General features: G+C 34.4%; 44 protein-coding genes and 1 other RNA gene. 17 read left to right on the forward strand and 28 right to left on the reverse strand.

The window, feature by feature from the left end:
- Positions 1–4 precede the first annotated feature (4 nt).
- Positions 5–345, reverse strand: an RNA gene (gene rnpB, locus ACFSC2_RS05730) — RNase P RNA component class A.
- 125 nt (positions 346–470) lie between these two features.
- Here rnpB and ACFSC2_RS05735 point away from each other — a divergent pair.
- A complete protein-coding gene (locus ACFSC2_RS05735) occupies positions 471–764 on the forward strand; it encodes an SH3 domain-containing protein (RefSeq protein WP_379816449.1) in 294 nt (97 codons plus the stop codon).
- 124 nt (positions 765–888) lie between these two features.
- Here the strand turns inward: ACFSC2_RS05735 and ACFSC2_RS05740 are convergent, their stop codons facing one another.
- The 7 genes from ACFSC2_RS05740 to ACFSC2_RS05770 all read right to left on the reverse strand — a co-directional run bounded on the left by ACFSC2_RS05740 (position 889) and on the right by ACFSC2_RS05770 (position 4763).
- Positions 889–1263: a LysM peptidoglycan-binding domain-containing protein gene (locus ACFSC2_RS05740; RefSeq protein ID WP_379816450.1), complete on the reverse strand. Its 375-nt coding sequence runs from the start codon at positions 1261–1263 to the stop codon at positions 889–891.
- Positions 1264–1265: 2 nt separating this feature from the next.
- Positions 1266–1745, reverse strand: a complete 480-nt coding sequence (locus ACFSC2_RS05745; protein WP_379816451.1) for a BON domain-containing protein — start codon at positions 1743–1745, stop codon at positions 1266–1268.
- Positions 1746–1875: 130 nt separating this feature from the next.
- Positions 1876–2589, reverse strand: a complete 714-nt coding sequence (locus ACFSC2_RS05750; protein WP_379816452.1) for an exonuclease/endonuclease/phosphatase family protein — start codon at positions 2587–2589, stop codon at positions 1876–1878.
- A 10-nt stretch (positions 2590–2599) separates the two neighbouring features.
- Complete coding sequence (locus tag ACFSC2_RS05755; protein WP_379816453.1) at positions 2600–3046, reverse strand: GNAT family N-acetyltransferase; 447 nt, start codon at positions 3044–3046, stop codon at positions 2600–2602.
- 23 nt (positions 3047–3069) lie between these two features.
- Positions 3070–3516, reverse strand: coding sequence for a nuclear transport factor 2 family protein (locus ACFSC2_RS05760; RefSeq protein ID WP_379816454.1), 447 nt, complete (start codon positions 3514–3516; stop codon positions 3070–3072).
- 18 nt (positions 3517–3534) lie between these two features.
- Complete coding sequence (locus tag ACFSC2_RS05765; protein ID WP_379816455.1) at positions 3535–3810, reverse strand: hypothetical protein; 276 nt, start codon at positions 3808–3810, stop codon at positions 3535–3537.
- Between the two features lie 152 nt (positions 3811–3962).
- The gene (locus ACFSC2_RS05770; protein ID WP_379816456.1) at positions 3963–4763 is read right to left on the reverse strand and encodes a hypothetical protein; all 801 of its coding nucleotides are present in this window, start codon (positions 4761–4763) and stop codon (positions 3963–3965) included.
- Positions 4764–4909: 146 nt separating this feature from the next.
- On the opposite strand from ACFSC2_RS05770, the gene ACFSC2_RS05775 reads away from it, so the two are divergent.
- The 3 genes from ACFSC2_RS05775 to ACFSC2_RS05785 all read left to right on the forward strand — a co-directional run bounded on the left by ACFSC2_RS05775 (position 4910) and on the right by ACFSC2_RS05785 (position 7397).
- Positions 4910–5566, forward strand: coding sequence for a hypothetical protein (locus ACFSC2_RS05775; RefSeq protein ID WP_379816457.1), 657 nt, complete (start codon positions 4910–4912; stop codon positions 5564–5566).
- Between the two features lie 62 nt (positions 5567–5628).
- Positions 5629–6714: a DNA polymerase III subunit gamma/tau gene (gene dnaX, locus ACFSC2_RS05780; protein ID WP_379816458.1), complete on the forward strand. Its 1086-nt coding sequence runs from the start codon at positions 5629–5631 to the stop codon at positions 6712–6714.
- 338 nt (positions 6715–7052) lie between these two features.
- A complete protein-coding gene (locus ACFSC2_RS05785) occupies positions 7053–7397 on the forward strand; it encodes a DNA polymerase III (protein WP_379816459.1) in 345 nt (114 codons plus the stop codon).
- Positions 7398–7513: 116 nt separating this feature from the next.
- On the opposite strand, the gene ACFSC2_RS05790 is transcribed toward ACFSC2_RS05785, so the two are convergent.
- The 5 genes from ACFSC2_RS05790 to ACFSC2_RS05810 all read right to left on the reverse strand — a co-directional run bounded on the left by ACFSC2_RS05790 (position 7514) and on the right by ACFSC2_RS05810 (position 12440).
- A complete protein-coding gene (locus ACFSC2_RS05790) occupies positions 7514–8092 on the reverse strand; it encodes an NAD(P)H-dependent oxidoreductase (protein ID WP_379816460.1) in 579 nt (192 codons plus the stop codon).
- A 204-nt stretch (positions 8093–8296) separates the two neighbouring features.
- Positions 8297–8857 carry a Crp/Fnr family transcriptional regulator gene (locus tag ACFSC2_RS05795; protein WP_379816461.1) on the reverse strand — a complete coding sequence of 187 codons (561 nt, stop codon included), beginning with the start codon at positions 8855–8857 and terminating at the stop codon, positions 8297–8299.
- An 82-nt stretch (positions 8858–8939) separates the two neighbouring features.
- Entirely contained in the window at positions 8940–9830 is an 891-nt protein-coding gene (locus tag ACFSC2_RS05800; protein WP_379816462.1) for a Ppx/GppA phosphatase family protein, read from the reverse strand.
- A 34-nt stretch (positions 9831–9864) separates the two neighbouring features.
- A complete protein-coding gene (gene ppk1 / locus ACFSC2_RS05805) occupies positions 9865–11949 on the reverse strand; it encodes a polyphosphate kinase 1 (RefSeq protein WP_379816463.1) in 2085 nt (694 codons plus the stop codon).
- Between the two features lie 5 nt (positions 11950–11954).
- Positions 11955–12440, reverse strand: a complete 486-nt coding sequence (locus tag ACFSC2_RS05810; protein ID WP_379816464.1) for a SixA phosphatase family protein — start codon at positions 12438–12440, stop codon at positions 11955–11957.
- Positions 12441–12936: 496 nt separating this feature from the next.
- On the opposite strand from ACFSC2_RS05810, the gene ACFSC2_RS05815 reads away from it, so the two are divergent.
- The 4 genes from ACFSC2_RS05815 (at position 12937) to ACFSC2_RS05830 (ending at position 25373) form a co-directional block, all read left to right on the forward strand.
- Positions 12937–13485 carry a hypothetical protein gene (locus ACFSC2_RS05815; protein WP_379816465.1) on the forward strand — a complete coding sequence of 183 codons (549 nt, stop codon included), beginning with the start codon at positions 12937–12939 and terminating at the stop codon, positions 13483–13485.
- Between the two features lie 37 nt (positions 13486–13522).
- Entirely contained in the window at positions 13523–22348 is an 8826-nt protein-coding gene (locus tag ACFSC2_RS05820; RefSeq protein WP_379818585.1) for an HYR-like domain-containing protein, read from the forward strand.
- 155 nt (positions 22349–22503) lie between these two features.
- Complete coding sequence (locus ACFSC2_RS05825; protein WP_379816467.1) at positions 22504–23421, forward strand: PorP/SprF family type IX secretion system membrane protein; 918 nt, start codon at positions 22504–22506, stop codon at positions 23419–23421.
- Between the two features lie 11 nt (positions 23422–23432).
- Positions 23433–25373, forward strand: a complete 1941-nt coding sequence (locus ACFSC2_RS05830) for an OmpA family protein (protein WP_379816468.1) — start codon at positions 23433–23435, stop codon at positions 25371–25373.
- 125 nt (positions 25374–25498) lie between these two features.
- Here the strand turns inward: ACFSC2_RS05830 and ACFSC2_RS05835 are convergent, their stop codons facing one another.
- The 7 genes from ACFSC2_RS05835 to pyrR all read right to left on the reverse strand — a co-directional run bounded on the left by ACFSC2_RS05835 (position 25499) and on the right by pyrR (position 30605).
- Positions 25499–26002: a CAP domain-containing protein gene (locus tag ACFSC2_RS05835; RefSeq protein WP_379816469.1), complete on the reverse strand. Its 504-nt coding sequence runs from the start codon at positions 26000–26002 to the stop codon at positions 25499–25501.
- Positions 26003–26184: 182 nt separating this feature from the next.
- On the reverse strand, positions 26185–26829 hold the full coding sequence (gene pdxH, locus ACFSC2_RS05840; protein WP_379816470.1) for a pyridoxamine 5'-phosphate oxidase: 645 nt from the start codon (positions 26827–26829) through the stop codon (positions 26185–26187).
- A 92-nt stretch (positions 26830–26921) separates the two neighbouring features.
- On the reverse strand, positions 26922–27827 hold the full coding sequence (locus tag ACFSC2_RS05845) for a ribonuclease Z (RefSeq protein ID WP_379816471.1): 906 nt from the start codon (positions 27825–27827) through the stop codon (positions 26922–26924).
- An 87-nt stretch (positions 27828–27914) separates the two neighbouring features.
- Complete coding sequence (locus ACFSC2_RS05850; RefSeq protein ID WP_379816472.1) at positions 27915–28247, reverse strand: ribonuclease Z; 333 nt, start codon at positions 28245–28247, stop codon at positions 27915–27917.
- Between the two features lie 138 nt (positions 28248–28385).
- Positions 28386–29312, reverse strand: coding sequence for an aspartate carbamoyltransferase catalytic subunit (locus ACFSC2_RS05855; RefSeq protein WP_379816473.1), 927 nt, complete (start codon positions 29310–29312; stop codon positions 28386–28388).
- Between the two features lie 81 nt (positions 29313–29393).
- A complete protein-coding gene (locus tag ACFSC2_RS05860) occupies positions 29394–30035 on the reverse strand; it encodes a DUF6891 domain-containing protein (protein ID WP_379816474.1) in 642 nt (213 codons plus the stop codon).
- A 30-nt stretch (positions 30036–30065) separates the two neighbouring features.
- Entirely contained in the window at positions 30066–30605 is a 540-nt protein-coding gene (gene pyrR, locus ACFSC2_RS05865; protein ID WP_379816476.1) for a bifunctional pyr operon transcriptional regulator/uracil phosphoribosyltransferase PyrR, read from the reverse strand.
- A gap of 136 nt (positions 30606–30741) precedes the next feature.
- Between pyrR and ACFSC2_RS05870 the strand changes: the two genes are divergently transcribed.
- From ACFSC2_RS05870 to ACFSC2_RS05895, 6 genes are all read left to right on the forward strand, one after another.
- The gene (locus ACFSC2_RS05870; RefSeq protein WP_379816477.1) at positions 30742–31284 is read left to right on the forward strand and encodes a hypothetical protein; all 543 of its coding nucleotides are present in this window, start codon (positions 30742–30744) and stop codon (positions 31282–31284) included.
- Positions 31285–31632: 348 nt separating this feature from the next.
- The gene (locus tag ACFSC2_RS05875; protein ID WP_379816478.1) at positions 31633–32226 is read left to right on the forward strand and encodes a dihydrofolate reductase family protein; all 594 of its coding nucleotides are present in this window, start codon (positions 31633–31635) and stop codon (positions 32224–32226) included.
- Between the two features lie 136 nt (positions 32227–32362).
- A complete protein-coding gene (locus ACFSC2_RS05880) occupies positions 32363–32752 on the forward strand; it encodes a hypothetical protein (protein ID WP_379816479.1) in 390 nt (129 codons plus the stop codon).
- A 73-nt stretch (positions 32753–32825) separates the two neighbouring features.
- Positions 32826–33284, forward strand: coding sequence for a hypothetical protein (locus ACFSC2_RS05885; RefSeq protein WP_379818587.1), 459 nt, complete (start codon positions 32826–32828; stop codon positions 33282–33284).
- Positions 33285–33324: 40 nt separating this feature from the next.
- Positions 33325–34050 carry a hypothetical protein gene (locus ACFSC2_RS05890; protein WP_379816481.1) on the forward strand — a complete coding sequence of 242 codons (726 nt, stop codon included), beginning with the start codon at positions 33325–33327 and terminating at the stop codon, positions 34048–34050.
- Between the two features lie 165 nt (positions 34051–34215).
- Positions 34216–34389, forward strand: a complete 174-nt coding sequence (locus ACFSC2_RS05895) for a hypothetical protein (protein WP_379818589.1) — start codon at positions 34216–34218, stop codon at positions 34387–34389.
- A gap of 65 nt (positions 34390–34454) precedes the next feature.
- On the opposite strand, the gene ACFSC2_RS05900 is transcribed toward ACFSC2_RS05895, so the two are convergent.
- The 8 genes from ACFSC2_RS05900 to ACFSC2_RS05935 form a co-directional block, all read right to left on the reverse strand.
- A complete protein-coding gene (locus tag ACFSC2_RS05900; protein ID WP_379816482.1) occupies positions 34455–36074 on the reverse strand; it encodes an ABC-F family ATP-binding cassette domain-containing protein in 1620 nt (539 codons plus the stop codon).
- A gap of 343 nt (positions 36075–36417) precedes the next feature.
- Entirely contained in the window at positions 36418–37185 is a 768-nt protein-coding gene (locus tag ACFSC2_RS05905; RefSeq protein WP_379816483.1) for a TlpA family protein disulfide reductase, read from the reverse strand.
- 64 nt (positions 37186–37249) lie between these two features.
- The gene (locus ACFSC2_RS05910; protein WP_379816484.1) at positions 37250–37939 is read right to left on the reverse strand and encodes a DUF3592 domain-containing protein; all 690 of its coding nucleotides are present in this window, start codon (positions 37937–37939) and stop codon (positions 37250–37252) included.
- 262 nt (positions 37940–38201) lie between these two features.
- Positions 38202–42938, reverse strand: a complete 4737-nt coding sequence (gene chiA, locus ACFSC2_RS05915; protein ID WP_379816485.1) for a T9SS-translocated chitinase ChiA — start codon at positions 42936–42938, stop codon at positions 38202–38204.
- Between the two features lie 500 nt (positions 42939–43438).
- A complete protein-coding gene (locus tag ACFSC2_RS05920; protein ID WP_379816486.1) occupies positions 43439–45505 on the reverse strand; it encodes a beta-N-acetylhexosaminidase in 2067 nt (688 codons plus the stop codon).
- Positions 45506–45659: 154 nt separating this feature from the next.
- Positions 45660–47597 (reverse strand): glucosamine-6-phosphate deaminase, encoded by a 1938-nt coding sequence (nagB, locus tag ACFSC2_RS05925; RefSeq protein ID WP_379816487.1) that lies wholly within the window; start codon positions 47595–47597, stop codon positions 45660–45662.
- 109 nt (positions 47598–47706) lie between these two features.
- The gene (locus ACFSC2_RS05930) at positions 47707–49275 is read right to left on the reverse strand and encodes a RagB/SusD family nutrient uptake outer membrane protein (protein ID WP_379816488.1); all 1569 of its coding nucleotides are present in this window, start codon (positions 49273–49275) and stop codon (positions 47707–47709) included.
- Between the two features lie 10 nt (positions 49276–49285).
- Positions 49286–52324, reverse strand: a complete 3039-nt coding sequence (locus tag ACFSC2_RS05935; protein WP_379816489.1) for a SusC/RagA family TonB-linked outer membrane protein — start codon at positions 52322–52324, stop codon at positions 49286–49288.
- 269 nt (positions 52325–52593) lie between these two features.
- Between ACFSC2_RS05935 and ACFSC2_RS05940 the strand changes: the two genes are divergently transcribed.
- The 3 genes from ACFSC2_RS05940 to ACFSC2_RS05950 all read left to right on the forward strand — a co-directional run bounded on the left by ACFSC2_RS05940 (position 52594) and on the right by ACFSC2_RS05950 (position 55983).
- Positions 52594–53646 carry a sensor histidine kinase gene (locus ACFSC2_RS05940; RefSeq protein ID WP_379816490.1) on the forward strand — a complete coding sequence of 351 codons (1053 nt, stop codon included), beginning with the start codon at positions 52594–52596 and terminating at the stop codon, positions 53644–53646.
- Positions 53636–54337, forward strand: a complete 702-nt coding sequence (locus ACFSC2_RS05945) for a LytR/AlgR family response regulator transcription factor (RefSeq protein WP_379816491.1) — start codon at positions 53636–53638, stop codon at positions 54335–54337. Before ACFSC2_RS05940 ends, ACFSC2_RS05945 begins: the two co-directional genes overlap by 11 nt.
- Positions 54338–54513: 176 nt before the next feature.
- Positions 54514–55983: an MFS transporter gene (locus ACFSC2_RS05950; RefSeq protein WP_379816492.1), complete on the forward strand. Its 1470-nt coding sequence runs from the start codon at positions 54514–54516 to the stop codon at positions 55981–55983.
- Positions 55984–56073: the final 90 nt, after the last annotated feature.

The raw sequence follows: 56073 nt of genomic DNA on the forward strand, positions 1-56073 counted from the left end.
ATATAAAAAATGCAGACCTGTAAGCCGGATTCTGTTCTTGTCTCGTTTTTAAGGCGAAACAATACCTTATCATTTATCTAGATCCAGCATTACTGCTGGACTCAATCTACCTACCCTTCGGCAACGAACGAGAAGCCCTTAAATGCCGATATACTTGGTATTTCACCGCATAGAGTTTACCTGGTTTCACTACAGCATTACCTGTACATACTTTCTGCTGCACTTGTCCTAATCCTCTCGTTCCAAAAAACGACAGAACCGACGGGCGTTACCCGCTATGCTTCTCTATGGTGTCCGGACTTTCCTCCCTCCGCCGAGGCGGACGACGATAAGGCGGTCTGCGCTGCAAAAGTAGGGATTTATGAACTAACAATAATGATTTTAAATTTCAGATTTTATGAGTCTAATTCTAACTTTTTAATTTTAAAATAGTTATCTTTAAAATTCATTAATTTTTAAAGTCAATTATCATGAAGAGAATGTATCATTACGCAACTGTTTCAAAAGCTTTAGATCAATTGAATGAAAAAGGATTTACATGTGATTTTAATCGAAATTCAGATTTGATTAAAAAGAATCCTCAGAAATTTGAAATTGTTCATGTGTATCGATACGAAGGGGAATCGGACCCAGCAGATGAGGCAGTTGTATACGGAATTAAATCGACGACGGGTAAAAAGGGCGTTTATGTAGCTGGCTTTTCAGCAGACTCAGATCAGGAAACTGCTAAGTTATTGTTTGATTTGAGTATAAGGGGCAGGTAAAACTTTAAATTCTAATTTTTAAATTCCAAATTCCAATAGTAATGGAATGGGGGTAAAAATTAAAATCCAAATTCCAATTCTACATCTGTAAAATTGGAATTTGGATTTTTTATTGCATTTTATTTTAAACTGTGGGTATTTTTAATTTCCAACCTGGCTGTATCAAATCGGGATTTGAAATAATATCTTTATTGGCCTCAAAAATATCCTGCCAAGAAACTCCGTATGCTTTTCCGATTTTCGAAAGAGAATCTCCTATTTCAACCGTATATTCTCTAGAAACTCCTTCTGCAACTTCTATATTCATGACCATATCTCCTGCTCTGTAATCGGGATCGATTTTATTGTAGGTATCCCAAAGTTTATCTTTATCTGTCGCAGATTGTGCTGTTCCGTCGATATACAAAACATTGTCTTGTTCTCTAACCTCTAGATTTGAAATTCCAAGTTCAGAAGCCAAATCAATTACTTCTCTGTATTTATCTTCTAAATTCATCATGACTATTTAATAATTAATTTATTGTCTACCTGTTTTGGATGCAATTCTTGCAAACTCTGCATTAAAGGCTGTAATTTATCTCTTTTGATTTCGCCCGAAAGTGTAACAATACCGCCAACAACCGTTGCGCTGACACCTTCATAATCTTTTACAAGTTTGCTTACGGATTTATCTAAGTCAGCATCAGAATTTATGACAACAGTTGCTGCAGCAGGCTCTTGATTGGCTCTTGCAAGTTCACAGGTATTTACAACAGATTTGACACCTTTTACTGCTCGAACACTTTTCTCGATATTTTTTTTATAGGCTTCATCATCGCATGTTCCTGTTATGGTCGCTACACCCTCATGTACAGTAACGGTAATATCTGGATCATTACCTAGTTTTTCTGCAATCGCTTTTTCGACATCTGCATCTTTTGGAGCGCACGCTGCAAGAGAAACTACAAGCCCCATTCCCAATAAAATTGATCTGATTTTCATAATAGTAGATTTTAATAATTAATCCATTCAAAATTAAAGAGATTCATTATCAAATAATTATAGAAAAATCTATCGTTTTTACAACTTTCACAGTAAAATCAGACAATTGAAGATTTTTAATACTAAAAAATTAAATCGCAAAATTTACAATAAGCGGTTTGTGGTCGCTGTGCATTTTCCAGTCGTTATAAGTTCCGACTTCTACACTTTCCAAAACTTCGGTAAATTCCTGAGAAGCAAAACAATAATCAAGATGATATGGCTTGTTTTCGTGTCGGTATAAAAACAAAGTGGGATGAATTTCCTTTCCATGTTCCTGATTGAAAAATTTGTGATATACGCTTACTATATTTTTTTCTGCCAATTTATTGACTACCGTAGAATGATTTCCTTCTCTTTTGGGCTTATCCCAAATAGTATTGCTGTTGAAGTCGCCAATTAAGATCGTTTTGTTTTCAGAAAGCAATTTTTCGTAATAATTAATTGCTTTCCAGACCTGAGTAACATATTGTCCGTCTTTATCCTGCGGATTATTTGCCCATACAGCGAAAAGTATAAAATCGATTTTTCCGTTGGTTACGGCAATTGGCAGTATATTTTTAAAATTGGGATTATGGCAATCCATCAACTCAAATCGGTAATGGCTGTAGGAGAAAACGCCAAGTCCTTTATTCTGATTGGTTCCGTACCAAAGTACATCGGTTGGAATCAGAGTATCTTCTGAAAATTTTAGTCTTTCGATATTCTCACATTCTGGAATTACAAGAATATCCGGCTGATGAATCAGGATAAACGCTGCTTTTTTTCTGAAAGCCATATTGCAATTCCAAGTTATGATTTTCATTTTTCAGCTTTTACATTAATTCTGTATTCAGTTCAAATAAAATAAAAGCATCATTTTCTATACCGCCTTTTTCTTTTTCAACAAATCCGATTTTTTTATAAAATGCAACTGCTTTTGTATTTTTTTGAAGACATTTTAATCGCAGCGGAAAACCTATTTCGTTTATAATAGCTTTTAAAAGCGATTTTCCAATTCCCTGTTGTTGAAATTCTCGATCAATATATAAATGATGGATAAACTTATTGGGCATCCAAACCGAAATAAATCCGATTGGTTTATTTTCCGAAAAAGCAGTTAAAATATATTCTCCGTGGGTTTCTTTATCAAAATCTATTAAATCGAATTTGGTTTGGTCTTTCCAGACAAAAGTTTCTTTGCGGACTTTCAAGAAAAGTTCTTGCAGCGCAGTTCTGTCACTTTCTTTGAATTCGGATATTTTTAATGATTTGTTATTCATAAACTTATAAAATAAATCGCCATTTATTCGTGCTGCGATACATCGTTATATTGCCAGAGTACATTTATGATTTTCCATTCGCCGTTTACCTTTACAATATGCATATAATCAATCCAAGCATCTGCTACTAATTTTACAGATGCTGTCTTTGCAGAAACGTCCAATAACTTGACTTCTTTTCTCGGATTTTTAGGGAATTTATCCCCTTTTACATTGTAAGTTTCAGCCAGAATAATCATGTTTTCTGCAAAAAACTCTGAAACAAAATCTTTCTGTGCCGTTTTATTTCTAAAAACTGATCTTTTTACCATTCTCGGATGCAGCGCACTTTCCATCAATTTCGGATTTGGAGTATGCTGTGCTTCAATATATGCTAATGCTACGCGCTTAATTGCTGCAGAATCCTGAGCGGTTTGCGCTTGAAATTTTGAAGAAACACATAGAAATAATAGAATTAGGTATTTTTTCATATAAGTTAAATATTTTAATTACTCTTCAATCTTATTCTCTTTTAAAACATTCATAACATGAATTTTATAATCATACCAATGTACATTATTTTGATGTTCCGTTACTTTCATTTCTGCTAGAATTTCCTCTATCTTTTTGGAAGCGATTAGATTTTCTTCTTCTTTTTGTATAATATCATTAATTAAACTAGAAGCGATAAACTCAGGAACGTGTAAAATATTTTTTTTTGATTGTGATTCAAAATAACGACACATCATTTGCATTCGCTCAAAATATTCTTGAGAATAATTCATTTAAAATAAAGATAAAAGTGAAGGTCCTCCTCCAAAATAAAAAATGGCTGCTACAATAAACACAAAAAAAATTGCGATCAGGATAAAAGCTGTTAAAAGTAATTTCTTTACCATAAAATTTGGTTTAGTAAGCTGCACGGTTTAGATACTTTTTAACTGCCAATTTTCCCGTAACGTTGTTCCTCAGAAAAATAAATAATTATTGTTTTTCCATTCTTTTTATAAGGATAGAACAATTCATAATTTCCTTTGTGCGAGCTGTATCTTATTTCTTCATTATTTTTATCAAAAACTTCGTTTAAGTAAATTCTTTCCTCTTTACTAGTTTTATATATGTAATCTATTTTTTTGATCTGTGTGGTATCTTTTGGATTTAAAATTTCATAGAAATAATCATTAAAGCCAAGAAAAACAGGCGAACCTTTTATTGTATCTTTTACAATCAGCGTTACGCTCGGAAAATTTTTATCTGTTTCTGATAAAATTTTTAAAGTTTCTGCCGTTTCTTTAATGTATGATTTAGAAAAAGTATAATTCAAAAGTTTGTCACTATTTGATTTATTTGATTCTATAATTGATTTTGCAGAACTAATTAACATGTTTTCCTTTTTGGCAGAAGTCAAATAATTTCCTCCAAAGAGAATGATCAGAATCAATGGAAAAATTAAAATCAAAGTAATAATTTTTCTGCGATTTGATTTTTGATTGACAATATCCTGATTTTGTTTCTCGGCGATTCTTGTCAAATTAAACATTAAATTAATTATTAACGATCCGGCCATAAGCGCAAGAATTCCAAGAATACTTAAGTAAAATGATTCGGTCATATTTTCTCTAAAAACTTTTAGTCCAAAAACCTCAATTACAATAAAGGTAAAGACCCAATAAACCAATAACAGAATAGAGGTTAACCCAATGATATTACTTAATTTCACGATTTGTTTTGCATTCATATTTTTCAGATTTATTAGTTAATATGGTTATTTTTTGGAAGGAAAAATTATTTCAATTCGATTCAAATTCATGCTAAAAATACTATTATTTTTATTAGTTGATAATCATTCCGAAAAAAGATTATTATTGTATAAAAAAACAGCGTATGAAACTAAAATACTTTTTCCTCTTACTGCTTTTATGTCTTTCTAATTATTCTTTTTCTTGTGAATGTAAGCCTATTGACCGTGAAAATATGGTAGAAATAGGTTTGAAGTATGAAATTGTATTCTACGGAGAAACTATAAAAGTTGATTCAATAAAGAGAATTTATACTTTTAGAATTATAGAACTTTTTAAAGGAAAATATAATTCTCAGTTTATTACGCAAAAGTACTACGGCAATTGTTCTATTGTTCCATCTGTAAAACAACTTTGGATTGTTTATGCCAATTTTAACGACGATAAAACTATAGAAATAAGTGGCTGTTCTCCAAGTACTGGATTTAAGCCCTATGGACTTGACTCCATGCCTTCTCCACCTAAAATCAAAATCTCTCAAAAAGCAGATGAGAAAATAGAAATATTGTCTTTTTATGCTTGGGATTTGAAGTTTGAAAACCGAAATTTACAAGATTGGATTTATCAAATAGAGAAATTAAGAATCTACAAAAAATCTCAAAAAGAGATTTCTGACAAAGAAAAAACAGAGTCAAAAATTGAAATTTACAGCAAATACATTATCATTTCTTTGATTGTCAACATCGTATTATTTCTGAGTTTACTGTTTGTTATTTTGAAGAAAAAGAATTTCTTCAAATAAGTAAAATCGGTTTTAAACAACGAAACAAAAGTTATATATTTGCTATCCAATAATAAGAGAATATGGAACAATTTGTAGTATCGGCTCGTAAATACCGCCCGCAGACATTTAAAGATGTTGTGGGACAAAAAGCCATTACCAACACTTTGTTGAATGCTATAGAAACTAATCACTTAGCTTCTGCTCTTTTGTTTACAGGACCGCGTGGAGTTGGTAAAACTACCTGCGCCCGTATTTTGGCTCGTAAAATTAATCAGCCTGGATATGACGATCCTACTGAGGATTTTGCATTTAACGTTTTTGAGTTAGATGCTGCTTCCAACAACTCGGTTGATGATATTCGAAGCCTCATTGATCAGGTTAGAATCCCGCCGCAAACCGGACAATACAAAGTATATATTATTGACGAGGTTCATATGTTGTCTTCGGCCGCTTTTAATGCTTTTCTTAAAACATTAGAAGAACCGCCAAAACACGCTATTTTTATTTTGGCGACAACAGAAAAACACAAAATCCTTCCAACGATTTTATCTCGTTGTCAGATTTTTGATTTCAAAAGAATTACGGTAAAAGATGCTAAAGAACATTTGGCTGATGTTGCTGAAAGTCAAGGAATCGTGTTTGAAGATGATGCCTTGCACATTATTGCTCAAAAGGCAGATGGTGCAATGCGTGATGCCTTGTCTATTTTTGACCGCGTAGTTTCGTATTGCGGAACCAATTTAACGCGTCAGGCTGTAACTGAAAATTTAAACGTTTTAGATTACGAAACTTATATCACAGTTACAGATCTTATTCTTGAAAATAAAATTCCAGATTTATTAATAGCTTACAATGATATTTTAGCAAAAGGTTTTGACGGACACCACTTTATTGCGGGTCTGGCATCGCATTTTAGAGATTTATTGGTAAGTAAAACTCCTGCTACCATTGCTTTATTAGAAGTTGGAGAACAGGCACAGCAAATGTATGGAGTTCAGTCTCAAAAATGTTCGCAGGAATTTTTATTAAAAGGAATTGACATTGCCAACGACTGCGATTTAAAGTATAAATTGAGTCAGAATCAACGTCTTTTGGTTGAATTATGTTTGATGCAATTAGCCTCTATCAACTTTGATGGAGAAAAAAAAAAGCTGAGCAATTCATAATTCCGCCTACTTATTACAAAAACGGCAGTTTTTCTATTGTTGAAGTAATTAAGGAAAATCCAAATTTAAAAACCCAAATTCCAAATTCGACAGGAAATGTCAATGTCAATAACACTCAAAATGACAATGGCAATGTAAATTCCGGCACTGAAAACAGCGTTGAAACTCCTAAGGTTCAGACACAGGAAACACCTCCAAAGGCTGAGACAGATAATTCGCCTAAAGTTTCTGCTTTTTCTTTAGCAAGTATTCGCAAGAAAAAAGAGCTTGAGCAAAGCACCAAATCTTACGTTAAACCTACTTCAGTACTACTTACCGAAGAATTTAACGAAACCGATATGCGTCTCCATTGGAATAAATACGCAGAACGTTTAGGTCAAAAAGGTTTCAAGATCATGGAATCGATCTTATTGATCAATGATCCTGTTTTGAATGGCACCACTATCACTTACGAACTGCCAAATGAAGGTTCAAAACTTGAATTTGAAGGTATGATGAATGGCTTATTAGGCCATCTAAAAGGCCATCTGCATAATCACGACATTACAATTGAAGTAATCGTAAATGAAGAGGTAGCAATGAAGAGAACGCTTAATGATCAAGATCGTTACAATCGTTTCTTAGAAATCAATCCAAACATTGAACTTTTACGCTCTACATTTGGATTGGATTTGAATATTTAATTTTTATTTTTTTTTGCCACAGATTAAAAAGATTAAATAGATTTTTAAAGTGAGTAAAAAATATTAAAATCTTTATAATCTGCAGGGCTGTAATAATTCGCGACAAAAAGACTTTTTTATTTATTATTAAATCCGAGATTGTAAACTTTTTCTAACCACTTTTTTCTTTGCGTTTCGTCAGCTGTTTTTATGATTTCGATATAACTTACTTTTACAGGTTTTACACCACAAAATTCAAGAGTAGATTTCTTTAATTGATTGACGCTTGGTCTTCCAAAAAACAATCTATAATACCAGCCCGGCTGATCTAAAGTGGTAATAATATGTGCTGTTTTACCCTTCAGCAATTTATCCCACCAAACTGAATTTTCTCTATATTGGAAAGCCATTCCGGGCAAAAACAATCGATCAATAAAACCTTTTGTAATTGCTGGAAGACCGCCCCACCAAACTGGATGAAACCAAACTAAATGATCAGCTCTTTTAATTTTTTCCCACGATTCGAGCAAATCAGGTTCTAATTCTGTTCTTTTTTGATAACCAAATTGAAGATTCGGATTAAAATTTAATTCCGAAATTGTAATGGTTTCTACAATTGATTCTGAATCTATTGCACCATTTTTGTATGCTTCTGCTAAAGCGAAATTGAAACTTGAAGGATTTGGATGTCCGTTTATAATTAGTATTTTTTTCATGTTGAAGTTTTTCCAAAAATACTTTTTGAGGTTTTCTTTTTACTAGACAAATGTCCTGAAAAACTAATCTAAACTTTAATTTTTCAAACAGATTTTAAAATTTTAAACACATAGAAGCATAGATTTTATTCTCGTATAAAGAATACAAAAACAAATCTAGATTTGAACACATAGGATAATACTAAATCTTTGAGAACAAAAATTTTAGACGATTGCTTTTCGAATTCGGCTTAAATGTCTTGGAGTGATTCCCAAATAAGAGGCTAAATATTGAAGCGGAATTAATTGCAGGTATTTTTGATGGTTTTCGTATAGTTCCTGATAACGCTGTGCGCCAGATAATTTTTGAAAAGAAACCATTCTTTTATGCAGGTTTACAAATTCTAGTTCAGTTAATTTCCTACCGGTTTCCTGCCAATTGAATCCTGATTTATAAAGTTTCTCCAAAGCTTTCCGATCCAGAATCTGTAATTCTGTTTCGGTTAAAGCCTGAATATTTTCTTCTGCTTTTTCTTCTGTTATAAAACTGGCAAAAGATGCCATAAATTCATTTTCAAAAGCAAAACAATTGGTGATTTCGTCTCCTTTATGATTGACAAAAAAAGAACGAAGAATTCCTTTTTTGATAAAGACAATTTCATTACAAACCTGATTTTCAGTTAATAAAAGCTCTCCTTTTTTGAGTGTGCGAAAAGTTATTAAATCATCTAAAAGATTTAATTCATCAGCAGAAAAATCTTGAATGGACTGAAAAATGGTTTTCATAATTATTGCTTTTTGCCACGAATTTCACCAATTGGCACTAATTGTTTCTCTAAATAATTTCGTGAAATTCGTGGCAAAAAAATTAAATCTTCCCGTAATACATTGCTTTTACAATTCCATCAGAAAGTCCAATTTTTGGAACGTAAATCTGGCGTGCTCCACTCCATTTCATCGCGTTCAGATAAATTCTTGTCGCATGGATAATTACGTCGGCACGGTCAGAGTTTAAACCTAATTCGGCAATTCTCTGCTCATATGTCAACGAATTTAAGAAAGCATATTGTGAATTGATATAAATATAAGAAAGCGGTTTTTCTTGTTGTTTCCCAGACATTTTAAACAATTTATTAATGTTTCCACCAGAACCAATCAAAGTTACTTCTTCGTAATCTTTTGTATTGGCTTTAATCCATTTTTCGATTTCGTCCCAAACAACATCGTGCACCATATTATTCAGCAAACGAACCGTTCCGGCTTTAAACGATCTTGAATTGATTAATTTTCCATCAGAAAATAAGGTAAACTCGGTGCTTCCACCACCCACATCTACAAAAAGATACGTTTCATCAGATTTTATTAAATGATGTAAATCGGTAGAAGCAATAATTGCAGCTTCTTTTTTTCCATCGATAATTTCGATTTTAATGTCGGCTTTTTTCTTGATCAGAGCCACAACTTCTTTGGCATTGTACGCCTCGCGCATTGCGGATGTTGCAAACGCCATATAGCGTTCTACTTTATGTACTTTCATCAAAAGATTGAATGCTTTCATGGCATCAACCATTCGATCTATATTTTCTGCTGAGATTTCGCCCACTGTAAAGGCATCCTGTCCTAAACGAATCGGCACACGAACAAGGGAACTTTTGTTAAACTGCGGTTCTTTTCCGTCTTGTTCTACAACATTCGATATCAAGAGCCTCATGGCATTTGACCCAATATCTATTGCTGCTAATTTTCTAATATTAATCATGCTCACTTATGATTTTTTTTTAAATGTTTTTAAATTAATTGGCTGGCGTCGGCGTTGCAACCTGTTCGATTACCTCAATTTTCTTTTGATAATATTTGTAGGTTTCAAGCTGTGCTCTAAATGGGGCATGATGGTTTCTAGGCTTGTATTTATTATCTAATTTATAAGAATGGTAACGTACTTTTACGTTTCCTTTCCACGCAATATTAAAATTGTCAATCAATTCTTTTTTGATTTCAAGATCGTATATCGGACACGTTACCTCTACTCTTCCGTCTAGGTTTCTGGTCATAAAATCGGCAGACGAAATGTAAACTTCTGTCAAACCTGCGTTGCCAAAAATATAAACTCTTGAATGTTCTAAGTAATTATCTACAATACTTATGGCTTCGATATTTTCACTCATTCCTGGAATTCCCGGAATCAGAGAGCAGATTCCTCTTACCTGAAGCTGTATTTTTACGCCGGCATTGCTGGCTTCGTATAATTTGTCTATCATTTTAAAATCCGACAAACTATTCATTTTTAATTTGATATGTGTTTTTCTACCCGCTAATGCGTGGAGAATTTCACGATCGATTAATTTTATAAATTTTGTTCTGGTATAATGCGGCGATACAATTAAATGTTTGTAGCGATGAACTCTGTAATTGATGTCAAAAAACTCAAATATTTTTGATGTGTCTTTTAAAATTCCCTGATGACAGGTAAAAAGCGTTACGTCGGTATAAATTTTGGCTGTCGATTCGTTAAAGTTACCTGTTGAAATAAAACCATAACGACGATTTTTACCTCCTTCGGTTCTTTCAATTACGCAGATTTTACTATGAACTTTTAAGCCTTTAATTCCGAAAATAAGCTCGATACCTTCTGTCTGCATTTGTTCTGCATACGAAATATTTGAAGCTTCGTCAAAACGTGCCTGAAGTTCGATCTGAACTACAACTCGTTTACCATTTTTAGCTGCATTAATTAACGAACTAATAATCTGTGAATTCTTCGCCAGACGATATAACGTAATTTTGATACTTGTAACTTTAGGATCTAAAGCCGCTTCTCGTAAAAACTTCGTCAAATAAGAAAATGACTGATAAGGCGCGTGCACCAAATAATCTTTTTTGGATATTTTTTCCATGATGCTTCCGTCAAGGCTCAATCCAGGAACGGGAAGCGGTTCATTTGGTTTATAAAGCAAATCGTAACGTCCGAGGTTTGGAAAATCCATATAATCACGACGATTATGGTATCTTCCTCCTGGAATGATACTGTCTGTTTCGACGATTTTCATTTTATCCAAGAAGAAATGGAGCGTATCATCTTCAATCAAACTGTCATAAATAAAACGAACAGGTTCGCCAATTCGACGGTCTTTTACAGAAGAAGAGATTTTTTCGAGCATACTTTTACTCAAATCACTGTCAATATCTAGCTGTGCATCTCTGGTAATTTTGATCATATGTGCCGAAACACTTTTATAATTAAAAATATTAAAGATGTTTTTTAGTTTAAAACGAATTACATCATCGATTAAAATAATGTATTGTTTTTCATCTTCTGATGGAAGAACTACAAACCTATTGATATTTTTTGGGATTTCGATTAAAGCGTAACGAACCTCTTCATTGGCTAATTCTAATCGTACAGCTAAATATCCTAATGTGTCTTTTAAAATTGGAAAAACCGCTAAATCATTCAAAATGATTGTTACAAGTTCTGGACTTAATTTCTGAGTAAAGAAGTCTTTTAAGAAACATTCTTGTTTTGGCGTAATTTGCTCTTCATTAATAATAAAGATATTTTCGGCTTCAAGTTCAGCTTCGATATTTCCGAGAATACGTAAACTTTCAGACTGCTGCTGAATTACAATTTCGGTTATATCTTTAATTAATTGATGAGCAGAAATACCGCCTAGATATTTTTCGCCAGAAATTCCAGAGAGACTTAATCGTCGAATGGCTGCGTACCGAACTCTAAAAAATTCGTCTAAATTGTTTGAAAAAATTCCAACAAAACGCAGTCGGTCTAAAAGTGGCACTGTATTGTCTCCTGCTTCTTGAAGCACTCTTGCATTAAACGCCAGCCAGCTTTTCTCTCTATCGATATATTTCTGTTCGTACACTGTAATTATTTTAGGTCTTTGGGGAAAATAGTTTTATGTGTTTTGCCCTTATGGATTGCGTCCCAGCTTTCAGAATCAAATTGCAGTGATACAAAGCCCGAAGTTGGAACATTTTCTATAAAAACATCTCCAAATTTATTAACAAAATTTGTAATAGCCTCGTTATGTCCGAAAAGAATAACGCTTTCAAAACTATTATCACACGATTTGATAACTTTTTCGAGTTGTCGGTCATCAAAAGTATAAAGATCGTCTTTGTAAACGATGCTTTCTATAGGGTAAGAAATATTTTGCGCAAAAATGAGAGCAGTTTCTGAGGCTCTTGCAGCAGTACTGCTCCACATGATATAGGTCTTAGGAAGATATTTTGAAATATTTAATGAAACTTCATGCGCATCGATAATTCCTCTTTTCATTAATGGTCTGTCAAAATCTTTTAATGGAGCTTCCCAGCTTGATTTTGCGTGACGTATTAAAATTAAATTTTTCATAAGTGTTTCGTTTAAAAACCTCAACAGAGATTAAAATTTTAAATAAGTTCTAATTTACAAAAGAAATTTTTAATCGTTCCTTTTTTTTATTTCTGTTAACATTAAATCGAAATTTTAACAAGAATGTGTTATTCGTAAAATATTAACATTCATAAAATTTACAAAATAAGAATTTGTGAATTTATGTACTTCATCTATAAAATTAGTATTTAGTCGATATTATTGCAGTTTGTAAAAAATTAACTAAATACTTGATTATTAATCAGTTAAAACAATTAAAATCGACCACTTTTCATTAAAAAATCAAAAAATAAGGATGCAAAATTTTGTTCAAAAGAGTTAAAAAAAACTTTTTTTGGGACAATTTTTAACAAAAAAAGAGTAGTTAAACGAGTTTTTAGGTTAGTTACAGATAAAAAAAATCAATTAGAAAAACTCTAATATAATTTTGATTGTGTTAAAATTTGAGAAATACCACTAACAAAAATCCTTAATTATGAGAACTCACTTTAATCTTGAAAAAGCGGTGAAATTTGTTATCAATTGTAAGTTCATTTTTTCTTTCAAAAATATTTTTAAGAAAAATTTATTGGCCTTGCTCTTTCTTTTAATTACTACAATTTCATTAGCACAATCTGGTTCATGCAGCGCAACGTTGATTGTTGAAAATAATGGAAACATCAGGAGTACTCCTCTTGACGGCACGTATTACTCAATGATCCTGACAAACAACAGCTCTTCTGCAGACACTTTTGTTTTAAGTTCGAAGAATATTAATGCTTCCTGCAGCAATACTGACGGAAGTTCTACATCGGGAAATGTACTAATCAATACTGATTTTATAAACTCAGAAAGAGATTCTCTTAGTGAAATCACACTCAGCGCAGGACAATCAGTAAATTTTTATGTTCATGTAACGGTTCCTGCTGGTACTTCTGCTCAAAAATGGTCTTGTAATCAGATTACCGCCACTTCTACAAACTGTTCCGGCTATAACGCTGTTACTGTTTTGCATACTTACATCATTAATCCAGTTAATGATTAAATAAAATAGATCAAGTATTCCCTTAAAATGATTTAAAATGGAAAAACTATTACTTTTTTTAAACAATTTTTTACGAGATACAAAACAAATACAATTCGTTGTATTATTTCTTTCCACATCAATCGGATTTGCACAAACTATAACTACTAACAAAACGGTAACGGCAAATGCAAGTAATTGCGGCATTGTGAATGTAAAAGTGGATATTACAGGTGCAAACCCAATTACAAGAAATTCGGATGTAATTCTGGCAATCGATATTTCTGGAAGTATGGGTAATACAATTTCGGGAGATTTTAAAACCTCAATGGATTATGCTAAAGATGCTGCTCTGGCTTTTTTGAATCAGGCAAAAGCAAATCCTCAAAACCGAATTGCGATTGTGGCATACAGCACAACTGCCAGCTTAAAAATTGGTTTGACGTATTTAAATGCTGCAGGTGTAACTCAGATAACGAACCAGATTAATGCATTACAGGCTACTAATTCAACAAATATTTATGCGGGAATTGTACGATCTGAAACTGAATTGGAAACCAACGGCCGTTTCGACTGCAGTACTGCAAGAGCCATAATTTTGCTTACTGATGGAATTGCTAACGTTACTGGAACTAATGGAAATACAAATTGCAATGTAAGTAAAACATCGCAATGCGTTACTGATGCCATAAATGCGGCTACGAATGCCAAAACTACTACCAAATCTAGTATTGTTTATAACAATCAGGTTTTCTCTGTGGGGTTGTTTGGAGGTATCAGCGGTAATATAAATACCAACAACAGCGATCAGAATATTGCAAAATATACTTTAGATAATATTCAGGGAAGTGCGGCTTATATTACACAAAGCGGTGCCAATTTAACTGCAATTTACAATCAGATTGCGACTCAGATTTCGTGGGTTGGTCAAAATTTGGTCGCGAAAGAAACGATTATTCCTGGTTTTACGATCAGCGCCATTACAACAAGCAAGGGAACTGCTTCTCTATCTGGACAAGTAATCACTTGGAATACTGATTTTTTAAATACAGAAACAATCACACTAAATTATCAGCTGACTCCAACAGGAAGTGCTTGCGGCAACCAAACGGTCAGCACATCGACACTGAATTATCAGAATTCAACTTGTGGTAATGATTCAAAAACAATAACGAGTCCGAGTTATTTTGTTCCGTGTTCGCCAGTAATTACAGGAGTTTTAACAGCTTGCGGTTCTACTACTTTGACAGCTACTACAAATGCAGCTTCTCCAAGTTATGTTTGGTATAAAGATAATGCTGTAATTACAGGTCAGACTTCTGCCACTCTTACAGTAACTGCAAGCGGTGTTTATAAAGTGAAGGTAAAAAATGGCGTAACAAATTGCGAATTAACTTCGGCAGACTCTACTGTTTCTATAAGTCCAGCAGCAGCTTTAGCAGCTCCTTCAAACGCAACTATTTCTGGTTGCAGTACTGCAGCAATAACTGGGCTTCCGTATAGCGCAGCCAGTACTAATATAACGCTTGCTCAATTAAATAGTGCGGGAGGATCATTATCAAACAACGGTTCAATTGGAAGTTATACAATATCTTATTCTGATACTTCGACAGGAACATGCCCAACTGTAGTTACCCGAACTTTTAAAGTTACTACAAGCTGCGGAAATGTTACTGCACTACAGACGATTAACATTCAAGATATTACAGCGCCGACTTGGACAACTGCTGCAAATGCATTGAATGTGACTTTGCAATGCAGTGATACTTCAGGATTAACTGCTACGCAAAACCAAGCGCCGACTGCAACAGATAACTGCGGCGGAACTGTAACTTATACTAAAGTAAGCGGAGCTTTTTCTACTGGTTCTTGTGCTAATTCGGGAACTTATACCAATACCTGGACTGCAAAGGATATCTGCAACAATACCTCAACAGTTTTCACTCAGGTAATTACAATTCAAGACAACACAGCGCCGACTTGGACAACTGCTGCAAATGCATTGAATGTGACTTTGCAATGCAGTGATACTTCAGGATTAACTGCTGCGCAAAACCAAGCACCTGCCGCATCTGATAACTGCGGAGGAACTGTAACTTACACTAAAATCTCAGGAAGTTTTTCTGCTGGTTCTTGTGCTAATTCGGGAACTTATACCAATAGCTGGACTGCAAAGGATATCTGCAACAATACCTCAACAGTTTTCACTCAGGTAATTACGATTCAAGACAACACAGCGCCGATTTGGACAACTGCTGCAAATTCATTAAATGTAACTTTGCAATGCAGTGATACTTCAGGATTAACTGCAGCGCAAAACCAAGCGCCGACTGCTGCAGATAACTGCGGCGGAACTGTAACTTACACTAAAGTAAGCGGTGCTTTTTCGGCAGGAACTTGTGCTAATTCGGGAACTTATACCAATACCTGGACTGCAAAAGATATCTGCAATAATACTTCAACAGTCTTCACACAGGTAATTACAATTCAAGATAACACAGCACCTACTTGGACAACTGCTGCAAATGCATTGAATGTGACTTTGCAATGCAGTGATACTTCAGGATTAACTGCTGCGCAAAACCAAGCTCCGACAGCTGCAGATAACTGCGGTGGAACTGTAACTTACACTAAAGTAAGCGGTGCTTTTTCGGCAGGAAGTTGTGTCAACTCTGGAACTTATACCAATACCTGGACTGCAAAAGATATCTGTAATAATACTTCAACAGTCTTCACACAGGTAATTACAATTCAAGATAACACAGCACCTACTTGGACAACTGCTGCAAATGCATTGAATGTGACTTTGCAATGCAGTGATACTTCAGGATTAACTGCTGCGCAAAACCAAGCTCCGACAGCTGCAGATAACTGCGGTGGAACTGTAACTTACACTAAAGTAAGCGGTGCTTTTTCGGCAGGAAGTTGTGTCAACTCTGGAACTTATACCAATACCTGGACTGCAAAAGATATCTGTAATAATACTTCAACAGTCTTCACTCAGGTAATTACAATTCAAGACAACACTGCGCCGACTTGGACAACTGCAGCAAATTCATTGAATGTGACTTTGCAATGCAGTGATACTTCAGGATTAACTGCTGCGCAAAACCAAGCTCCGACTGCTTCAGATAACTGCGGCGGAACTGTAACTTATACTAAAACTTCAGGAAGTTTTTCAGCAGGAACTTGTGCTAATTCGGGAACTTATACGAATACCTGGACTGCAAAAGATATCTGTAATAATACTTCAACAGTCTTCACGCAGGTAATTACGATTCAAGACAACACAGCGCCGATTTGGACAACTGCTGCAAATTCATTAAATGTAACTTTGCAATGCAGTGATACTTCAGGATTAACTGCTGCGCAAAACCAAGCGCCGACTGCAGCGGATAACTGCGGCGGAACTGTAACTTATACTAAAACCTCAGGAAGTTTTTCAGCAGGAACTTGTGCTAATTCGGGAACTTATACCAATACTTGGACTGCAAAAGATATCTGTAATAATACTTCAACAGTCTTCACTCAGGTAATTACAATTCAAGACAACACTGCGCCGACTTGGACAACTGCTGTAAATGCATTGAATGTGACTTTGCAGTGCAGTGACACAGCGGGATTAACTGCTGCGCAAAACCAAGCGCCGAGTGCAACAGATAACTGCGGAGGAACTGTAACTTATACTAAAGTAAGCGGGGCTTTTTCGGCAGGAAACTGCGCAAATTCAGGAACATATACCAACACTTGGACTGCAAAAGATATCTGCAATAATACCTCAACTGTTTTCACGCAGGTAATTACAATTCAAGATAACACAGCTCCGACTTGGACAACTGCAGCAAATTCATTGAATGTAACTTTGCAGTGCAGTGATACAGCGGGATTAACTGCTGCGCAAAACCAAGCGCCGACTGCTTCTGATAACTGCGGAGGAACTGTAACCTATACTAAAGTAAGCGGAGTTTTTTCTGCTGGTTCTTGTACAAATTCAGGAACTTATACCAATACCTGGACTGCAAAAGATATCTGCAATAATACTTCAACTGTTTTTACTCAGATAATCACAATTGAAGATAACACAGCGCCGACTTGGACAACTGCTGCAAATGCATTGAATGTGACTTTGCAATGCAGTGATACTTCAGGATTAACTGCTGCGCAAAACCAAGCGCCGACTGCCACAGATAACTGCGGAGGAACTGTAACTTACACTAAAGTAAGCGGGACTTTTTCTGTAGGAAACTGCGCAAATTCTGGAACTTATACTAATACCTGGACTGCAAAAGATATCTGTAATAACACTTCAACAGTCTTCACACAGGTAATTACGATTCAAGATACTAGTATTCCAACTTGGATAACTGAAGCTAATTCTTTGAACAAAACGATCGAATGCAGTGATCAACAAGCTCTTGCTTCTGCACAAGCTCTGTTCCCAACTGCTTCTGGTGCTTGTGACATTGATTTAACTAATATTGCAAAAGTAAGGGGACAATTTGTTGCTTCTAGTGAATGTGGAAATGCAGGAACTTACACTAACACTTGGACTGTAAAAGATGATTGCGGCAATACTTCTGAAACTTTCACGCAGGTAATTACAATTCAAGATACAACTGCGCCAACTTGGGTAACACAAGCAGGGACTTTAAACAAAACTATTGAATGCAGCGATCAATCAGCTTTAGCGGAAGCACAAAATTTATTCCCTACTGCTTCAGATGCTTGTGATAATGATGTAACAAACATTACAAAAGTAAGCGGACAATTCGTTGCGTCTGAAGGATGTTCTAACGCTGGAACTTACACCAACACTTGGACTGTAAAAGACGGTTGCGGCAATACTTCTGAAACTTTTACTCAGGTAATTACAATTCAGGATACAACTGCACCAACTTGGATAACACAAGCGGGAATTTTAAACAAAACTATTGAATGCAGCGATCAATCAGCTTTAGCGGAAGCACAAAATTTATTCCCTACTGCTTCAGATGCTTGTGATAATGATGTAACAAACATTATTAAAACAAGCGGACAATTTGTTGCTTCTGAAGGATGTTCTAACGCAGGAACTTACACCAACACCTGGACTGTAAAAGACGATTGTGGCAATACTTCTGAAACTTTCACGCAGGTAATTACAATTCAAGATACAACGGCGCCAACTTGGATAACGCAAGCGGGAACATTAAACAAAACTATTGAATGCAGCGATCAATCAGCTTTAGCGGAAGCACAAAATTTATTCCCTACTGCTTCTGATTTATGCGATACTGATGTAACCAACATTACAAAAGTAAGCGGACAGTTCGTTGCTTCTGAAGGATGTTCTAACGCAGGAATTTACACCAACACTTGGACTGTAAAAGACGGTTGTGGCAATACTTCTGAAACTTTCACTCAGGTAATTACAATTCAGGATACAACTGCTCCAATGTTTACAGGTAATCTGCCTTTGGATATCACAGTTTCTTGCGACGCTGTTCCTGAACCAGCAGAAATGCAGGCATCGGACAATTGTAGTGGTGATCTCCCAATTGTTTTAACTGAAACAAAATCAGATATTCAAAATGAATGTAACTCTAATTATACATTAACACGTGTTTGGAAAACTAGTGATTGCACCGGCAGCACAGCTTCGTATACTCAAATTATTACAGTAAGAGATACAACTGCACCAACAGGAACCGCTCCAACAAACGTAACGAATTTGTCAAGTATAGATTTGATTCCTATTGGAAGCCCTGCTGATATTAAAGATGCGGCTGACAACTGCAGTCCAAATGTTACTATTACTATAACGGACACTAATAATGGAGCAAATGGATGTGACGGAAGTGCGTATATTTTGACCAGAACATACACTCTAACTGATTGTGCTGGAAACAAAACAGAATTAGTTCAGACTTTTACAATCGAAAACAAAGTAACTGTAAGCGGTACTCTTACGCATGTTAGCTGTTTTGGAGGTCAAGATGGTAAAATTGAAGTAACCAGCTCTGCTGGTGCAACGGTTGTTATTAGAAATGAAAACAATCAAGTAGTTGGAAATACCAATTTACCTGCTGGAACTTATACTTTAACTGCAACTGCTCCTGTAAATGGCGAAAACCAAGTTTGTACAGCAACTGCTACTGTTATCATTACACAGCCAGCTTACACTATTAAAATTTCTGGACAAATTATAAATGCAGATACCAATTCTCCTATTGCGAATGTGCCTGTTACTTTGATTCCGCAGGGAACTACTACTGGACCAATACTTATGCGCATTACAGGTGCCGACGGAATTTATAGTTTTACAGGAATGCCGGCTGGAAGTTATCTTGTACAGGTTCAAGATGCAAACTTAAATAGCGCTCATCAATTGTACCCTGTAGATTCTAGTTTGTTTTTTACCACTTTAGAAGATTGTAAATTTCAAACACACGACTTCCCTTATGGTGCATCAACATTACCCGTATTAGGAGACTATGTTTGGTATGACACGAACAGTAATGGTGTTCAGGATGAATGGTACGATGCCAACAACGATGGAATTGTAACCAAAAATATTCCAGACGGAAACGTTGCTATTGATTATACTCAATGGGAATGGATTGACCTTAACGGAGATAACAGCTACAGCGGACCACAAAATGTTGGAGAATTAAATGCCGGCGGTTTTGGAAATGCCTTGAGTGCAAATGTTATTATTGATGGTCCGAATGGCTACCATGAAGAAGTAATCATTGGGGTTGAAGGATTCTGGAGAGACAGACCAAACAGTCAAAATCCATTTGGAGATTATACCGTAAAACTAGTTCGAGATGCTAATTTTGATTCTGTTGCTGCAACTTTAGGAGCAACAGGATTGGTAAAAGTCCTTCCTTCTGTAACAGATAAAAAAACTACTGGCAAAACTGGCAAAGCACAATTGCACACTGTATGTAAAACCACTACTGAAAGCGGTTATATTGTAAAAGTTACTCCAGAAGATTTAGTTCATTTAGACATTGACTTTGGTGTAAGCTGTAAAGATTACAAAGATATTGTTGCAAATGATGACAATGCAGGACCATTTGCTGGTGTAAATCAAACAACAACAAATATTTTAAATGTACTGCCAAATGATACACTTGAAGGTGTTGTCGTAAAAGCATCAGATGTAATTATAACTACAGTAACTCCAAATGAGTTTTTACAATTAAATGCCGACGGATCTATAGATATTCTGCCAAATGCTCCTGTTGGAACTTTGACTCTGGTTTATCAAATCTGCGAAGCTGATCAAACAGACAATTGTGATACTGCAACGGTAACAATTACTATTGAAGCTCCTGTCATGACAGTTACAGCCACTCCAATTTGTGTAAACGATGTTCCTTATTTAGATTATGTAGTAACACCTCTAAATTTCACACCTGCAAATGGTGTATCAATTTCTTGGGCAAATGGTTCTAATACTGTTATTACTACAATGAACGATCTTCCGCTAAGTGGTCGTGTACTTTGGCCTGGAGCAGTTGTAGATGGAAACGGAAAAGGAATTGACTGGCCAGGATGGGTATTTGAAAACAATAAATGGATTCAAGCTCCAGACGGTTTCGAAGGTCTTCGTCCAACAGCAAACTTGACTATAAGTCTTAACCCAAGTCAGACTATTACTGTAAATTATCCTCCGGCAGATCCTTATTGTACCGCAAGACCAACATTTGCGATTGTAGCGAATGATGATAATGCAGGACCTGTAATCGGAACTCCGGGAGTTGTAAATGTTATTAATGTTTTGAATAACGATACATTAAATAATAGTGCCACTAATCTGAACGATGTCACAGTAACAATTGTAACTGCTGATCCTACCGGAGCTTTAACATTAAATCCAAACGGAACAGTTGATGTTGCTCCGAACACTCCGGCCGGAACTTATACTTTGACTTATCAAATTTGTGAAAAAGCTGATTTTGGAAACTGCGACACAGCTCTTGTAACCATAATTGTTACAGCACCAATTATTGCCAATGATGATAATTATAACAATATCGGATGTAATACTTTTGGTTTGGTTGGTAATGTTTTAAGCAATGATTTTAAAGGACAGGTTCCTGCCACTTTAGAGTTAGTAGACTTCAGCCTGATAACTGAAAATAATAATTCTAAAACAGATCCAAACATTACTATCGATGCCAGTGGAAATGTTCGAGTATTGAGTCTGACACCAGCTGGAACTTACACCTATAATTATAGAATCTGTGATAAACTAAATACTGCAAATTGTGATACAGCGGTCATTACTATTACTGTAGTTCCAAATGGAATTACAACGATAAGTAGCGAAGCATGTAATGATGATTCTACTTTGATTAATTTATCTAGTCTTCTTCCAGAAAATACACCAACAAATGGAACATGGATCGATACTAATTCTTCTAATGCTTTACAAGGTACTATTTTAAATGCTTTTGGTTTAACGTTAGGAAACTATTCATTTGAATATCAAATTATCGATCAAAACTGTCCTCGAAGTGTTGTACTGAACATGGAAATAAATGATGACTGTGTGGTTCTTGCCTGCGGAAATGTATTAGTCCACAATGCTTTTTCTCCTAATGGAGATGGAATAAATGATTTTTTCAAAATTGACAATATTGACGAATTAACCTGCTATCCAGGAAATACAGTTGAAATATACAATCGTTGGGGAATATTAGTATTTGAAACAACTGACTACAATAATACAACAAATGCATTTGATGGTACTTCTAGAGGCCGTACCACCATTAAACAGTCAGACGGTCTGCCAACTGGTACTTATTTCTACATTATAAATTACAAATCATTGGATGGTAATAATGTTATTCAAAATAATAAGTTAGACGGATACCTTTATCTCTCTAAATAAGAACTCAAAATACACTGTAACTTTTTATATTACAGCGTATTACATAATTTTTTACCAAAAAAAATTCTTACTTTTGATAGGAGAATGCATTGACTTTTTTGGATTAATTCGATTAAAAAAATCAATAGTAATAATTAAAATAATAAATATCTACTATGAGAGCAAAATTATTTTTTTTCGTCATTCTGTTAGTTACAATTACGGGGCAGGCACAGCAGGACGCTCAGTATACCCAGTACATGTATAACACAATTAATATAAATCCTGCTTATGCAGGTTCTCGTGGAGCCTTGAGTATTTTCGGACTTTATAGAACGCAATGGGTCGGATTGGATGGAGCACCTGAAACGAGCAGCTTTTCTGTTAACACACCAATAAATAACAGCAATGTTGGAGTTGGCGTTTCGTTAGTCAATGATAAAATCGGACCAACAAACCAAAATAATATCTCTGTAGATTTATCGTATACGATTCAGACTTCAGCAGATTTTAAACTTTCTTTTGGTATAAAAGGTACTGGTAATATTTTCAATTTAGATATTAACAAATTAAACCCGTCGGATCAAGGAGATCCTCAATTTCAAGACTTTAATAATAAATTCTCACCAAATGTCGGAGCTGGTGTTTACTGGCATTCAAGCAAGGCCTATATTGGCTTATCAGTTCCTAATTTTATAGAGACTAATGAGTATAATGATAATGATGTTGTCATTTACAAAGAAAAAATCAACTATTATTTAATGGCAGGATATGTATTTAATTTGGACAAATACGAATACATAAAATTTAAACCTGCAGTCTTAACTAAAATGGTTGAAGGAGCGCCGCTTCAAGTAGATGTTTCGGCCAACTTTATGTTTTACGACAGATTTGTAATCGGAGCTGCATACAGATGGAGTGCTTCTGTCAGTGCAATAGCTGGTTTTCAAATCACAGACGGACTTTATTTAGGTTATGGGTACGATCGCGAAACCACTAATCTAAATAATTATAATTCTGGATCTCATGAGATATTCCTTCGTTACGAATTCTTCAGAAGAAATAGTAAAATGACAACTCCTCGTTTCTTTTAAAAAAAAACATCATGAAAAACTATATTCTACTTTGTCTGATAATTGTGAACGTTTTTTCATTTAACAGTTATGCCCAGCAGTCAAAAATCAACGCTGCCGACAAGAAATACAACAGCTACGCTTATGTAGATGCTATAAAGACGTACGAAAAGGTTGCAGCCAAAGGCTATAAATCTGAAGATATGTTTAAAAAGCTCGGAAATGCTTATTATTTTAATTCTGATTTTCAAGGAGCTGCAAAATGGTACGATGAATTATTTGCCATGAATTCTAATGTAGAACCAGAATATTATTATCGTTATGCCCAAGCTTTAAAATCAACAGGTAATTTAGATAAAGCCAATAGATTTCTAGAAGAGTTTAACAACAAGTCTAAAAATGACACACGGGCAAAACTTTATAAAAATGAAAGTAATTATCTCGATCAAATTAAAGCCAATTCAGGGCGGTATAAAATAGAAGATGCTGGCATAAACAGCAAATATTCTGATTACGGATCATTTGTTTATAACAACAAAATCTATTTTGCGTCGGCAAGAGATACAGGAAATTTTTCGCAGCGCAGACACACTTGGACAGGAGAACATTTTACAAATATTTATGATGCTGCAATTGATTCCGAAACTGGAAGTTCTTCTAAAGTAAATAAATTCAAATCGGCAATTAACACCAAATTTCATGAAGCATCACCTGTTTTTACAAAAGACGGACAAACAGTTTACTTTGCCAGAAACAATTATCTCGACGGAAAAAAAGGAAAAAATGAAGAAAAAATTACACTGATTAAAATTTACAGCGCTCGTTTAGAAAATAATAAATGGACAAAAATTACTGCTCTTCCATTCAACAGCGATAACTACAGTGCTGCACATCCAGCACTTAGTCCAGACGAGAAAACTTTATACTTTGCTTCTGACATGCCGGGAACAGCTGGTCAGTCGGATCTGTACAAAGTAAGTATTAATGCTGACGGAAGTTATGGCACACCCGTAAATTTAGGAAATACTATTAATACAGAAGGAAAAGAAACATTCCCGTATGTAACGAATGAAAATGAAATTTATTTCTCTTCTGACGGACATCCAGGGCTTGGGGGACTGGATGTTTTTGTCGGAAACATTGAAAATGACGGTGCTATCAGCAATATCCAAAACATAGGCGCCGATGTCAATTCACCAAAAGATGATTTTGCTTATATCATTGATACGGCTTCAAGAAAAGGCTATTTTAGTTCTAACAAAGACGGCGGTCAGGGTTCGGATGACATTTATAAATTTTTAGAAACCAAAAGACTAAAATGCATTCAAGAACTTTCAGGCGTTGTTACAGATGCGACAACTGGCGTTATTCTGCCCGATACAAAAGTGACTTTATTTGACAATCAAATGACACCAAAAAATTCAGTGATCACAAATGATTCAGGAGTTTACACACTCCCAGTTGAATGCGGAAAATCATATAATGTAAGAGCCGAAAAACCAGAATACAGCACAAAAGAAATAGCCGTAACAATTGCTTCGACGACAGGAAAAACCACGCTTCCAATTGCTTTAGAAAAATCAAGCTGCAAAGTAACCGTTGGAGATGACTTAGGAAAATGTTTCGGAATTAAAATGATTTATTTTGATCTGGATAAATCTAATATTAGAAGTGAAGCCGCTTTAGATTTAGAAAAAATATTAGTGGTTCTAACTGATTATCCAACCATGAAACTAGACATTCGTTCTCATACCGACAGCCGTGCCTCATTCAAATACAATGAAGCCTTATCTGATCGAAGAGCAAAATCAACTATTCAATGGTTAATTAAAAATGGAGTGGCTCCGAACCGCTTAACTGGAAAAGGTTACGGCGAAACACAATTAGTAAACAAATGCTCTGACGATGTTCCGTGTACCGAAGCCGAACATCAAGAAAACCGTCGAAGCGAGTTTATTATTACTGCACTATAATAGTCATTTTAAACAATCTAACATTAAAAAGCTGTCTGTTTCAGGGCAGCTTTTTTAAAATAAAAAGCCGTTGCAGCTCAAAGAATTGCAACGACCTCTAAAAAACCAACCTGTTCAATAAATCTTTATATTTTCGCAAAAATATTAGTATAATATTTTTTTCCAGCGGCATCTGTTGTCACAGCCAAACCGAAATGCGTATAATCTCCTTCAATGTTTGCCTTGTGTCCAGGACTTTCTAACCAAGCTTTTAAAGCAGCTTCAGGAGTTTTATAGTTGTAGGCAACGTTCTCACCAACTTTAATAGCTCCTAAAACAGCTGTAATATTTGCAGATCTTGCCGTAAAATCATTATGATTTACCACAACATTAGCAATCATGTATTTGTTATGCTCTTCGCATTTATAAGAAATGTGGTTAATTCGCTGTAACGCATTTAAACCAATACTCACACGGTATTCATTTATCAATCTCATCGTTTCCAGCTCAGTATCATTGTAAGTATAATTTACAACAAGTGCCTCAGTAGTAACAGCGCCATTCTCGCTAGCCTCGGCAGTGTCAGCAGAACATGAGTTCATTGCGATTAGCATCGCAATGAACAACATGGTGCGCATAATCTTTTTCATAATCAACAGCATTTTAGCGGTTTAAAGTAAATGTTGGGGCAAATCCTTTAAATTTATTTTTGAATAAATATCGTTCGAATTTCTGTTTCAAACGTATTCATTTTACCGTTAAAGTGCAAAAATAATCGATGAACTACATTATATTTTATATTTTACAGGTAATTTTCCTACGTAAAAATACTTTATGAAGATAATCTTTCTATCTTCCAAGAAAAATCTGACTGACTCGTATAACGAATTCTATCATGAAGTCTATTTGGTCTCCCCTGCCAAAATTCTACTTGCAGCGGTGTTACAATATAACCGCCCCAAAATTCAGGACGAGGAATTGATTTTCCTTCGAACTCTTTCTCCAGATTTTTTAAGTTTTCTTCTAAGAAATTTCGTGACGGAATTACTTGACTTTGATTCGAAACCACTGCGCCTAACTTGCTTCCTTCTGGGCGTGAATCAAAATAATTTTCCGAAATGATTTCAGAAGTTTTCTGAGCAATTCCTTTAATAATAACCTGACGCTCCATTTCCTGCCAGAAAAAAGACAAACAAACATTTGGGTTCTGCTCTATTGCTTTTCCTTTTTCAGAATGATAATTGGTATAAAAGATAAATCCTTCTTCTGAGAATTTCTTCAATAAAACTACACGTGATTTCGGAAAACCATCTAAACCAATTGTCGAAACCGTCATAGCATTCACTTCTCCGCTTCCTTCAAAGGCTTCCATTTCATGAAACCATCTGTTAAAAAGATTAATTGGATCTTCTGGAATATTAGTTTCCAATAATTCACTTTTCTCGTAAGATCTTCTATAATTGCTTAAATCGTTCATGATTTTAAATTTAGATTGTTGATTTTAGATTTTAGATTACTCAAATCTTAAACCCTTTGTAACTTTGAACCTTTGTAACTTTGAACCTTTGACTAAAACTCAAACGAAAGCCCGTCATCTCCTAAAAGTACATTTGGAAAAACTTCCGCTGCTTCTGTTTTAAAAGGCTCAATTCCGTCATAACGAGTAGAATAATGTCCTAATATTAAATGTTTGGCATTGGCTTTCAAAGCTATCGTTGCAGCCTCTTTTGCTGTTGAATGTAATGTTTTTCGAGCCAAAGCTGCTTCAGAATCCAAAAAAGTAGATTCATGGTACAAAACATCAACATCTTTTATAATTGGCAAGACAGACTCATTATAAGCCGTATCCGAACAAAAAGCATAGCTCATAGGCTGAATCGGATCAAAAGTCAATTTTTCGTTTTCGATAACCCTGCCGTCGTCAAGCGTGATGTCGCTGCCGTTTTTTATTTTTTGATAATAAGCCACATGGATACCATATTCTTCAGCTGCTTCAATATTTAGTTTTCTTTCTGCTGGTTTTTCCTGAAACAAATAGCCGTTGGTGTAAACACGATGATCCAGCGGAATTGTCCTCACAATCACTTTTTGATCTTCAAAAATCACTTCGCTTTCCTTAGATTCCAATTCATGAAAAAACAACGAATAAGTAGTCCAAGATTCTGTCAATTTCAATTGAAGCAGAATTAGTTCTTTAATTCCTTTTGGTCCGTAAATATGTAAATCTGTGGTTCTTCCTAAAAGAGAGAAAGTCGAAATCGTTCCAATCAATCCGTATAAGTGATCGCCATGAAGATGCGAAATAAAAACGTGATTGATTTTTGAAAACTTAATTTTATTTTTTCGAAGCTGTACCTGAGTTCCTTCTCCACAATCAATTAAAAATAATCGATTTCTCATTTCTAAAACCTGAGAAGTTGGGTTGGTAAGCGTTCTGGGAGTTGCTGCGTAACAGCCAAGTATTGTTAATTGCATTTTATTTTTAAATTTTAGAGTTCCGATTTTAGATTTCAGATTGCATGCTGAACTAAAATCTAAAATCAACAATCTAAAATCTAAAATTTAAAAACCGAGGTCTCTTTCTATTTCTTCCATTTCGATAATATCGTGTGCTTCCAAAAGCGAAGGTACAACAGTTAATTTATCAGAAACGGAGTTAAAATCAAGATCTGAAGCCACAATTACAAACGATTTTTTTGCTTTTTTCTGGATTTTAACCAAAGGCAGAAAAGCTTTTAAGTCATTTTCAGATACATTTTTGTCTGCAGACAAATCGATTATAACATTATGTTTTTCAAAGGTTTTAAATTGCTGCGTTACTTTTTCTACAAAGTCATTAAAATCACCTTGTGTATCTTTTATCGTAACGGTATGTCCTTTTTGATCTACTTTCATTTTTTAAATTTGTGGGGCTTATATAAAAATTGAGTTTCTGAGAGCTAAGGTACGAAGATTTTTTTGTTAGTTGTTTCAAGTTTCAGGTTTCAAGTTTTTTTTAAGTTCGTTCGGAAAACCTGAAACCTGAAACAAAAACTATTGAATCTTAGATGCTAAAAGATAAATCACCGCCATTCTAATTGCTACACCATTTTCTACCTGATTTAAAATTACAGATTGTTTAGAATCGGCAACTTCAGAAGTAATCTCTACTCCTCTATTGATTGGTCCTGGGTGCATGATTACGATTTCTTTATCTAATGAATCCAAAAGCGCTTTATCAACTCCGTATTGCTGTGCATATTCTCTTGTTGATGGGAAGAAATTCACGTCCATACGCTCATTTTGCACACGAAGCATATTCGCAACATCACACCATTCTAAAGCTTTACGAAGATTTGGCTCGACCGTAACTCCCAAAGATTCAATATATCTCGGAATCAACGTTTTTGGCCCGCATACTTTTACTTCTGCGCCCTGCATCTGTAAAGCGTAAATATTAGAAAGCGCTACTCTTGAATGTAAAATATCTCCAACGATAACGACCTTTTTTCCAGCAACATCACCGAGTTTTTCTCTGATAGAATAACTATCTAGCAATGCCTGAGTTGGATGCTCGTGGGCTCCGTCTCCCGCGTTTACAATACTTGCTTTGACATTTTTGGATAAAAAATAAGCCGCTCCGGGATTGGAGTGGCGCATTACAACCATGTCAACTTTCATGGAAAGGATATTATTTACAGTATCAATCAAGGTTTCTCCTTTTTTAACCGAAGATTGAGCCGCAGAAAAACTGATTACATCAGCAGATAAACGTTTCTGCGCTAATTCGAAAGAGAGTTTGGTTCTGGTACTGTTTTCGAAGAAAATATTGGCAATAGTAATATCTCGTAATGAAGGAACTTTTTTAATGGGCCTGTTAATGACTTCTTTAAAATGATCTGCCGTTTCAAAAATCAGGTTAATATCATTCTCATTGATGTATTTTATTCCTAATAAATGATTTACGCTTAATTCTTTCATTTCTGTTTCTTTAATATTATTTGGTCAAATTCTGAAAGCGAAATTTATCGCGTTCCCTCTATTTTTAAGAGTTTGCTTCTCTTATTGGATCATTCTGTCTACAACTTCGCTGTAATCCTGCAAATCTCTTCCGTCTTCATCGTACAAATGCTGCCATCTGAAATTCAGAAGTTCTATTTTTGTTTTGGCCGATCCATTCCAGTTCACTTCAAGTCCGTTGTTTTTAAGCACCTCTGCTACTTTATTACCAACTGCTATTGTTATTTCTGGATCAGAATTATCTACTTTTTGAAAAGCGATATACAAACTCGGATGATCTAAAATTACAGCTCTGGCTAAATCTTGTTCGTGATAAAAACAATAACCATCAGATTCGACTTCGTTTTCTCGAAGTTCTCTTTCCACCTCAACTACTTCATATTCACCATCACTTGTGGTATATCCGGCATTGTGAAGCGCAATGATGTTCTGCTCACATAATTCATCAAACGCTTTTATAAGCTTTTCAGTATCTGTCGGGCTTTTCCATTGTTTACTTTCTTGAAGTAACTTTTGATATTCTTCGTCAATTTTTTCAAAAGCCCAAGCTTCAGAAATTTCATCTTCGAACTCATTATCTTCAATTTCTTCTATGATGTTCTCTTTAATCTCATCAATAGAAAGAAACCCCATTCTTACCTGATTAAAAATTGATTCATAAATAAACGCTTCGTTTTCTGTCATGATTGTATTTTCAATTTTTAATAATTCAATTTAATTGGTAACTAAATGAACAACATCTTCTCCTTCATTCTCTTTCCAGCTCACAATAACTCTTTCGCCATTGATCGCATCTACCTGACGACCACGATAATCGGGCTGAATTGGCAAATGACGGCTGAAACGTCTGTCAATTAAAACTAATAATTCGATTTCTGAAGGACGACCAAAAGACTGAATAGCCGTTAATGCCGAACGAATGCTTCTTCCGGTAAACAATACATCATCTATAAAAATGACTTTTTTGTTTTCTACGATAAAATTGATTTGGGTTCTATTGGCTTCAAGCGGTTTCTCTGTTCTTCGGAAATCATCTCTAAAAAAAGTGATATCTAAATATCCTAAAGTAATTTCTGGAGTTTGGTATTCGCCTTCTAAAATCTGTTTTAAACGTTCAGCTAAATAAACACCTCTTGGCTGAATTCCGACTAGAATAGTATCTGAAAAATCAAGATGTTTTTCGATCAACTGACAAGCCAAACGATGCAGTATGATAGTAACTTCTTTTGAATTAAGTAATACTTTTTGACTCATAATTAAGTGTAATGTTTGGTTGGGCAAATATACGGAATCATATTTTATTTGTTGGGGTGTTGGGGTTGGAAATATTTTTATATTCCATTATGTTTGTCTTTTTAAATCTAAACTTTCCTCAAATCAACAAACAAAAATGAATTCTTCTAATTCTAAAATATCAGTTGAATTAATGATGCATGGCAAACGAAAAACAATTCCAATAGTTTTAGATGCATTATCAACCAGCCTCTTCTTTAGTCTCTTGATTTTGTTGATTTTATCGGAAAACAATATTCATGTTAATGCTTTTTTTAAACTTTCGATCCTTACGTTGATTATTATTGGATTGATGAGTTTTTTTATTAACATGTATGTCTTTTTTAACTGGCAGATTAATGATCTAAGATATATAACTGGTAAAATCATTCTAACCGAAACAAGCATTACAATAGACAACCTTCTTATAAATATAGATGATATAGAGAAAGTACATTTCAAAGCATACAACACAAGGAAAGCTGGTAGAGGATTGGGTGATGGTGCAAATAATGAAATCACAATAAAAACAACTGAAAGCACAATCAATCAAAAGTTTATGCTTGAGGACAAAGCAAAAAGAGAAGAATTGAAGAATTACGCATTTTTTCTAAAAACAAAGCATCTTTTATCTGATATACAGGGAATAGATTTGGTTTAGTCTTTCATTTAAAAATTGTAAAATTTAATTCTTAAAAATTCCGTAGGAATGAATCATTTTGTAGCAACGGATTTCAATCCGTTGCTACAAAATGAACAATAGGAAATAGAGTTCCATAGCAACGATTCAATTATAAATGCATAAAATAGATCGAACTTATGGTTCTAAAACCTCTCTTCGTTATTTTAGACCGGATTAAAATCCGGCCCTACAATAATTAGCCGAGCCGATGGCTCTCTTTTTCTCTGGTATTTATCTCCAAACCCTAAACATTTACATAAAAATTCAATAACGCGTTTCTCTATTTTTTTAATTAATTTTAAATTGAATTTAAAAACACCAAATATCATGAGAAAACTAATTGTTATAACCATGATTACCATTGATGGCGTAATGCAGGCACCTGGTGGCCCCGACGAAGATACTTCGGGCGGTTTTGAATATGGAGGCTGGGTCGCGCCTTTTGGAGATGAAGAATATGGCAATGTCATGCAGGAACAGATGAAACCTGCCGATATTCTTTTAGGCAGAAAAACATTTGATATTTTCGAAGACTATTGGCCAAAACACGCAGAAGGCTGGCCGGGAATTAATGAAGTTACCAAATACGTTTTGTCCTCCACCAGAAAAAACTCTGATTGGGAAAACTCAGAATTTCTATCTTCTGTAGATGAAATCAAAAAACTCAAAAATACCGACGGCGGCGACATAAAAGTTTGGGGAAGCGCCACACTTGTGCAGCTTTTGCTTCAACATGATTTGGTTGATGAACTTGCCCTTCTAATTTATCCGATAATTTTAGGAAAAGGAAAAAAATTGTTTGATGATACGGCAACTCCGGCAGGGTTTACTTTAGTTGAAAGTACTGCTACACCAAGCGGTGTAATTGCTGTAAGTTATAAACGTGCGGGTGATGTAAAAACAGGAACTATTGGAGAATAACGAATGAATTTTACACGTAAAAATAAATCTCATCAGCACAATATATCATAAAAACAGACACCCGAGTGAATCGTAATTAGGACTAAAAAAGTTATTGATACAACTTGTTGATTTTTTGTAAAAGCCAATAAAACGGATGAAAGAAAGCAGTCAAAAATTTATAGCTAAACCCAAAAATATATTTCTACTAGACAGTTTTGGAGCTTTGCTTACTACTATTATGCTCTATTTTATCCTTAGACGTTTCAATGCGTTTTTTGGTTTATCTAAAGACATTTTCGAACACCTTTCAAGTATTGCATTCACTTTTTTCATTTATTCAATCAGTTGTTATTTTTTTGTTCAACAAAAGTGGAAAGCGTTTTTAAAAATAATCTGCACGGCTAATATTCTTTATTGTACCTTGATATTTTGTATTATAATTTACAATTATGAAAGTATTTCAACATTGGGTATTGTTTACTTTTTAGGAGAAATTGCTGTTATAGCTGGAATTGTATTTTTAGAAATTAAGACAATTAGATAAACAAATGGCAAAAAAGAATCTCAGACGCAAATTTACTCAAGAGATACAACCAGTTAAAAAGAAAAACTGGACAATGAAAATAATTGCTTTACTCTTCTTTTTGGGGGTTTGTGTTATTTTTATTGTTCAAGATTCTAATCGTATCAATCTTGAAGGAAGTTGGAAATCAACTAAGATAATATTGGACGGGAAAGACATTCTTGGTGACAATATCTTAAACAATTTTGATCTGGCTAATCAGACTATAATTAGCAATTGGGGAAATTCTATGAGCATTTCAACATCGGATAGCGATTTAGATGCTCATTTTAAAATTAAGAAGAAAAGCAAAAACGTTTATAGCATAACATTATCTTCTAAAGAAAAATCTTTGAACGGTGATTTTGTAATGAAAATCGACACCGTACATACAGGCCCGCAATCTTATATTGTTTATGTAGAATTGAAACGAAATAAAACATTTATAAATTTCGAGAAAGAAGTTGTCGTTCCGCCTTGGAAACCTGAACGCCCTAAAAGAGGACAAGTTTAAATCAGTAAAGATTTGTAATTAAATTTAATAAAAACTTAGAATGAGGAAAAAGCTTTTAGTTTTACTATTATTAACCTTCGCAAGCAGTTTTGGTCAAACAGCTACAATCAAATTAAAAACAAAAATATACCCAAATGGCAGGGAAACGGAAGCTCCTTTAAAATTTGAATTTAACGGAATAACATTTAAAGAAAATGATTCAGTCCTCCATGTTCCAATAAAAAAAAATAATTTTGACACATACAAAGTTACTTATGCTGATGAAAGTTATGACTTTATAACCAAATTTAAAGAAAATGAAATCTATGAATTAAGTCAAGGATGTTGCTGTGCAGATTTTATCCTAGAAGCTAAAAATAATCCGCGAAAGGGAGTTGTAATATTCAAAAACAAAACGAATAAAGATTTATGTTTACTCGTTTCGGCATTTGAAACTGATACTGTAACATCAGGAAAAAAGAAAGTTCTTTTTGCATCAGAATCCGCAATGTGTAATTTTAAACCATGTGAAATACATATTGCAGAGACAGAATATCTTTCAGAGAAATACAATTCCTCCGAAAATACAGATTATAAAATGTTATCAAAAGAGCAAGATAATTTAATATTGGCTTCTAACTGGTATCACTTTTTACATGGGGAAAAGATAGAAGTCATTTATAATCCTGATTTAAAAAAAATAGATTTAAAACTGAAAGGATATTTAACCGATAAAGAATATTTAAAAACACTAACGGATTTGGTTACGAAAAACAACATTGAATAAATTCCACAGGAACGATTCATTTTTTAGTAAATCACGACCTTGCTCCTTTTAAATTTTATAAATTTCTAGATAATCTAAATCCTAAAACATTTCCAAAAAATTCTATAACACGTTTTGCCTTTTCTTGAAGTAATTTTATTCATGAACTTTTAAAATACTAGAGTCATGCAAAATAAAATACTACGATTGTTAATGGTATTTGTAATACTATTTTCATTTACAAGCTGTGAGGTAATTGGGGACATTTTTAAAGCCGGAATGGGTTTTGGAATCTTTCTGGTAATTTTTATCGTAGCCGTTATCTTTTTTCTTATCAGTAAATTTCTTGGAAAGAAATAATCATAAAAAAAATCCCAAATTATATTTAACTGGAATTTGGGATTTTTTTTATTGGAATTTAAAAATTAAAGATTGTACATCTTCTTTCTTTGTTCCTGAATCTTTTCGTCATCAAGATATTCGTCAAATGTCATGTAACGGTCGATAACTCCGTTTGGTGTTAATTCAACAATTCGGTTACCAACAGTTTGTGCAAACTCGTGGTCATGCGTTGTAAAAATCACAGAACCTTTAAAGTTTTTTAACGAGTTGTTGAAAGCTGTAATAGACTCCAAATCTAAGTGGTTTGTCGGCTCATCCAACATTAAAACGTTAGCACGCTCCATCATCATTCTAGACAACATACAACGTACTTTTTCTCCTCCAGATAAAACTCTAGAAGTTTTTAAAGCTTCTTCTCCAGAGAAAATCATTTTCCCTAAGAAACCTCTAATAAATACCTCATCACGCTCTTCTTCTGTTTTAGCATACTGACGCAACCAGTCAACTAAGCTTAAATCATTTTCGAAATAATCGTGGTTTTCAGCTGGCAAATAGGCTTGGTTTGTTGTAATTCCCCAATCAAAGTTTCCAGAATCTGCTTTTTGTTCATTGTTTAAAATTTCGTAGAAAGCGGTTGTTGCACGAGAATCTTTAGAGAAAAGAACGATTTTATCGCCTTTTGCCATATTCAAGTTAATATCTTTAAACAAAACCTCTCCATCTACAGATGCAGATAAGTTTTCTACGTTTAAAATTTGATCTCCAGCCTCACGATCCTGATCGAAAATAATCGCAGGATAACGACGGCTTGAAGGTTTAATTTCAGAAATATTTAATTTCGAAATCATTTTTTTACGAGAAGTTGCTTGTTTCGATTTCGCTACGTTTGCACTAAAACGACGAATAAATTCTTCAAGCTCTTGTTTCTTCTCTTCTGCTTTTTTGTTTTGCTGTGCACGTTGTTTTGCCGCTAATTGACTAGACTCGTACCAGAAAGTATAGTTTCCTGAGTAGTGATTGATTTTTCCGAAATCAATATCAGAAATATGTGTACAAACCGCATCTAAAAAGTGACGGTCGTGAGATACAACGATTACAGTGTTTTCGTAATTTGCTAAGAAGTTTTCTAACCAAGCGATTGTCTCGAAATCCAAATCGTTGGTAGGCTCATCCATAATCAATACATCAGGATTTCCGAAAAGTGCCTGCGCCAAAAGCACACGTACTTTCATTTTTCCTTCCATATCACCCATTAAAGTATAGTGATCTGCTTCTGTGATTCCTAAGTTAGATAACATTGAAGCGGCATCAGAATCGGCATTCCATCCGTTCATTTCTTCAAACTGCACTTGCAATTCTCCAATTCTGTCTGCATTGGCATCATTATAATCTAAATAAAGTTCATCCATTTCTTTTTTAACAGCGTACAAAACTTTATTTCCCATTAAAACGGTTTCCAAAACAGTATGCTCATCGAACATGTTGTGGTTCTGGTTTAAAACCGACATACGTTTTCCTGGCTCTAAATGGATATGACCAGAAGTCGGATCCATATCGCCTGAAATGATTTTTAGGAATGTAGATTTTCCAGCACCATTGGCTCCAATAACTCCGTAGATGTTTCCGTGAGTGAAAGTTGTATTTACTTCATCAAATAAAACTCTTTTACCAAATTGAACTGATAAATTATTGACTGTTAACATGAATGTCTTTTTAATTAATTTGGTGCAAAGGTAAGGAAAAAGGTGCAGAGTTACAAAGGTGCAGAGTTGCAAAGTTTTTTGAACGATATAAGTAATATTTGAACCATATAAGTAGTGTAAGTTCATTTAAAACAAACTTAATCTCTGGTAAGGAAAAAAGATGAAGAGTTGCAAAGGTGCAGAGTTGCGCAGTTTTTTCATGCAAACGAATCTTTTTCCCGCAAAGTCGCTAGGGCGCAAAGTTTTATGCAAAGTAACCTCATTTTTGTCATTTCTGACAAACAATACCCATAATTTAAACTTTACACAAAAACTTATAATCTCTTATATGAACTAATATGGTTTAAAAAACTTCTTTTTCCAAAGCGACTTCCAGACTTTCGTAGTTGTTTAAAACTTTTGCAATTTTTCCTTCTTTATTGAGAATAAAATGGGTTGGAAATGCATTTAACTGCAATGTATTATTCATATATTCTTTCATATTTGGAATTACAGAATAGGATAACGGTTTTCTCGTTAGAAAAGTTTTTAATTGTTCTGGAGTATCTTCGGCAAGGCTTACAAAAACAATATCTTTTCGGTCTTTGTATTTTGCGACTAATGCGTTTACGGCTGGAAATTCTTTAATACACGCAGCACAATGAATGTACCAACATTTGATTACGATGATTTTGCCTTTCATCGTTTCGTTTGAAACTTCGTTCCCTTCTAAATCTTTAAATGAAAATTGCGGAAAAGGCTTCCCTTCCATTTCAAAGTTTTTCAAAGCATCAAAAGCTTCCTGATTGATGGTTGCTTTGATACTTGTATCTGATTTTGGAAGTATTTTGAATAATTTATAACTGTAATCTAAATCTTGAGATTTTAATCGAATTGGAATAAAATTTCCGTTTGCCAATGCGGTTAAAAAAGCTTCTTTCGTTATTTCTTTTGATGTATTATCTAAAGCAGTAAAATCTCTAGAAAGCATAATCTTTTTATTGTATACTGACCAGCTCTCATACGTTTTCTGAATTTGAACGGGATCTACTTCTGGATTTCCGAATTTTATCTGACTAAAACTTGAAGTAAAAATTAAAAAGAAAACAATAAAAACAATTAGCTTTTTCATTAAAAAGAAATAAAATAAATGAGTCGCAAAATTACTTAAAAATTTAGTTTTTTCCTCTCTGAAATTAATTGCTCACTTTGGGCAAAAAAGAAATATCCATATAGTATTTCTTTGGATTTGAAGGATCAATAAGCACTTTAATTCCTTCTGACGGAATAAAATTATTTGGGTCAAACCAAATATTCTCGCTCTTAAACAAATGCAGTTCGTTAGTTGCAGGATTCAACCATTGACTGTAAATCACATACGGACTTCTTCCGTTTACTTTATAATTGTAGTTAAGGTCAGCATGATCAAATTTTGTTATAATAGATTTTCCGTTGAATTTTAGATCTTCTATTTTCTTTTGTTTCATTTTACCAAATAGAATAATGAGAAATCCGATCAAAAAGAAAATTGTTCCTATAATTCCTAAAATTAAAGGTGCAAGCCATAAAGACACAAATCCATTAATATCAGCATCATAAGGATCGGCAGGGTCGTAAAAAATTTCTACGGTTTCTCCTTCATGATAACTTGGAGGATTACTGCCAACCGATGAAGTAAATTCTATCTGCTTTCCGTCTTTTGTTGTATAAGAAACAACTGGTCTGTAAGTGGTAGATTTATCAGATCTTGAAGCTATTAAGTCTGTAACTGTACCTTGAACTTTTACCGCTTTATCTAAAAATGCTTGTTTGTTTTGATACAGATAAAAGGCCCCGCCTAATAAAGCTAAGCCTATAATTAGAAATACGTATTTTACTATTTTCATTTTGGTTTGGTTGTTAGTTGCGGTAAAAATATTAAAATAGATTAGAATTATTTAACCGATTGGCATTTTATACCATAAAAAAACCCGACAGTGGACTGTCGGGTTCATAATGCACTTTTCTAGATAAAAACCAAATAACAAATTACCTAAAACCGATGCATTTATTCGAAATAAAAAATTGATTAAAAAATAAATAACCAAACTCAATTTTAACCATACCAGATTTTTTTTTATTTCGTTTTATCTTCATTCTTGATTCACTTTAGTTTAAAAAGTTCATCACTTTCAATGATTTTTTGTGTCCAGATTTGTCTGTTACAATCACAATAAATACTTGCTTTGATGAAAAACTATAATTGTGCAACACCACTTCTTTGTTGTTCTGAACATTTCTCTGGCTTATTATATTTTGTCCAAAAACATTGAATACATCAACTTGAGCGATTTCTTCATTTTCATTTACAACAGACAATGCATTGTTTTTAAAGTAAGCAACTGTGGTATTATTTTGTGAAGAAATATCATCAAGCACCAATGTTTTGGCTGCTGTCTGCGAAGCGAAATATGCTGCATACGCTTTAGACAATTCAGATGAATTCCCGCAAGAAGATGCATCCCAGTTTACAGACCAAGTCATTAAACCTCTTAAAGAAGGATAAGGTCCGCCTGGCTGCATCGTGTACGTTCTTCCTGAAAAAGTAGTTCCTGTTCTTAAATAATGCATCGCATTAATTCCTTCTGTCGGCGTTATGTAACCACTTCCTGCTGCACTTGGACAAGCCGGTAATGCAATAAGAACTTTAGAAGCTGGCAACCCATCGAAATGCATTCCTGTTGAAGCAATGTTGTACCCTTTTATTATCATATCTGTTAGGGCAGTTACCATGTTTGCTCTTTTAGCCGAACCATAATACTGGCCGTCTAATCCGTTTTCTCCTCCTGTATTATACAATTGTACTGCTAACAAATCCAATTCATTACGCAAGTTTTGAATGATTGGCAGGAAGGAACCAAAAGTATCTGTATAAGTAGAATATCCTCCTTGTACATATTGTGTTTCTGGTGCCGCAGTTAATAAAAATCCAGGGCCATAGTAAGCTTTTAATTCTTTGAAAGCATCTACCACGTTTTTTAATCTTGGATAAGCTGAAATACCAGCATAAGAAATATCTCTTAAATTTCCTGCGCTAAAATTCATAGATCCACCTTCAAAATCAATATCAACTCCATCAAATTGATACTCGTCAATGATTGCTTTTAGACCATTAACAAAAATATTTTTTTGAGCTACATTGTCCAAAACAACATGACCATTCTGACCTCCAATAGATACAATAACAGGAACGCCGCTATCTCTTAAGGATTTTATATCATTTTTCAGCAATTGCTTATTGAAAACGCCATTGGTTAAATATCTGGTGTCATTTGTAGTTAATATTGGCGTATAACCATCGCGATTAACTGTTTCTACGAAAGAATAATCGACTACGTTAAATTTGCTTCCCACCATTTGAGAGAAATATAAAAACGGTGCTGAAGTATTTTCCCAAGAATGTGCATAACCTAAAAGAACTTTAGCTGGAAGCGGAATAAATCTATTAGTTCCTACTTGAGCAATTTTAATAGTATTGTTTAAAGTCGTTATGCCAGACTTATTATCGGTTGCTTTGATTACAACTGGATAATCCTGATAAGCAGTTGGCGTAAAATTATACGTATAAGTATTATTTGTACCTGCTGTCATGTTGAATGTACCGCCGTTTATTGTAATAGTAACTCCTGAAACAGTACCGTCGCTATCAACAGCTGTAACTGAAATTGGCACAGCTTGGAAAGAACTTTGAGTTACAGTAGTATTCGATGGCGAATTCCAAGTAATTACTGGCAGTGAATTAGGACAGTTTGCACCTGAACAAGTTAATGTAAAACTGTATGTTTTTGAATCTGTTGTTCCGTTTGATGCAGTAGCTGTAACGGTTAATGTATGAGAAAGTGAAAACTGATTTGCTGTTGGTGTCCAAACCGCTGTATAAGTTCCCGAAGAATTCGATGCGCTTAAAGTTTGTCCATCTAAACTAAATACAACAGATGAGATTGTAGTAGCATCTGCAGCACTTAATCCGACACTTGCAACAAAATTAATTGCTGACCCTAAATTTATAGCAATCGTCGAAGCCGTTGGGGCTGTAATTGTAACGACTGGCTTAGTTGCAACCACCGCTTGTCTGTTAAAATTATAAACCGTTGGAGTTGTTGGAACAGCAAAGTTGGCTAGGTTATTTGGATAGTAAGTCACTTCACCATTTTCCCATGAATTTAATTTCAAACTTAATATTTGTGTATAACCTGCTACAACTGAATTATCAAAAGTATAATTTCCTGATGCATCTGTTGTTGCCAAAACGCTTTTCCAATTGTGTGTGTTATCAGTCCAAGGTAAAACGATTTCTACTTTTGCACCAGCAACAGGAGTTGTTCCGTTTTTAACTGTTCCGCTGATTAAGTTTACCGCTGCAGCTAAAGCCGTTTTTGCTGTTGAACTTGTATTAAAATTATAAACCGTTGGATTTGCAGGAATAGCAAAGTTGGCCAAGTTATTTGGGTAATACGCTACTTCTCCATTCTGCCAAGAGTTTAATTTTAAACTTAAAGCTTGTGTGTAACCATCAATCACAGAATTGTCAAAACTGTATTTTCCTTGCGCATCTGTTGTCGCTAAAACACTTTTCCAGTTGTGTGTATTGTCTGTCCAAGGTAAAACCAATTCTACTTTTGCTCCCGCAACCGGAACTGTACCATTTTTTACTGTTCCGCTGATTTTGCTTGAAGATGAAACAACGTCCTGCGTGAAGTTTAAAGTTTTATTGGCATTCAAATTAGAATAAACTGTAGATGCAGGAGTAAATGTCTGCCCAGTCAAAGCTGCAGTTACTGTGTAATTTCCGCCAGAAGCTAAACTTAGAGAATATGCTCCGCTTGAATTGGTAACGGCTGTAACATTTCCTGCTGTAGAAGAAGCTGTAACTGTTACACCAGCAACTGGAGTTGTTCCGTTTAGAACTGTTCCGCTTACTGTGTAATTAACAACAGCTGCGCCTTGCGTAAAATTCAACGTTTTATTAGCATCTATTGCATTGTAAACTGTTGATGCTGGTGTATATGAAAATCCTGATTTTGAAGCTGAAACCGTAAAGTTTAATCCAGCTGTCAAACCTGCAACACTGTAAACTCCGCTAGCATTTGAAACTCCTGTTAAAGTTGTACTGCCCGAAACTGCCGAAACTGTTACACCAGAAACTGGTGTTGATCCGTTTAAAACTGTTCCGCTTACTGTGTACACCGGCTGTGATCCTTGAATCGTAACTCCTGTTTGATTCACTGTTACGTTTGTTAAACTAACTGGTACAAAAGTATAAGTTGCTTTTGCTGCTGTTAGTGAATAATTTTGTCCTGAAGTTAAGCTGTTGAATGTAAAGTTTCCTGTTGCAGAAACGATTGTTTGAATCACTGCATTACTTGCATTTCTTAATTCTACTGTAACATCTGTAACCAAATTTGCTCCGTTTTTTACAGAACCTGCAATACTTACGGTTCCTGGAACTACGCTTCCGAAAGAAGTATCAACTTGGTTTAATAATGAATTTGGAATTGAGCCTCTTGTATCTTGAGATAATTCCCAAATCATACCTCCAGCTAAACTCTTTGATTTTATATATTGAACCTTTAAATCCATTGACTGTTTATCTTCATAAGAAATAAACTCTTTCGTAGTTGAATTGTATAAATAAGGAACTTTTGTAGTATTATCGAAGTAACGAACCCATCCTGCCGAAGCTGCAGATGGCGTTACCATCATCGTATTTGGATCTAAATAAGCATGTGAATTAGTAACTGGATTTCCGACTAAATCGCAGATTTCGATACTTCCTGATTTTTCGCACGCTCCAGAACCATCCCACGTTCCTGTTGGATTTTGCGGATTGGTACATCCTGGCACTACATATCTTGGTGCTGCAACAAATAATCCGTTTGTTGAATTTGCTGCTACGTTATCAAATTTTTTTCCGTAAAAAGGTAATCCCATAATTAATTTATTAGCAGGAAAACCAATCACGTTTAGATATTGATTTGTTAATTCGTCAAGCGATTCCGATTGTGCTGCACCGTACAATGGATCATTTGGATTCCCGCTGGCATATAATGGAGCATTGTAGCACGTTTTATCGTACCAGTTTCCTCCAAAATCATACCCGAAATACGTGATATAATCGCAATAAGTCGAAATATCTTCTGTCATTCCGTATTGCGCTCTGTTGTTTGGTCCCAAATATTGTTTCGAAACATTTCGAACATTGTTTCCTGCAGCAATCGTAACCAGTTTATTTGGCATTGCCTGACGCATAGCTTTCAGTAAAAGCACTAAATTTTTGTTGTCATCAGGGCTGTATTTTTGTGGAGGCACAGGCATTCCGTTTACAATTTCTGTACCGTCTGTTCCACCAGAAAGCGGATACTCCCAATCAATATCAAATCCGTCGATAAAAGGATAAGTTGTGATGAAGTTTACCATATCTGCCGCTAGAGCCGCTCTTGCTACAGGGCTTGCAGCAATTGGAGAAAGATCTTGACCTTTTGTCCATCCTCCTACAGAAATTAAAATTTTTAAATGCGGATACTTTTCTTTTAGTTTTTTCAAATCATAAAAGTTCCCTTTTACAGGAGCGTCCCACGGAATTCCACCTTCCATATGCTCAAAGTCAGCATAGGTATCCAAACATTTCAACTTTGTATTCTCTGGATGAGCAGGATCATAAGTTGTACCATAAAAAGAATAATTCAAATGCGTCAATTTACTTCCGTCAATCTTCGGAACATTAAAATCCCGGGCGTAGATCGACCATTGCGCATAATACCCTACTACTTTTTTACCGTGTGCTGGTTGTGCTGCGGCAAGTAAGGGAAACAGTAACAAAAAAAGCAATCTGTAATAATGTTTCATAATTAATAATATTGGTTAATAGAAAATAAATACTCCAATTTCAATGTGTAAGCACCAATCGGCACCAACACAAATAATAATCAGCTCGATGCAGTCAATGCTGTATCTGCCAGAAACTAATTCATAATTACATTTCTAAATAAATACTACTATTACCAATATTTCCATAATCATTAGTATAGTTTGGTTTGTATCTATTCAACTTTTAAAAATTCAGTATTAAATTCAATAAGATAAATCTGGGGAAACCTTAATCATTATAAATACTTTTTTGTCATGTTTACTTTTTATTCTTCTTCTTTTATTTGGTTTTAAGGGTTAATAATTCATTTCATTTATCATGTTGTGGAACATATTTTTATTCAGTTTCAAAAACTATTTCATTTTTTTCTCGCCAGAATTATCTCTACCAGAATTCTCCAATAGAGATAATATATTATTAACTCTAAATAACAATATGATGGCGATTCAATCTACTCAATACTAATCAAAACCAAACTTTATAGTAATTTTTTAAGACTTTCATACACTGATAATTCAACATCAGCATGATCTTTTGTATTACATTGCTCGATAAGAGCCTTCAAATCTTCTTTTTTAAGTGTCGATTTATTATCTAAAACAAGTAATAACTCTTGAGAAGCATCACTTAGTTTTTTTGAAAGAGGCAGTATTGGCTGCACCAATGGTGCATTACTTCCTAACTCAATTAATCCTTTATTAACGGCAATCCATTTTGTAAAAAAGGCCGCCACTTTTACTTTGTTTTCTGGTGTTTTTGATTTTAAATATTCATTTACGGCATCATTAAATGCTAATGAATCTTTGGCATCTGGCCCGCAGGCATCTGCAAAAAGTGTGAACGGCGAATACATTTGGTATTCTGTTCCTCCTTTGTTTCTTGTATATCCTTTTAATGGTTCGCAGACATTTGTGAATTCATTTAAAGATTTAAAATTCTGATTATTAGAGATATTTCTTAAGATCACAGCTTTATTTCTAATGTGCGTAAGTCCTAATTCTTCTAATCTAAACGAAACTGTTTCAAGACGTTTGCGCATATTAGCAACATCTGTAACGTCTTCTGCAGACCATAATCTTTCTGCGATTGCCGCTGTTCTCGGCCATACTCTCGAATCTATAGTTTCGGGAGTTGCAAGTTCTGTCCACATTGTGGCTTCTCCTCCTAGAATTCTAGCTTTTTCTTCAGCAGTTAAAGTGGCATCTTTTGGCATTGGGTCATTTAGATAATGACTTGCAACTGGATACATCAAATCAATATAAAAACCATTTGAAAGAACTGTTTTATAGCCTTTTTTAACGGCATTAACTAATGATTGCCCCGCAACAACTCCTTCGTTTGGACCTCTCCAAGAATGTACAATAGCTTCTTTAGATAAATCTTTTGTTAAGATTTCTTCCCAACCCATCAATTGTTTACCATGTTTCTTAAGCATTGGCGCTAGCTGCATGGTAAAATAAGTCTGTAATTCGTGATTGGTATTTAATTTATGTTTCTTTTTAAATTCTTGAATTTTTGGGTTTGCATCCCAGTCTTTTCCTTCATTTTCGTCTCCCCCAATATGAAAATAAGCGCCTGGGAATAATGGGCAAACCTCATCAAAAATTTCACTTAAAATCTGATATGTTTTAGGATTTGAAGGATCTAATGTAGGCGAAAAAATGCCTGCATTTCTTTCAACTCCATAGGTAGCTATTGCTGTACCTTGAATATTTTTTTCGGAAGTTCCGCCGGTAACCGTAATCACTTTACTGCCAATTTCTGGATAAGCAGTTAAAATAGCTGATCCGTGACCTGGAACATCTATTTCTGGAACAATCAAAATACCACGCTGATCGGCGTATTTAACGATATTTTTAATTTCTTCCTGTGTGTAGTACATTCCGTCTGATGCTAATTCAATCAGTCTCGGATGCTTTTTCATTTCAATTCTCCAACCTTGATCATCAACCAAATGCCAGTGAAAAACATTCATTTTCATAGCTGCCAATGCATCGATATTTCTTTTGATCACATCTACAGGCTGAAAATGTCTAGAAGCATCAATCATTAATCCTCTCCAAGTAAAACGAGGAAAATCTGAAATCTGCGATACTGGAAAATAAAATGAATTTGAATTGTTTTGAAGCATTTGTAACAATGTTTCTAAACCGTGTAAAGCTCCTAAATCACTCGAAGCATTAATTGTAATTTTATTCGATTTTATATCTAAATGATAACTTTCATCTTCATACAAACCAATTTTTCCGCTTTTCGTGCAATTGATTTGAAGTGTCGCTTCAGGAAATTCGTTTAATTTGGTTATAAAGCCCTGCTCAAAAAAAATACCTGTTCTACCATCTAAGCGGCGCAAAAAGCGAGTTACTCCTCCAAATATTCTAGGATTTGGATTTCCAGTAATGTTAACTCTAAAATTTTTATTTAAAGCAAAATTACCTTCGTTAATAACAACATTCTGAGGCCAAGGCATAAGATTGAGCTGCTCTTTTTTGACTTGAGCGCCAGCCGTTACACCCGCTAATAGTAGTACAAATAAATATTTCATTTTTTAGTTTTTTGTAAAATAGCGTCCTTAAACACTATTAGTAATTAGAAAGAAACAAAACCCAGACAGACTTCTATTGAACCTCACTATCGTATAAAATCGATCTGAATTTTGCTATTTGATTCGATTAAAACCGAATCGTAAAAAAGTAACTTTAATAATCAAAACGCTTAAAAGCTTCAATAGCTTCATATTCTGCCAAACCTAATTCGTCATATAAAACGGCAGTATTTTTATTTCTGTCCTCGGCTCTGACCCAGAATTCTCTAGAATCATTTCCTTGAAACATTACTCTGTCTTTTTGAGATTGATGGTATAAAATCGCATGACGTTTTAACAACACTTCTGATGGCGAAAGCGGTACTGCCATATCTATTTCATGAATATCCCATTCGTGCCAAGCGCCTCTGTAAAGCCACAGCCAGCAGTCATCCATGTATTTTTCTGTTTTTAATTGTCCCATTGCTGCAAAAATTGCATTAAGGCAAACTTCATGCGTGCCATGCGGATCGGCTAAATCTCCTGCCGCAAAAACCTGATGCGGTTTGATTTTAGCAATAATCTCTTTTACAATGGCAATATCTTCTGGCCCTAACGGATTTTTCTTTACCTGTCCTGTTTCATAAAAAGGAAGATCTAAGAAATGTGTATTTTCATCCTTCAGTCCGATGTAACGCGTTGCTGCGTACGATTCTCTTCTTCTGATCAATCCTTTTAGTTTTCTAACTTCTAAAGAATCAATCTGGTTTTCTGATTTATTATTTAAAAAATGAATTACCTCTTTAAAATTTATATCTGCTGCTTCTTTACCTATAAAATCACTTGCAACCTCAGCAAATTTTAGCGCTTCATCATCTGTAACTGCAATGTTTCCAGAGGTTTGATACACTACATGAACATCATGCCCTTGTTTGATTAATTTTGAGAAAGTACCACCCATCGAAATCACATCATCATCTGGATGCGGGCTGAAAAGAATCACTCTCTTTTTTGCCGGATTGGCTCTTTCTGGGCGATGAGAATCATCTGTATTTGGTTTTCCTCCCGGCCAGCCGGTAATGGTATGCTGTAAAATATTAAACATATTGATGTTCATATCGTAAGCAGAACCTTCCTGCGCTAGTAGATCAGACATTCCGTTATTATTGTAATCCCTGTCTGTTAATTTTAAAATTGATTGTTTTGTTTTTTGGCATAACCAAACGATGGCTTTGCTTTTTAATTCTGGTGTCCAAAGGCATTCTCCAACTAACCACGGTGTTTTGAAACGTGTTAATTCCGAAGCTGCCGACTGATCTAAAACAAATGTTGCATTAGAATGATTCTGCAGGAAAGTAGCTGGAACTTCTGAACTGATTTCACCTTGAATCGTTCTTTTTATTATTTCTGCTTTATTCTGACCCCAAGCCATCAATACAATACGTTTAGATCTCATGATAGTCGAAACGCCCATTGTAATAGCTCTTTTAGGAACATTGTCAATCCCGTTAAAATCTGAAGATGCATCAACTCTGGTAATATGATCCAAAGTGATGATTCTTGTTCCTGAGTTAACGTGAGAACCTGGTTCATTAAAACCAACGTGTCCCGTGCGTCCGATTCCTAAAAGCTGAAAATCCAGACCTCCAGCATTTTTAATATTCATTTCATAATCAATACAATATTGATTCAGTTCTTCTAGAGCTATAGTTCCGTCAGGAATATTAACATTTTCAGGTTTAATATCAATATGATTAAAAAGATGCTGGTGCATGAAATAATGATAGCTCTGATTGTTCTCTCTATTCATCGGATAATATTCATCCAGATTGAAAGTGATAACATTGCTAAAACTTAGACCTTCTTCTTTGTGCATTCTAACCAATTCTTCGTATACCTTAATTGGCGAAGAACCCGTTGCAAGACCTAAAACACAGTTTTTACCTTTTTCTTGTTTAGATCTAATCAGCTGCGCAATTTCCTGTGCTACAATTATAGAAGCTTCTGCAGAACTTTTGAAGATTTCGTTGTGGATTTTTTCGAATCTTGTTTCTTCAAATTTCCCTGCGCTTTTATAGCTGATATCAGGTTTAATTTCTAAAGCACTTTTCATTTCTTTTCTTTTTTGTAGTCAGTACGATTTTGGTTAAAGAATAGTATAGACAGCTTTCGCCGCCTATACTCTCTTACTAACCAAACTTAAATTTTCTTGTTTTTTGTTTTTAGAAGTTTGCTTTATCAACGTCCCACCAAAGTCTGGTCGCTCCGTTATCTGGACCGCCAAGAACTGCAACTCCAGACTCAACTCCTTTAGGATTGTTTGATGCCTCAGATTGTGCAAATGGAAGTCTTCTAACTCCTAAAGCAGTACTGATGATACCACCGCTCTTATTATTAGTGATTCTAAACAATTTAGGATAACCTGTTCTTCGGTATTCAGACCAAGCTTCTTGTCCATCAGGATAAGTAGCAATCCATTTTTGTGTGATGATTTTTTCTAAATTGATTTCGTTAGTAGCTCCCCAAGCAACTGTAACTTTAGAAACTGCTGGTGCATTATTTACAGCACTAATAGGATCAACATAGTCTTTTGCTATTTTAACATCATCTGCAATATACGCGGCTGCACCTTCAACACCGTTTTGTTCAAACGATGCTCTAATACCTGCTTCGTATAAATCTTTTGCAGTACCGCCCATGTTCCATCCTCTTAAAGCTCCTTCAGATCTTAAGAAATAAACCTCAGCAGTTGACATCCAAGTAACTTCACCAGTTCTTGTTCTATCACCAGTTCTAGAAAAATTAGCGTAAGTTGATGGAGTTGGATATACAATACCTGTTCTCACACCTCTATATTCACCTTCAACTTGTGTAGAAGGTTCCCAATATTTGGCCATTCTAGGATCTTGGTATCCACCCATGATAGATTCCATATCAGCTCCCATATTTAAACCAACCCAAACGTGGCTCATTACATCAATTACATTTAAATCCAATGGTGATTTAATTTTAATAAGATCTGCATTTAATTTAAACACCCCAATTGATTGGCTTACTGCTTTTTCAGCTTCTGTTTTTGCCAATGCAGGATTTACTTTAGAGATACGAACTGCTAATCTTAAACGAAGTGAGTTTGCATACTTAACCCATTGAGCATAGCTTCCAGCATAATTAGATTGATCTGTTTCAGCGAATTTAGAAACTTCTCCAGCCGTTACTCTTTGAGTCAAATCTGTAACTGCAAAATCCAAATCTTTAAACATCTGAGTGTAAATTTGCTCCTGAGAATCGTAAGTTGCAAGACCTTCGCCTCCGAATTTAGAATATACTGCTGGTCCGTACATATCTGTAATACGCTGCATAGTTGCCACTTTTATAATAAGTGACCATGCATAAAACTGATCGTATTTTCCTTTTGCTCTCTGCTCTACTTTAAACAAGTTTGCAACGATATTTACATACGCATCATCCCAAGCATACCCGTTCCAGTTCGGATTTAAGTTGTAATTATGGTTGTTGATTCCTCCAAATTCATTTGGACTGGTCATATATCCTGACCATCCATCTGCTTGCAAACTTTGCTGTAACTGATACTGCCAAGTTACATCTGATATATAAAGTCTAGTAAAGGCAGGCTTAATTAAACTTTTTATATTATTAAAATTTTGTTCCAAATCCGGTGTGGTTGCACCAACAGGGTTTTGGTTTATCTCCTCAAAATTATCTGTACAACCAAAAGCTGCAAGAAGAGAGAAGCATATTGCTGTTCTTTTTATTATATTTAATGTCATGATAGTAAGATTAGAATGTTAAGTTTAAATTAAGACCGATACTTCTTGTTGACGGCATTCCGAATACATCAACACCTTGTAAACCTTCACCTGTACTTAGCGCCACATTTGGATCAAATGGAGCATCTTTATAAATAAAGAATAAATTTCTAGCAATTAAAGAGATTGTAGCTGTTTGAACAAAAGGTAGTTTTGCTTTATTAAATGTATATCCTACAGAAATTTCTCTAACACTAACATTTGTTGCATCATAAACATATTGGCTACTTACTCCGTTTCTTCCTGAAGTATTTGTATAATATGTGTAAGGATCCATTGAAGTCACTGGAGTTCCGTCACTAGCTTTAACACCATTAAGTTTTACAGATCCAGCATTTCTAGCATCACCTGTTGCTTTAGAAACACCATTAAAATCATTGATTGCCTGTGTCAAACTAAGTACTTCTCCTCCAAAACGTCCGTCTAATAAAATATTCGCAGTAAATGCTCCAATTTTAAATGTGTTAGACCAGCCTAACATAAAATCAGGATTTGCATTTCCTATTTCTTTCCAGTCTGTTCTTTGTAATGTATTATCATCATTAACTAAGATTCTTCCTTGGTCATCTCTTTTAAAATCAAAACCTTCGATTACACCAAATGGTCTTCCTTCAATTAATGAATATCTATAAGAGTTAGAACCTGGATCTGTAAGAACAATTCTTCCGCCTGTTGATTCTGAAGGAATATCATTTACTCTACTCTTGTTTTGTGAATAGTTAACTCTTGTTTCCCAATTGAATTTATCACCTCTTACTACATCACCATATAAAACAACCTCAAATCCTTTATTAGAAATACTACCAGCATTAATAGCGTAAAAAGTATATCCGTTTGCGTTTGTAGATTCTGCAGGAACTTGAAGAAATTGGTTTTTAGTATCTGAAGTATAGTAAGACAATTCAAAACCTAATCTATTATTAAATAATTTCCACTCAGTACCAAGCTCCAATTCTGATTTTAATTCATTTTTCAAACTTGTTCCTGGTTTTGGTCCTACTGTAGGATTTACGTTATTTCCAGCAACAATGCTAGATGTAGGACTTGTAATTGATGCCGCAATATCATTACCAACTTTAGCATATGTAGCACGAACTTTACCATAGTTAATAAATTCTGGCATGGTCGTCATTTCACTAAGAATTGCAGTTGCACCAATAGATGGATAAAAATATCCTGGATCTTGAGTATTTACTAATGTAGATGACCAATCATTTCTTGCTGCAAGATCTAAGAATAAATAATCTTTGTAACCAAAAGTTGTAGCAGCAAATACTGACTGAACTTCTCTTGCTGATCCTGTTTGAACGTTTCCGTTGTTACTTACAAAGTTACCAAGAGTAAAGATGTTATCATAAACTAAACCTCCTCCGATACCAGAATCTAGTGTTAATCCAGTAGCTTTTGAGTGATTTATACTAGTACCTAAAGTTCCATTGAAGCTAAAGTTTTCTGAAAATTTAGTATTAATTAAAGCAATTAAATCAGCATAATTTTGAGTACCGATCAAATTTGCATTGATATATCTTCCTGTAGGATGTACCAGAGAACTTGCAGAAGTTGCGTACATTCTTTTTTGGAAATTACTTTCGTTTCTGTTGTAGCTGTATCTTGAAGTTAAGTGAAACCACTCAGCTATTTTATAATCTAAAGCAATTGCTCCGTTAAAGAAATTATTTTGATCTACAGATTTTTGTTTGTTAATCTGCCAGTAAGGATTTTCATTACTTTCATTAACAGCCGCAAATCCTGGATAATTTTGCTGCATCATGTTTTTAACTGGATCAAAAACTTCGTAAGTTTTTAAATCATTAAGAGAAAAAGCTCTTGGATGACCGTACACACCAGCAATAGGGTTAAAATACAAACCATTTGTTGGTCTGTTATTAATAGTCTGCGTAACATAATTTGCTGTTACAGCAACACTTAATTTATCTTTAAAGAATTTGCTTGTTTGACGAATTCCAAAGTTGTTTTTCTTTAAATGATTTCCTGGAACTATACCGTTAGAATCTGTATTTGCATAACTTAAAGCAGTTGATGCTCCTTCTGTAGCTTTTGAAAAAGTCATCGATGTAATTTGAGTATTACCTACTTCAAAAAAGTCTTTAATATCTTTATCTCCTTCAACTTTTTGTTTTGCTCCCCAAGATCTTGGATCTCCTGCATTAGAAGTATAATCTGATTGAAATTCTGGAAGATAAGCAGCACTTTCAAATGTTGTTACTGAGTTAACATTAAATGATTCTGCTCCAGCTTTTGCTTTTTTAGAAGATAATAAAATTACCCCATTTGCTCCTTGAGAACCATATAATACAGAAGCTGCAGCACCTTTAAGAACTGTCATTCCTTCGTAATCGTCTGGATTTATTAAAGATACAACATCACCTCCATCTTTATTACCACCATTCAAATCTCCAAAAGTTCCGTTTGGCTGTCCAGAACCTCCGTTGTACAATGGAATACCATCAATTACATACAATGGCTGGTTGTTTACAAATGATGAATTACCACGAATCGTAACTTTTGTCGTTCCTCCAGCTCCAGATGAACTTCTCGTTACAGCAACACCGGCAATTTTACCTGCTACTGTATTAATAAGGTTGGCATCTTTTACACGAGTTAACTCTTCTCCTTTAAGTTCTTGTGCGGCATATGCTAATGATTTTTTAGTCTTTTTAATACCTAATGAAGTTACAACAACTTCATTTAAAGCATTTGAAGCTCCTTGCACTAATTTAACATTAATAGTAGAACCATCTCCTACAACTATTGACTGCGTTTCTAGTCCTACATAAGTAAAAACTAAAGTCTGCCCTTTTTGAACTTCAATTGAATACAATCCGTCAAAATCGGTAGTAGTACCTTTTTGACCTCCTTGTACAGCAACAGATGCCCCTGGCAATGGCATTCCGTCAGAATCTGTAATCACACCCTTGACACTTTTTACTTGAGCAAGCGAAACCTGCGCAGTAAAAACAATCATAAAGATTAAGAAAATTTTTTTCATGTTTATTTTATTTTGTTAGTTATGAGGTAAAATTATTCTTAAGACATTGTTAAAAAAAATAAATTAAACCAACAACCTAAAATTTTAAACGAACGACATAAATTATTCAATAATGCGTTTTACGAAAACGTTTTACCTCAAAAAATAAACACCAATATGTAATTTTTAAAAATTTTTACGCAAAAGAATTGCCACTTTGCAACTAATTGTTTAAAGTTGCATAAAATTACAATCAAAGAATCCTACTACTAATCCCCTTATTTTTATAATTGAAAGAAATTAAAAAAGTTAAATTTGATATCAAACTGCAAAATCATCTTTGGTTCTGGGGAAGCTATTTTACATTAAACTTTTTGAGATGGGGAGCTTACTTTAATGATTATCCGTATTCCTTCAAATCAAACTTAATAGAGTTTTCACTTCACATTCCGTTAGTTTATTTCAACCTCTTTGTTTTAGTTCCAAAATATGTTTTAAAACAAAAATATTTTCAATACACCATTGCATTAGTACTAAGTCTGTTTGGAGTTTATTTATTAAAGACAGCCCTTACCTATTATATCGTATCCGAAAATATCTGGCCAGAAGCCAATAGAGAATATCATCCTTTCGAAATCAATCATATTGTTGCCGTTTGTATTGGCGAACTGTATGTTCTTGCTATGGCATCATCTGTTTATCTGACTTTAACCTGGCTGCGAGAAAGAGAACGAAACAGATCTTTGAGAGAAAACCAGTTTAAAATCAAATTAAAGTATCTGGAAAATCAGATTCAGCCACATTTTTTCTTTAATACCTTAAACAATCTATATGCACTTTCTTTAGAATCTTCTAATAAAGTTCCCGATGTAATCATCAAACTTTCTAATTTGATGGAATATGTACTGTATGATGTTAAAGGAACTAAGTTTGTGCCTTTATTAAAAGAGATAGACTATATTCAAAATTATATCGAAATCGAAAAATTGAGATTCGAAAATGTAGAAGTAACTATAAATCTAGAATCTAATATTGAAGATGTTTCTGTACCTCCATTAATTTTTATCTCTTTGGTCGAAAATGCCTTTAAACACGGGAGTTTAAACAATAAAAATTTAAAGATAAAGATCAACTGTAAAGTTATTGACAATCAAACCTTAGACTTTGAAATCTTAAATAATTTCGTAATTTCACAAAACCATAATCCTAAAAGAGGGATTGGTTTGAGAAACACAAAAAAACGACTAAAACTTATTTACAAGACCGATTTTAGTCTCAAACAAACTACTAAACTAAATTTTTATATAATTCGTTTACAAATACCTATTCACAATGAAGATTAAATGCGTTATAGTTGACGATGAACCACTGGCAATCAAAGTCCTGCAAAATTACTTTACAAATTTTACAGATTTTGAGATAGTTGGAACATTCAATAACTCGCTAGAAGCTCTTGATTTTATCAACACTGTGAATGTTGATGCTGTTTTCTTAGACATCAATATGCCGATGATGACGGGATTTGAACTTATTAGTTTAATAGAGAACAAAACCAAAGTCATTATAACAACCGCTTTTAGAGAATTTGCTGCCGAAAGTTATGACCTTGATGTTTTAGATTATTTAGTAAAACCTATTCCGCTTCCTAGATTCATAAAATGCATCAACAAAATTACTACCGAGTACAATCTTAAAAACAATATTAAAGTAGAAACCACTAAAGGCGATTCACATATTTTTATCAAAGTCGATAAAAAAATGATGAAAATTAATATTGAAGAGATTTTGTTTGTTGAAGGAATGAAAGAATATATAAAAGTGGTTACTCCAGACAAAACCTATATAACCCACAAATCCCTCACTTCTTTGTCAGAAGAATTACCTGCAGATCGCTTTTTGCGTATCCATAAATCTTTTGTCATTGCCTTAAATAAGGTAAAATCTATCGAAGGAAACCGAATTCAGATCCAATCTTACACCATTCCGATCGGCAGAAACTACAGTAAAGAAGTTAAAAATAAGATTCTAGAATAATATAATTATGAAATCTATTTTCTAAAGTCGTAAAAATTAACACTTTGTTGAAATAATAGTGTCGTTGGTATAAATTTAACATTATTTATACCTTTTTATTTTTTTTTGATAATCCTAACAAATATATTTACGGTCTTCAAAAAACAGATTAATAAAAAATTAACCTCATTATTATTATGACTTCAGAAAATGTACAAACCAAGTGGGGACAATTTATCTCTTTGATAATTGTTTTCTTCTTTTGGGGCTTTGTTGGTTCTGCCAATGATATCCTTATTCCAGTGTTCAAAAAAGTATTTACGTTATCGCAGGTACAATCACAATTAGTAGCGTGGGCATTCTACGCAGCGTACTTTGTAGGATCAATTATATTCTTCATCGTTTCTCTAAAAGTAGATGTTTTACAAAAATACGGATACAAAAAAACATTATCTGCCGGATTAATTTTGTCAGCTGTTGGATCGTTTTTATTCGTTCCAGCTGCAACAATTCAAAGTTTTCCATTCTTTTTAACTGCCTTATTTACAGTAGGATTAGGATTTTCAATCCAGCAAATTGTAGCGAACCCTTTAGCAATTAAAATGGGAAGCCCAGAAACTGGCGCACACCGTTTGACTTTAGCAGGAGGAATCAACTCTTTTGGAACTACAATTGGAGCTATTTTACTTGGTATTGCCTTGTTCGGAATGGGCGATAACAAAAAAACAGCTCTTTCGTTAGAAGATATCAAATTGCCATTCATTATTTTAGGTCTTGCTTTTATCGTGGTTGCCGTTTTCATGAATTTTTCTAAAATCGAAAACCCAACAAAAGAAGAAGAGGCAGTAATTAAAGACGGACACAGCAAATTCAACATTTTCGACTATCCTCAATTATACTTAGGTATGTTAGGAATATTTATTTATGTTGGAACAGAGGTTACAATCATCAGTAATTTACCCGCTTTATTGCATACATCTGAATTCGGAAACGTTCTTGAAGACGCCGTTGCACCATTTATTGCTCTTTACTGGGGAAGTTTAATGATCGGACGTTGGAACGGAGGAGCAAACGTTTTCAATACTTCAAACCTTGTAAACACAGCACTTAAATTTATTGTGCCAGCAGTTGCATTTGGAGTAATCATTGGAGCAAATATTTTTGCTGCACACGACGTTTCTTCATTCTACATCTACCCAATCTGGATCTTATTATTTATCGCAGTAAGTTTTGTAGGTGGTAAAAATGCTGGAAAAACATTAATGCTTTTCGGAATCTCAGGATTAACAATGATGGTTTTAGGTCTAGTTTGGCCAAATCCAGAAATTGCTAAATTCTTCTTTATTTCTGGCGGATTATTCTTGTCTATTATGTGGCCTTCAATCTTCGATTTAGCTATCGCAGGTTTAGGAAAAAACACAGGAAAAGCATCTTCTTTCTTAATCATGATGATTTTAGGTGGTGGAGTAATTCCACTTATCCAAGGAAGTATCTGTGATTTAGATGGAACAAATCCAAACGGAATTTTCGGAATTACTTACACTCACTTCTCATACATTATACCACTTCTTGGTTTTGCATATTTAGGATTCTACGGTTTCTACTGTCCTAAAATTTTGAAAAAACAAGGAATCAGCCATATTGAAGGCGGAGGCGGAGGACACTAAGCTCTTCTTATATAAAAACAAAAGGTCTCGTTTTACAAGAGTAAAACGAGACCTTTTGTTTTATGAATAAGTAAAAAAAAACTTAGAACC

This window comes from Flavobacterium artemisiae (assembly GCF_042678225.1).
In the GTDB taxonomy this organism is placed as follows: Bacteria; Bacteroidota; Bacteroidia; order Flavobacteriales; family Flavobacteriaceae; genus Flavobacterium; species Flavobacterium artemisiae.

Excerpts from the sequence above, each read along its gene's own strand:
- ACFSC2_RS05735 (WP_379816449.1), top strand. The coding sequence starts at position 471 with ATGAAGAGAATGTATCATTACGCAACTGTTTCAAAAGCTTTAGATCAA.
- ACFSC2_RS05740 (WP_379816450.1), bottom strand. The coding sequence starts at position 1,263 with ATGATGAATTTAGAAGATAAATACAGAGAAGTAATTGATTTGGCTTCT.
- ACFSC2_RS05745 (WP_379816451.1), bottom strand. The coding sequence starts at position 1,745 with ATGAAAATCAGATCAATTTTATTGGGAATGGGGCTTGTAGTTTCTCTT.
- ACFSC2_RS05750 (WP_379816452.1), bottom strand. The coding sequence starts at position 2,589 with ATGAAAATCATAACTTGGAATTGCAATATGGCTTTCAGAAAAAAAGCA.
- ACFSC2_RS05755 (WP_379816453.1), bottom strand. The coding sequence starts at position 3,046 with ATGAATAACAAATCATTAAAAATATCCGAATTCAAAGAAAGTGACAGA.
- ACFSC2_RS05760 (WP_379816454.1), bottom strand. The coding sequence starts at position 3,516 with ATGAAAAAATACCTAATTCTATTATTTCTATGTGTTTCTTCAAAATTT.
- ACFSC2_RS05765 (WP_379816455.1), bottom strand. The coding sequence starts at position 3,810 with ATGAATTATTCTCAAGAATATTTTGAGCGAATGCAAATGATGTGTCGT.
- ACFSC2_RS05770 (WP_379816456.1), bottom strand. The coding sequence starts at position 4,763 with ATGAATGCAAAACAAATCGTGAAATTAAGTAATATCATTGGGTTAACC.
- ACFSC2_RS05775 (WP_379816457.1), top strand. The coding sequence starts at position 4,910 with ATGAAACTAAAATACTTTTTCCTCTTACTGCTTTTATGTCTTTCTAAT.
- dnaX (WP_379816458.1), top strand. The coding sequence starts at position 5,629 with ATGGAACAATTTGTAGTATCGGCTCGTAAATACCGCCCGCAGACATTT.
- ACFSC2_RS05785 (WP_379816459.1), top strand. The coding sequence starts at position 7,053 with ATGCGTCTCCATTGGAATAAATACGCAGAACGTTTAGGTCAAAAAGGT.
- ACFSC2_RS05790 (WP_379816460.1), bottom strand. The coding sequence starts at position 8,092 with ATGAAAAAAATACTAATTATAAACGGACATCCAAATCCTTCAAGTTTC.
- ACFSC2_RS05795 (WP_379816461.1), bottom strand. The coding sequence starts at position 8,857 with ATGAAAACCATTTTTCAGTCCATTCAAGATTTTTCTGCTGATGAATTA.
- ACFSC2_RS05800 (WP_379816462.1), bottom strand. The coding sequence starts at position 9,830 with ATGATTAATATTAGAAAATTAGCAGCAATAGATATTGGGTCAAATGCC.
- ACFSC2_RS05810 (WP_379816464.1), bottom strand. The coding sequence starts at position 12,440 with ATGAAAAATTTAATTTTAATACGTCACGCAAAATCAAGCTGGGAAGCT.
- ACFSC2_RS05815 (WP_379816465.1), top strand. The coding sequence starts at position 12,937 with ATGAGAACTCACTTTAATCTTGAAAAAGCGGTGAAATTTGTTATCAAT.
- ACFSC2_RS05820 (WP_379818585.1), top strand. The coding sequence starts at position 13,523 with ATGGAAAAACTATTACTTTTTTTAAACAATTTTTTACGAGATACAAAA.
- ACFSC2_RS05825 (WP_379816467.1), top strand. The coding sequence starts at position 22,504 with ATGAGAGCAAAATTATTTTTTTTCGTCATTCTGTTAGTTACAATTACG.
- ACFSC2_RS05830 (WP_379816468.1), top strand. The coding sequence starts at position 23,433 with ATGAAAAACTATATTCTACTTTGTCTGATAATTGTGAACGTTTTTTCA.
- ACFSC2_RS05835 (WP_379816469.1), bottom strand. The coding sequence starts at position 26,002 with ATGAAAAAGATTATGCGCACCATGTTGTTCATTGCGATGCTAATCGCA.
- pdxH (WP_379816470.1), bottom strand. The coding sequence starts at position 26,829 with ATGAACGATTTAAGCAATTATAGAAGATCTTACGAGAAAAGTGAATTA.
- ACFSC2_RS05845 (WP_379816471.1), bottom strand. The coding sequence starts at position 27,827 with ATGCAATTAACAATACTTGGCTGTTACGCAGCAACTCCCAGAACGCTT.
- ACFSC2_RS05850 (WP_379816472.1), bottom strand. The coding sequence starts at position 28,247 with ATGAAAGTAGATCAAAAAGGACATACCGTTACGATAAAAGATACACAA.
- ACFSC2_RS05855 (WP_379816473.1), bottom strand. The coding sequence starts at position 29,312 with ATGAAAGAATTAAGCGTAAATCATTTATTAGGAATAAAATACATCAAT.
- ACFSC2_RS05860 (WP_379816474.1), bottom strand. The coding sequence starts at position 30,035 with ATGACAGAAAACGAAGCGTTTATTTATGAATCAATTTTTAATCAGGTA.
- pyrR (WP_379816476.1), bottom strand. The coding sequence starts at position 30,605 with ATGAGTCAAAAAGTATTACTTAATTCAAAAGAAGTTACTATCATACTG.
- ACFSC2_RS05870 (WP_379816477.1), top strand. The coding sequence starts at position 30,742 with ATGAATTCTTCTAATTCTAAAATATCAGTTGAATTAATGATGCATGGC.
- ACFSC2_RS05875 (WP_379816478.1), top strand. The coding sequence starts at position 31,633 with ATGAGAAAACTAATTGTTATAACCATGATTACCATTGATGGCGTAATG.
- ACFSC2_RS05880 (WP_379816479.1), top strand. The coding sequence starts at position 32,363 with ATGAAAGAAAGCAGTCAAAAATTTATAGCTAAACCCAAAAATATATTT.
- ACFSC2_RS05885 (WP_379818587.1), top strand. The coding sequence starts at position 32,826 with ATGAAAATAATTGCTTTACTCTTCTTTTTGGGGGTTTGTGTTATTTTT.
- ACFSC2_RS05890 (WP_379816481.1), top strand. The coding sequence starts at position 33,325 with ATGAGGAAAAAGCTTTTAGTTTTACTATTATTAACCTTCGCAAGCAGT.
- ACFSC2_RS05895 (WP_379818589.1), top strand. The coding sequence starts at position 34,216 with ATGCAAAATAAAATACTACGATTGTTAATGGTATTTGTAATACTATTT.
- ACFSC2_RS05900 (WP_379816482.1), bottom strand. The coding sequence starts at position 36,074 with ATGTTAACAGTCAATAATTTATCAGTTCAATTTGGTAAAAGAGTTTTA.
- ACFSC2_RS05905 (WP_379816483.1), bottom strand. The coding sequence starts at position 37,185 with ATGAAAAAGCTAATTGTTTTTATTGTTTTCTTTTTAATTTTTACTTCA.
- ACFSC2_RS05910 (WP_379816484.1), bottom strand. The coding sequence starts at position 37,939 with ATGAAAATAGTAAAATACGTATTTCTAATTATAGGCTTAGCTTTATTA.
- chiA (WP_379816485.1), bottom strand. The coding sequence starts at position 42,938 with ATGAAACATTATTACAGATTGCTTTTTTTGTTACTGTTTCCCTTACTT.
- ACFSC2_RS05920 (WP_379816486.1), bottom strand. The coding sequence starts at position 45,505 with ATGAAATATTTATTTGTACTACTATTAGCGGGTGTAACGGCTGGCGCT.
- nagB (WP_379816487.1), bottom strand. The coding sequence starts at position 47,597 with ATGAAAAGTGCTTTAGAAATTAAACCTGATATCAGCTATAAAAGCGCA.
- ACFSC2_RS05930 (WP_379816488.1), bottom strand. The coding sequence starts at position 49,275 with ATGACATTAAATATAATAAAAAGAACAGCAATATGCTTCTCTCTTCTT.
- ACFSC2_RS05935 (WP_379816489.1), bottom strand. The coding sequence starts at position 52,324 with ATGAAAAAAATTTTCTTAATCTTTATGATTGTTTTTACTGCGCAGGTT.
- ACFSC2_RS05945 (WP_379816491.1), top strand. The coding sequence starts at position 53,636 with ATGAAGATTAAATGCGTTATAGTTGACGATGAACCACTGGCAATCAAA.
- ACFSC2_RS05950 (WP_379816492.1), top strand. The coding sequence starts at position 54,514 with ATGACTTCAGAAAATGTACAAACCAAGTGGGGACAATTTATCTCTTTG.